Consider the following 57671-nt stretch of genomic DNA (forward strand, 5'->3'; position numbering starts at 1 on the left):
CCAAAGTGCCGCATAGGCTTCCAATGGATTCACGCGTAACATCAACAAAAAGACAGCGCCGACCAATAATGCCAGCAATGTGGCAAAGACCGGCAAAAGACCATCAATCAGTTGCGAAAACCAATCTCCTTGAAATATTTTCTTCATGAACGACCACAGCTACTTTCCACGTTCACCACGGATGTATGGATTGCCCAATGCGGCAGGTGCACCGAGTCGTTTACGGATGGCTTCGCGCGAACCGATCACCAACACAATGACCGTGAACGCATACGGAAGCATCTGCAAGAAGAAGCCAAGAGACGAATTGTAGTAAAACGGATTCTTAAAACCGAATAATACAAGCGGCCCCTGAATATCGAGGATAAGACGGCGAAGTGCGCCAAAGGCATAGGAACCGACCGCGGCACGGATTGGGTCCCATTGCGCGAAGATCACGAGGCCGACTGCGATCCAGCCCTGCCCACCTGTGGTCAATTCACTGAACCAACCGGGCGCAACCGCAAGACTGATAGTGGCGCCACCGAGCCCAGCCAACATACCACCGACGAACACATACGCATAACGTAGACGGAACACGTTGATACCGAGCGCATCCGCCGCAGAGGGATACTCACCCACCGCACGTAGATGAAGGCCCGGGCGCGTGCGGTTGATGTAATACCACGCCAACGGAACCATTAAGTACCCAATGTAAACCAACACACTTTGATTCGTGAAAAAGATGGGGCCGAGTATGGGGATCGCAGAAAGTAACGGGATTGAAAAATTGGGCATGAGTGAAACTGTACCTGCCTTGCTCAAGCCCTCGCCTAAAACCAGACTGATGCCTGTGCCCACAAAAGTGAGCGCCAACCCGCTGACAACCTGATCGGCTTGCAGGGTAATGGTAATGAAAGCGTGGATCTGACTGACGAGGCCAGCGGCCAGCATCGCCGCCAACACACCCAACCACGGATTACCCGTGGCAATGGTCACGCTAAAACCGGTCATGGCGCCAATGAGCATCATGCCTTCCACACCGAGGTTCAAAACACCCGAACGTTCTGCCAACACTTCGCCCAATGTGGCAAAGAGCAGAACTGTCCCGCTGGCAACACCAGCCTGAAGAATGATAATAGGATCCATATTATTCCTCCCCTCGTGTGATTCGCAGGCGATAACGCAAAAGGAAATCGCTCGCAATGAGACAGACAAGGATGATCCCCTGGATCATTTTTGGAATGCCCGAGGGTTGAATTTCACGCCCCGCCAGGATCAAAGCGCCGAACAGGATTGAAACGATAATGATCACCAGCGGATTTAATTTTGCCAGCCACGCAACGATGATCCCTGTAAAGCCATATCCTGCCGCAATGGGAGAAGTCTGCAAGCGACGCACCACACCCGCCACTTCGCTCATCCCACCGAGGCCCGCCAATGCACCAGAAAGCGCCATCACAAAGATCGTGTTCCGTATAATGTTTACACCTGCATACTTCGCGGCTTGCGGGTTATCACCGATCAAACGGATCTCATATCCCCAACGACTTCGAAATACGATGAACCACAAAATGATCGCCGCAACAATTCCAAATAACAGACCTGCATGAGTGGTGAGGCCTCGAAATGCAGGAATGGTCTTGGCATATTCTGAAAGTCTCGGAAGCGAAGCTCCCACCGGGAACTTCGGGCTCATCTGAAAACCACCTTCACTCCATACGCCGAAGATCCAAAAGTTCACCCACGATACAGCAATGTAATTCAACATCAGCGAACTGATGATCTCATTCACATTGAACTTTGCCTTGAGGTAGCCGGGGATAAATCCCCATGCCGCGCCCATACTCATACCCGCCAACGCCATCACAGGGATGAACAACCAGCGTGAAGCTTCAGCAGAGACCAAAGGCGCCAACACCACTGCACTCGCACCCCAGGCACCCATGATGAATTGTCCCTCGGCGCCGATGTTCCACAGTTTCATGCGGAACGCGATCGAACATGCCAATGCTGTCAGAATGATCGGTGTAGCCTTCACGATCGTATCCGATAAAACGCCAGCGTCGCCGAACGAAGCCTTGGCAATATACGCATACGAAACAAACGGATTTCCTCCCACAGCCGCAATGACCACCCCACCCAATGCCAACGCAACGACCATCGCACCCAACGTCACCAACAGTGAAAGTAGCGTGGAGGGTTCATCCAGCCTCGGCTCCAATTTGAGCCGCCAGGGAAAACGTTTCTTTATCAAAGTGGATTCAGCCATGCGACTAAACTCCCTCTTTATGGATTTGTTCCAACGGTGTACCGGTCATCATTTGACCAATCGCCTCGATCAGGCTTTGGTCTGGTTCAGCGGAATCGACCTTGACCTCACCCATGATCTTTCCTTCATAAACAATATAGATACGGTCACTCAAAGCCAGCAACTCTTCCAACTCTTCCGAAATAAGCAACACCCCGGCGCCCGCTTCGCGCTGTGTCAACAATAGGCGTTGGACACCTTCAATCGCGCCGACATCCAGCCCACGGGTAGGTTGAACCGCAACCATAAAGTTGGGATGTCCTGAAATTTCACGCGCAAGGATCACACGTTGTAAATTTCCGCCCGAAAGAAGTCGCACAGGTGTATTCACTGTGGGCACGATGATGTCATAAGCTTCTTTGAGTTCTTTCGCAAATTTCGTAGCCGCGCTCATATCCAACATGGAGCCTTTCGAGATCGGCGACTTGCGATAATTCTTCATGATGACGTTATCTGTTACGCTCAAGTTGGGCGAACTGCCAACATGCGTGCGGTCTTCAGGAACATAGGACATGCCGTTTTGAATGCCATACAACGTATCACGATTGCTGACCTTATTGCCATTCAATATCACATCGCCTTGCGTGCATTTACGCATTCCCGTGATAACCTGAGATAACTCGATCTGGCCATTCCCCGCTACACCGGCAATACCCACGATCTCCCCTTCACGGACATTGAGAGAAAGCCCACGCAAGGAGGGCAATCCCTTATCGTTCTCGGCAAATACATTCTGTACATCCAATATCACATTCCCCGGTTCTTTGGGCTTTTTATCTACGAACAGAACTACATCCCGCCCAACCATCATGCTCGCCAATTGCTGTTTCGTCACGCCCTTGGCAGGGATACCCGAAGCCGTCGCTACTCCGCGCCGCAATACGCTGACACGGTCAGCAATGGCTGTCACCTCTTGCAATTTATGACTGATAAAAATAACGGACTTGCCCTGCGCCGTCATCGCGCGTAATGTTTCAAATAATCCATCGATCTCTGTCGGCGCAAGAACGGCTGTCGGCTCATCCATGATCAACACATCAGCGCCGCGATACAACATCTTCAACAACTCCACGCGCTGTTGCTCACCCACAGACAGTTGCCAGATCTTCGCGCGCGGGTCAACTTTAAGTCCAAATTGATCGCCAAGGTCCGCGATCTTTTTATCGTACTCGTTCAAACGCATAAAGAAACGTGGTTCATCGAGACCAAGCAAAATATTCTCGGTCACCGTTTGGGAGGGGACAAGCATGAAATGTTGATGCACCATGCCAACCCCCGCATTAATGGCATCCCGTGGAGAGGAAAACTCCAACACCTTGCCTTTTACTTTGATAATACCTGAATCCTGCTTATATAAACCAGCCAGCACATTCATCAATGTGCTTTTGCCTGCGCCGTTCTCCCCCAACAAGGCATGGATCTCCCCGGCACGTAACTCAAAATCGACATGGTCATTGGCAAGCACGCCGGGAAAGCGTTTGACAATGCCTTTCATTTCCACGATCAAATTGGAGGGTGTTGATTCGGTCAAGGTATACCTCCTGCATTTTTCTACTCATCTACGCTAATCTTCGCCAATCTCCTCAGGTACTGTAGATGGGCAAAGATTAGCGGATAAGCATTTTCAATATTATACAAAAATGGGGCAGAACCTCACGGCCCTGCCCCATTCAACGAACTATCTTTTATTGTGGCAGTTCAGCAGTAATGCCTTCAGCCCACCACTTCATACAAACGGGAACCGAACACGGCAGACCGTATTCAGGGAATGTATCCAGGTCACCCTGTTGGAGGCTCTGGCCTTCTGGCAGAACCACATTGCCCTTGTTGTCATTGATCGGGCCGGTGAACACATCGAAGCGATCAAATTCACCAGCCTGCATCTTGGCAAGAATATCACGCACTTCTTGAACTACAGCGGGATCGAGATCAGCAACACCAGGTTGAAGTTCCTGTCCTTCCATGAAGCCGAACAAGCCAAGAGCGCCGGTATCGGCATCGAAATATTCCCAACCGGGCTTATAGGTGCCGTCTTTGGTAGCTTGCGCGACCTTGGCGTAAACAGGACCCCAAACCCAATACGGAGCGGTGAGACAGCGCTCGACCTTGCAAGAACCGTACCAGTCATAGGTCACGCCGTATTTGCCTTTTTCCTGAGCGACATCGGCAACAGCCGGGGTATCTGCACCAGTGAAGACGACATACGCACCAGCGTCAAACAATGAGGCGGCCGCTTCCTTTTCGATCACAGGATCGTGCCAGGTATTGATCCAGCGCACATCCATCGTACATTCGGGGCAGGTCTTCTTCATACCCAAAGCAATGGCGTTACCAAGACGAATTTCTTCCGGGATCGGGAAGGTGGCCATATAACCAAGCTTGGTCTGACCATCGGCCTTGGCGCGTGCACCAGCCAACATACCGGCCAGGTACTTCATATCTTCCATCGCGCCCATCAAGTTACCAAAGTTGGTCTCGTTGGATTTGATACCGGTGAGGTGAATGAACATCGTATCCGGGAATTCACCAGCAACAACTTCCATCGGGTCCATATAACCGAACGATGTGCCAAGGATCAAGTCAAATCCCTTGCGGGCCAATGAGCGGAATACCTGCTCTGAGTCCGCACCTTCGGGCACGAGTTCAATATAGGCCACATGGGTATCGGGCACATTCTTCTCAACATACAGCAAGCCTTCATAGTGGGCCTGTGACCAACCGCCATCATCATGGGGTCCGATCAAAACCATCGCAACATTGAACTTGCCTTCTTCAATGTCAGGGATCTGCAATCCGGCGGCCGGAGCTTCAGTAGCGGCGGGGGCTTCGGTAGCGGCAGCGGGCGCTTCCGTGGCAGGAGCTTCGGTAACAGCGGGGGCTTCAGTAGCAGCGGCCGGTGCTTCCGTGGCGGGAGCTCCACAAGCTGAAAGAACCATCGAAAGGACCATCAGCAAGGTAAAAACAGACAAAAGTGACTTACGCATTTCTTCTCCTCATTTGATTAGTAGGTATATATGGTGATTTTCTTGAACAATATAGGCAGGTGTTTTTTCTAAACAGAAGCCTCCTTTCAACTTCAGTTATATTTCTGCTATACGAAGAAACAACAAACTGACACAAAATATACGCGTTCGTATTTTAAAGACAAATTTACCATACATACAAGTACCCATATGCATGATTTACCGATTACATATGAACATGCTTTGTGCCTGCGACAAAGCATCGGCTCTTCCTGGACCTTCGGCTGTCTCTGCTTCGATACGTTTCCAAAGCTGACAAAGAAGTGGCCCCACATACTCCTTCGAAACTTTATATGACACTTTCGACAATTGAATGGCTTGATCCCAATCGCCGGTATGAGCATACCCTTCGATGAAAACGAATCGTTCCACAGGGTTGTTCGGGAAGTCATCCAGCTTGAAGGCTTGGTCACCAAGTTTTGCTACTTCATCCCAGTGATCAAATTGACGGGCGAGGTCTGCCTTTTCAAAGTAATAACACCAACCGTGCTCTGGCTCGGGCCCATAGATGGCAGGCATGACAGCCTGTTGCTCTGCGATGATCCTGTCCGTGTTGGATAAGGCTGAGGCTTCACGCATCAGGCTTTCATCCAGAATGAAGCGGTTCTTTGAGTCCAGATCAGGTTCAAGAAGGCGCAGGCAGGAGGGAGGGTCATAATAAAACGCGAGGGCGTCCGATGTATTCCCCTTAAAAGTGCCTGCAAGAAAGTCATAAGAAATAGGGATGTTCTTTTCCAGGGCAGACAGCGAGTTTCCGAGGCGGTTGGTCGGGTAGGCGATAAAATAATCCATGTCGCTGGTTGGGCTGGTCTTGTAGATCCAGTTGAGTGGCGCACTGATCGAGTTATCAGCGCTGAATAACAGCTCTTCATTCATAAGTAACAGTGTATCGGGCTTAAGACCCGGCGCACGCCACGAGAGTTGCCAGAATAAATTCTTTTGGTTCTGCCAATCACGCAAATACTCCACCGACCACAAAAATTGACGGCCCACTGAAAGCGCGACAAACAAAATGACAACAGGATATTTGATGCGGACAGGAAGAAGTTCGAGCAACCCGAGCAGGAGGAAACATGCGCCAAACATGAACGATAACAGCGCACGGTTTGCGGGGAAGCCAAGGGTCACCGGTAAATTCGTCGCCCAGTAGGGAACGCCACCAAGCAACAAGAGGAATAGGCCCAAACCAAGCAACCACCATGGGTCGCTTTTGGTATTTATTCTTTTTTCATCATCTGCACGATTCATAATAAAGAGGAACACGCCGACAACCAGTACGACCACGACATATAAGACGGTCGTGCGTAATCCATTGACAACAGTGTTCGGGAATTGAAAGACCTGTATCCAGGCACCAACTGCGGCAACCCACAAGCTGGAGAAAACATGGCTCAAAAGCTGGGTAAAGGTTTCAATAGGCGCGCGGACAAGTTCTTCCGTAAGGCTGTACCCAAAGCCCGGATGACTGTACACCAGAGAGCGATACAACACGGCAAAAGCAATTGAGCCGATATAGGGGAGCCATATTTTGAATGTCTTGATATAGCGTTCGCGGTTTGTCATCGGTTCTTCGCGCAGGGACATGAAGATAATGACCGGGCGCAGGAACTCGAGCAGGAAAAAGTATTCGAACATGACAAGGTGCAAAGCCGAAAAAATCATCGCAGGGATGGTCTTGCCACGAAGCATCAGGTGCCATGAGATCAACAGGAAAAATAGAACGATAAAGAAGTGCGAATACACATAACTCACCCACTGCTGGTTGAAGCCGGGGTAGACCAGAACCAACAACGCCATAAAGAAAGCAATATCTTTACGGCGTGGGAACAACCGCACCAACACCAGCCAGAAGGCATACACACCTGCCCAGCGCCAAACCATGGCAAATACCTGCCAGTAGGCAGGTTGATTCGGAAGGAGAAAACCACTCAACTGATACAGCAAGGCCCACACAGGGCGCGAATCGGAAAAATATTTTGTGGTGGCTTCCATGCCCAACTGGTAACGAATCCATGAGATGGGCTGGTCGTCCCAATAGAAGCCTAAGCGCCAGAAAGATAGTCCGTAGGCGAGGATGGTTACGATGAATAATGCAAGAGGAATTGTGAAGGGTTGTGATGAGAGGGTGTTGAATTTCTTGAGTATGTTCTTCATAAGTGGGTATATCTTATCCCGAAATCCCGGATTTGTTCATATCGTCGTCCTTTCGAGTTGGGCGGTCGGACCAGTAGAAGATCCCGCCAACAAGGCTACCAGCCAGGTTCAAAGTGAAGACAGTCAACGAGAACGCAACCGCATCCGCGGAACTGATACCCCATGTCGATGCGAAGATCACAAATATGCTTTCACGGATACCGATGCCATTGAATGACAACGGCAACAGGATCGCCAGATACAGTAACGGCACGAAAAGGAGCAGGTCGGTTAACTTGACCGGCAATTGTATGGACGCGGCCACAAGCCGAAAAATGAGGATGTCCGCGAGTTGTATGATGAACGACAAAAGAAATACGCCTGCCAGCATACCGGGGTGATTGACCTTGAAGCGGAAACTATGTACCCAATCTTTCAAACGCAGTCTTTCGGCGAAGCGAAAATGCCCCACCAAGTTCTCAGCCCACTTGCCAAATGCGGGCAAAGTTGAAACAGCCATGACGCCGATCAATGCAAAGAACACGCCCCCAAGCAATAACCAGAACAACCAGTCTGAGGCCAAGTCAAAGCGGATCGAAAGCACGATCAGGCCCAACGTTACGAGTGAAGCGTAGCCCAATATACGTTCATAAAAAATAGTTGCAGCGACTGCTTCCACTTTACCGGTATCGCGTCTGCCGGAGTAAAGTCGAAACGCATCTCCACCCAAACTACCGGGCAGGAAGTTGTTGAAGAACAGGCCGGTCATAATACTGCGGAAGAGAACCATGAACCGTTGCTCAACATCCCATACCCGTAACAGATATTGCCAGCGCACAACCTGTAAGCTGACAGAGAAAAAGTAAAGCAGGAAGATCCCCAACAAATAGATCGGCTCAATGCGACTGAAAGCGTTCGCGATCTCTTTAAACGCTGATAGTTTTATCAGATATATCAAAAGCAACCCGCTGACCACAACGCGCAAGGCGAGCGATACAGCAGGTTTTCTAATAAAGTTCCAAACACGGGACAAGAACGAGGCGTTATCCATGAACGATCACGAAGCCGGTTTCAAACGAAAGATAAAGCCATCTTCCGTTTCCGTTTCAAGATGAAAACGGGGATGGTTTGCAAAGGCCATATTCCCTTGTGGGAACAGATGCGCCACTACGACCTCGCGCGGAGAGCTTTGAATGGACTGTAAAATATTCTCAATGACCTTTTCAATGAGCGCTTCATCAAAGGGATTGGAGAAGAACAACAGATTGGCTTCGGCAGGGATCTGGTATTCGGCGGCATCCATGTGAATGACCGTGAATTCCGTTTTGCTTTTTGAGCGTTGCTTGAACGATGCGACGTTGCGTTTGCAGACCTCGACCAGTTCCGCCGAAAATTCAACGCCGATGATCTTCGGGATTCCCCGTTCCGCCGCCAGGAACATCAATTTGCCTTTGCCGCTCCCAAAATCGATCATGCAAGTGTTGGATACATCGACCTTTATCTTTGAAAAGGTTCTATTGAAGCGATAGGCATTTGTGCCTTCATAATAACGGCCATGTGCCTTGTTCGGAGAATCGATCTCCAATTCGTCAAGCATCTTGGTGTTGATAGTCTCTATTTTGTATCTGTAATCAAAGAACAGGTCTGAGAAAATAAGCTGAAGGGTTTCGATCAAACCATACTTTGCGATGTTCCGAAACACGATCTGTACATTTCTGAAGTTCAACAATTTGACTAATAAAGCCATGACAAGCTTCCTTTTTCCGGGGAGTCCCTACAAAACAAATCGAATAAGCGGTGAGATAAAAGTGCTGGTTATACCGGCAGGCAAGTGGGAAATGACAGTCTTTGTCCATGAGAAGCGGTCAAAGGCGCGGACGACCGGTTTGGCGAGTTGACCGGGAACAAAGTAGCGATACGTATCACTCGGCTCCATGCCCCAACCTTGCTTGAACAACTGCAAACTTTCATGCTCTCTGGGCGCTTCTCCGTGATTGAACCACTGATACCCCTGCGCAACTCCATCCTGTATGATCTGCCATATCAAAAAGTGCATGGGCGAATAGGTAGTGCTTAGATCCAAGGCAGACCAACCGCAATAGATCTCACCATATTTCCAGAAGGTAAAGATACCGCCAATATAGTTGCCGTTATGACGGGCCATATAGATCCGAACGGTTTCGTCAGGGTAGTACACGTAAATCTTACGGAAGAGCTTCTCGACGTGCGGGATAAATCCGTGCTTGCGCGCATAGAGGCTTGAGTAAAACCTGTAGAAGTCTTTCACCAGACTGCCATCAGAACTTACGACGATCTCCATACCATCATGTGCGCTTGGGTCATTGAGGATACGTCTAAAGTTACGACGGAAGTTCTTGAACAATTGCTCCTTTGTGTTGTTCAAGGGAAGGCGGAAGGTGAAATCGAGTTGTTCCAAATACGGCAGGCGTTTATCTTCAGGCAGGGAGACGGGCGAGATGATCTCGGCATATTGCACAGTGGCCGCCTTGGCGATCAGAGCATCCAAAATCGCGTCCAGTACTTGTTGCGAATCATATAGGGGGCCAAAATAAGTGGGGAACAGACTGGTCAGATAATGCGCGCCGCCCAAAAGAGGTTTACATAAAAATAGCGGACACACGCCCACCACGTTGCCATTTTCCAAAGCGACCAAATGTTGAATGGAAGCGCCATAGGTATCCCGCAAGGTCATTGCCCACTCAAGGTCGTGACCAAAACGCGCGCCGGGTTTCCCGGTTACATAGGCGGAATACTTTTCGTACAGACCTTCATGAATAGTGACTACATCGATCATGAACTTATGATACTCTCAATCGTTGATTTGATATATATTGCCCTGGATCGTTATACGATCCCACGGATCAGCGCAGGGCCCAACGCACGCACAAGGAACGAAGGAAGGAACTTCCACAAGCGGATGGCAAACTGGAACTCCGCACTTTTCTGGTTCAACTCCGGGATCTGCCCCCCTTTCGGCATGTAATACCAATACGCGAGAGGCACCTTGTCCGGCTTCCATTTCATCTTATACACTTCGTTACCAGAGCCATTCAAACTGCGGCCCATGTCACATACTTGTATCCCCTTTTTGCAATATCGTTCCAGCAGAGACCAATACAAAAATTCACCCGCATAGCTGGTGCGAAAATCGCGCAGAATGTTGGCATGCAGGTTCGATGCCACTCCCCTATCATAGATGACCACAGCCGCACCAACCAACACTCCCTTTTCATCGCGGACAATTGCAAACTCCAATTGATCGCCAAGTTTCTCTGCCATCCTTCGCAAGTAAGCTTTTGAATGGTATGGCGAGCCAAGTTCGTGCATACTCTGGGACATCACTTTATAGGTGTCGTCCAAAAGATCAAGCTGGCCAAATTGGATTTGAAAACCCTTGGTCAATGCCTGTTTCATTTTCCATCGATCTTTAGAAACAAACCGTTTCCAAAGATCCTCTGGGTTGCTCGGCAGGTTGATCAAATAGGTAGAGTAGATGGGATGCTGAAGCCAGGGAGCAGGCGCTTCTTCGTCACTTTGAAAACGAAGCACGCAATACTCAACACCCAGTTCATCCGACAATTTGCGCGCTTCATTCATCAAGGCATCGCGTGCTTCAATAGAAGTATATGCAAAGCCGCCATAGCTACCGAACGGCGAAGTGGAAAGATACTTTCCCAAAATGGGATGGCGAACATGCGTCAACACCAATAACCCTTGAACATTGTCACCCTGCACTGCTTCAAAACGATGGATGGAATACCCATACGTTTCTTCAACAAGATCAGACCATGCATCGAGCGCAGTAAATGTGGCGGATGATGCCAACGCTTCGCTCCAAGCTGAGGTCTGCATCCGCTCCAATGTGCGGACTCGCACCTCAGGCATTGGACACGCCTCGCGAGGATAAGGTCTCATCGAGATACGTTCCCAGCGGAGAGACAGGGAAGTTTCGCAGGATGGTTTTGAGGAACCCAGACTTGTTGCGGAGAAAAGGCAAAAGTTGTGGATGCAGGATCAGGTCCCGTGTGATGCGGGCGGAGGCAGGAATACTCGCCAATTCGTAGGGATGCAAAAAGAGCGAGGGACTCAGTCCATGTTTCAAATCCCGCTCGATGAGTTTGAGAACTTGCTTCTCCATCAATCCGATACTGAAACTCGATCCGTATGGGAATTCACCACTGAACAGCAATTTGAATTTGAAATCACGCGGCGCAGTGTAATCCTCGTTCTTGCCAAACAAACGCACAGTGCTGACGGGGATCTCCCAAACATTCGCCTTTTGTAAGAAGACACCCGCAGGTGCATAAATGGAACTGCTGTATACAAAACCATTTTCAGCAAGCATGGGGTAAGCCGCTTCGCTAATGCCGATCATGGGAGCACGATAGCCGCGCACATTATATTGTTTACGCCACGCAGAGGAGGCTTTCACATCCTGCACGAGTTCATCCATATTCTTGAGCGAACGATGGACATGGCAATGCAAACCAAGTTCATGCCCGGCAGAGACGATCCTTTGCGGTACTTCGGGATACCACTCTCCCACCTCCCCTACAAGATAGATACTGGCCTTTGCATCTCCCAATTGTTCAAGAATGGGATTCAATGCATGCAATGTAAAGCCATCGTCGAGGTTGCGGCGTTGGGTCGGGTCAGTGATGCTATCGTAACGGCGGAAAAGGGCGAACCAGGGTTCGTAATCTATGCTGAGAAGCACACGGGGTGTGGTTGACATCGGGCGCAATTATAAACGCGGATTGGTAAACGGACTTTATCACGGACTCATGGACAAAATAAAAATTGGGTGATTCCCCATTCAGGAAACCACCCAACGATCAAACTACTCAACGCTTTGTTCGACTACTTCACGATCCACGTACCGGTTTCGCCTTTAAGTGCGCGGCCGATATTTTCAGGATTGGTAATGAGCGCCTGTTTGCCACCATTCTCCAGATACCAGATAATGGCTTGGATCTTGGGTGCCATCGAACCTTTAGCAAAATGTGTGCCTTCGGCAAGATATGCTTTGGCTTCAGCGAGTGTGATCTTATCGAGCCACTTTTCATCAGGCTTGCCAAAGTTGAGCGCGACCTTTTCCACAGCGGTCGAGATGACAAACAACTCGGCTTTTATTTTTTGCGCGAGCAGGCTTGAGGCATAGTCCTTATCAATGACTGCCGCAACACCCTTATAGTTACCGTCACCAGGGTCAATGACAGGAATACCGCCACCGCCCACCGTGATGGTGATGATGCCACGCTCGAGCAATGTTTCGACAGTTTCCAACTCAACGATCTCACCGGGCAACGGCGACGGGACGACTCTTCTCCACCCGCGGCCTGCATCCTCGACAACTGACCATCCCTGCTCCTCCTGACGGCGTTTGGCCTCGTCTGCATCCATAAAACTGCCAATGGGCTTGGACGGTTTTTGGAAAGCAGGGTCCTTCTGATCCACCAGTACCTGAGTGATGACAGTCACTACTTTTTTCTTGATGCCGCGCTGATACAGTTCGTTCTGTAGGTTTTGCTGTAAAGCGTACCCAATGGCACCCTGACTATCCGCGCCACAAACATCGAGCGGGATCTCGTGCATCCCTTCCGCTTTTGCGGCGATCTCGGAACGTCTCAGAATAAACCCAACCTGCGGACCGTTCCCATGGCCGATCGCCACATCCCAGCCTTGTTCGATCATGTCGGCAATGTGATATGTGCTCTCTTTAGCGGCCAGATATTGATCTTCGACGGTCTTATGTTTCTCGTCCTTGATCAGTGAGTTGCCGCCAATGGCGATTACTGCAAGCTTATTAGTCATCTCGTCTCCTAGTTTACTAGTCTCCTAGACTACTGGCCTTCTAGCCCACCAATCTCCTCGTTATGACCAGAAGACTAGTGGACCAGCCAACTAACGGGCTAACTCATCGTCAACGCCATCACAGCTTTCTGCGCGTGGAGGCGGTTCTCGGCTTCATCGAACACAACGGATTGCGGGCCGTCCAATACCTTGCTGGTCACTTCGACATCACGGTCAGCAGGGAGGGGATGCATGTAAATGGCGCCTTCTTTGGCAACCTTGAGTTTCGTATCGTCCATGATCCAGTTCTTGTACATATCCTGAAGTTTCTTGCCTTCGGCCTTATCGGTCGTTGTCAACAACGGACCCCAGGACTTGGCATAGATCACGTCGGCATCTTTGCAGGCTTCGGTCATGCCGTCTTTGCTATCGATGATCTCAAAGTTCGTGCCTGCGATCTTGGCCTGTTCCTTTGCCTGTTCAACGATATCGGGCATCAATGGGAATTCGGGCGGGTAGGCAAGAGTCACATCCATGCCAAAGCGAGGCATTTGAAGAATGAGTGATTGCGGAACAGAGATCGGTTTGAGATAGGAAGCGGCATACGCCCACGAGACAACGATCTTCTTCTTGCGGAGGTCTTTACCCTTCTTCTCCATGATGGTCATCAAATCTGCGAGGCACTGGAAAGGATGATAGATATCACATTGCATGTTCAAGACCGGCGCGCGGCTGGATCTGGCGACATCGTTCAGATATTTGTTGCCGTCGCCATAGTCACAGTGACGGATGGCGATGCCATCAAAATAGCGGCCATAGATCTCGCCGATCTCAATCGGCGTGTCACCGTGTGAGATCTGAGTGGTATCGCTATCAATAAATGCGCCATGACCACCGAGTTGGGCCATGCCTGCTTCGAACGATCCGCGTGTGCGGGTGGAGGAGAAGAAGAACAACATCGCCAGCACCTTATCACGCAGGTACGGATGCGGTTCACCGAGGGCGCGCTTGCGCTTCAAATCCCAGGCTACCTCCAGAACAGTTTCGACTTCCTCTTTGGTGAAATCCAGGTCACCAATAAAGTCACGTCCACGAAAATTTGTTTGCATAAGTTTAGTCTCCTAGTCTTCTTGTTATTTAGTCTTCTAGTCACCCAGAGAGCGACTAGTCTGATTTTCTCAGGTAGGTCATCATCCCATTAATAAGGGGCTTCACCTCTGTCGCAAGTTCATAAGCCTTTAGACGTTCTTCTTCCGTTATATAGTCAACATCCAAAGCCAGGTAAAGTTGTGACTGCACTTCTCCTGCAGAGCGATGGGCTATTTTCAAGAACCGAACAAATTCGGGGTCAGAGCCTGATTCAAAGCCTTCAGCGATATTATGCATTACAGAACTTGCCACACGTTGAATTTGGTCTCGTAAACCAAAGTCTCGAGAGAATTTATCTCGACGGGTTAACTCATATACATAACCTGCTAATTCTCTTGCCTTTTGCCATGACGTTAACTCTTCAAAGTTCTTAATGGTCGCCATATGACTTCGATCATCTTGCACTGCTTCGTCCAACAAGTAGACTAGCCGACTAGTGGACAAGCAGACAAGACGACTACATAGACAACCTCAATATCTCTCCATCCACAAACTTGCCATCTTCCCAAAACAGACGGATGCCTTCGCAAGGTTCGAGGTGTGAGCCCCATGACATATGGTCGGCTTTTGGTAAACAGGCCACTGCACCCAACTCTGCTACACCGCCATGATTGATCACCAACGCAGCGCGACCATCGGCAAGGTAGTTGGCGAGTTTGGTATAGATCGCAACCAATTGATTCGCGTAATGTGCGGCGGCTCCGTTCTTACTCACAGCTTCTGCATATCCTGCAAACGATAAAGGCCACGGCGCTTCATATTCCACAGCATTACCGTAGGAACTCATCAATTCATTTTGTTCGCTCACAGCAAAGCCCATCGCAATGGCGGTTTCGAAGGCACGCGGTAACGTGGATGTGATCACGCGGTCGAATGGGCCAAGGTTCTCCCCCACCAAACGCGCAAGGGTCACACCTGATTGATTCAGATGCTCACCAGGTTTAGAACGGATGGAATGGCGGCGGATCTCGATGGTTTTCATGTTTTGTTTATGTAGGGGCGGGGTCTCCCCGCCCAATCTCGTGTTGGAAGGTTACAAGGGCGAAATGACCTCGCCCCTACGCTATCAACGACGGCAAGATCGCGTAGAACTCTGTCGCTTTCACCATATCTTCGAGCGAAACCGAATCGTTCACGGTGTGCGCGGTCTCTTCATCGCCGGGGCCAAAGCCGATAGAAGGAATGCCTGCTTTGCCCGCCCAGTAAATACCGTTCGTGGAGAAGTTCCACTTGCCGCTGGGGGCGGAGGGCAAACCAATTTGTTCACGAGCCAACTGTCCCGCACGGACGAGAGCGTGATCTTCATCCAATGCCCAAGCAGGGAAATATTTATCAACGGGGAAAACAAATCCTGTATAGGACGGTTCGTCGTAAAAGAGTTCTTCGAGTTTGACGCTGTCTTTGTACTCTGTGGGAATCAACGCTTCGACCTGCGCTCGAACCTGTTCCTTCGTTTCACCAAAGGTCATTCTGCGATCAATGAAGATGACCGCTTCATCGGGCACGGCGTTGATGGACGGGGTCTTGACGTGCATATCGCTGACCGTGATCTTGCCATGACCGAGGAACGGATGGTCGCCGAGTTGTGGTTCGAGATCGCGGATGCCCGCAATGACGGGAAGCAGTTTGTAGATGGCGTTATCACCGAGGTGATTCGACGCGGCATGCGCAGACTTACCCTTCGAGGTGATCTTCATCTCAAGGCGGCCTTTGTGACCACGATACGTGAGCATCTTGGTGGGTTCACCGATGACGACGAAATCAGGCTTGATGCCGGGGTCTACTTCGACGAAGGTGTTGGGAGCGATGCCATCACACCATTCTTCCATGTTGCCAAAGTAGTAGGCCGTCCAGCCATCGAGCAGACCGAGGTCACGCGCCATGGCGAGGCCGTAGATCATGCCGGGCGTGGAGCCTTTTTCATCACAGGCGCCGCGCGCATAGAGAACGCCGTCTTCGATCTTGCCTTTGAACGGATCCCAACCCCATGAGGCGGGGTCACCCACACCGACGGTGTCAATGTGTGAATCGTAGACGATGGTACGTGGACCATTGCCGATACGACCAACCGTGTTACCCATCTTGTCAAAGCGGACTTCGTCGAAGCCGAGCTTTTTCATCTCAGCCTGAATGCGCTCCCCAACGGGGCCGATCTTTGAATCCATACTGGGGATCTCGCAGATCTCGAGCATGAATTGAATGATCTCTTCACGTGAAGCATTTACTCGTTTTTGTATTTCAGTTAGTTTGTTTGTCATAATGACTCCTTGAAGTTACCACTGAGTTCACTGAGCGTTTTGAGTTTTCTTCTTAGCTACAGGGAACACTGAGTTTTAGAAAATGAAAATTTTATTGAACCACGAAGACACGGAAACACTGAGAAAACTATTTAGAATCTCCGTGACTCTGTGGCTCCGTGGTTAGCAAGGCTGAGGCTTTCAATGGTCATTTATTCCTCATGCCATAAATCGAACATACCTAAAGCAATCACCACAGCCGTCACTCAACCAAAACTCAAACTCTCTGTGGCAAATACCTATGGCAAAAAAGCTAATTCCCGATCTTCCTCACTACATGGAAGTTGAAGTAGCCGGGGATGAAGTAGCTGAAGGTGTAATCCACTACAGCGCCGCCCTGGGCATAGATCTGGGAGGAGAATTGAAGCAAGACATCGCCGCGTTGGATCTCGAGGGCTTTGGCAACTTCGGCTGTGGCGTTGGTTGCGCTGATGGCGGCCCGGGAGGAGACCAACTTATCGCCGCGAGCCAGCATAAAGTCGAGGACAGAGCCGGTGAACGATGCAGGCATATCGCCAGTCTTGAGCACGTCATATGGAAGCACATCCACAAGATATGCGACCGGGCGTCCTTCGGCACTGATGACACGTTGCACACGAGTGAGGCGCGTATTCACACGAACATTGAGATGCTTGGCGCTATCTTCATCTGCTTCCACTTGCTCGATCTGGAGGCCGCCGATCGAGATTTCCAAGTTCATGCGGTGCGCCATGGTGTCGAGGCTTTCCAACACTTCGAGCCCGGCATCAATGACAGGGACCTTCCCCACCACGTATGTGCCTGAGCCCTGACGGCGGCGGATGAGACCTTGCGTTTCAAAGGTACGCATGGCCTCGCGCAACGTGGCACGGGAAACGCCCATCTTCTTTGCCAGTTCAGGCTCCGATGTAAGACGTTCACCCGCAGGGGTCTTTGCGATCAATTCAGCCAGGTCGGCTTGCAAACGTTGAAAAGGGAAATTGGCCATTCGTCCTCCAGAAAAAATATTTGAAATGCTAACCGTGATATCTGCCATCGATCAGTGGAATTTCTGAGATGGGCTTCAAGGTCACATTTTCGTTTGAGACAAAATCAAGAACTACTTGAAAGTTTTGATCCGGTGCATGGACCGAGTCAATGAACAATGCCGTGTCAGGTTCCCAAGTGCGGAAGCGTTCACGTTGATGTTGAATGCGCTCCCAATTGGCCACATGCCGGTCGTTCGTTTGATGGAAGCGGGTCGTGACTCGTTCCTGCCACACCGCTTCATCAGACACATATACATAGATCGGCAAGAACTGCGCTTGATATTTGCGAGCCAGTTCCTGTGCGTGATGGCGGTCTGTGTTCATAAAAACCGACTCGGCGATGACACTGAGGCCCAATTTGAGTTGGGCCTCGATCAGGTCGAGCAGAATGGATACTTTCGCGTCCCAGAACGGGATGCCTGCGTTCTCCGGCACTTCGCCGATGACATCGTCAATGCACAAGAGCGGAAAACGCAGTGTACGTGCAAGGCGTTCGGCCAACGTGGACTTGCCCGTGCCGGGCAAACCCGAGAAAATGATCAACTTGCTTTGCATTGCGATCCGTCAAGCCGATGCTACATAGTACAGCAACAGAACCCCCAAGAAAAATGGGACGGCCAGCAACCACGAGATCATTTCACGCCCACGATACATGGCGAACCCAGAGGCAAAGGGAAACAGCGGCAGTAAAAAGACAGGCGAACGCACGATCGGGAATCCGCTTAACAGCCACGAAAAAGGGAGCGACAGCACGGCCGCCGTAACCAGCAAACGATAATCACGCCTAAACAGGCCAACACCCGCCAGGATCACCGTGACAAGGATGATGGGCCAACCGAGAAAGATCGAGAAAAGAAGCTCAAGCATTTCAGCAGGTTATTTGTTTTTCTTCGAGGGATACATGACCGCATCGATAAAGCGCAGAATATCGGCGCCGGTGTTATTGAAGCAATGGGTCTCATTCGGTTGGATATAGATCACCGAACCTTCACGGATCGGGTGGGAGCCTTCCTCTGTCACCACCTCGCCGCGGCCGACCAATACGAAGATCTCGTGTTCTGATTCGTGATGATGCATGGGTGTGGATTTCAAGGGGGCCAACTCCAACAAGCGCATGGAGAAGTTCACAGCCCCCTGTGACGCAGTGATCGCCCAACGAGCGGTCAGGCCTTCCACGCCAGTTTGTTCCACGGTCAGTTCACGATAGTTTTTGATGTACATCAGGTATTCTTTCCTTTCAAGTGGTAAATAAGTGTATTCCGCGCTGAGCGGAGCGTCCTTCGACTTCGGGTTTCGCATCAACCGCTCAACCCTCCGCTCAGGACGGAAATCCTATTGAAAAAGAGCGAAGTCGAAGCGTGAATAATCCATTTCAGACTTCATGCAGATAACAGCCTCTTCGCGGCTTGATTATGTTTCTCGATCAGTTTTCTTTCATCGACTGTGACAGCGCGTCCTTCTTTAACGATGAATTTGCCTCCCACAACCGTATAATCCACGCGGACGCTTTGTCCGAACACGATGGCAGAGACGGGGTCATGCATGCCGCTAAATTCGATGCGGTTTAAGTTCACGGCAAAGAAGTCGGCGCATTTGCCGGGTTCGAGCGAGCCGATGTCGTTACGTCCAAGCACCGCCGCCCCACCGCGTGTGCCGAGGTGGAGAGCTTCACGTGCCGTCATTAACTTTCTATTGGGGTCGTTGGATAATGAGTAACCGGTCATCCCCTCTTTCACACGCGAGACCAACATCGCGTTGCGGACTTCGGCCAGGAGGTGCGAACCATCGTTGGAGGCGGAGCCATCCACGCCGAGGCCAACGTTGACGCCTGCCTTGCGATATTCTTTGATCGGAGCAATGCCAGAGGCCAACCGCATATTCGAGGTGGGACAATGCGCCACGCCGCAGTTATGTTTGGCGAAGACTTTGATCTCTTCGTCGTTGACCCAGACCGCGTGCGCGAACCAGACATCGTCGCCGATCCAATCCACTTCTTGCATGTACCCAACGGGACGGTGTCCGAATTTCTGTAAGCAGAATTGTTCTTCGTCTTCGGTCTCAGCGAGGTGTGTGTGGAGATGCACGCCGTATTCGCGCGCGAGCTTGGCAGATTGCTTCATCAAATCGGAGGTGACGCTGAACGGTGAGCACGGCGCAAGGACGATCTGCACCATGGAACCGAGTTTGGCATCGTGATATTGTTCGATGAGACGTTGTGAGTCTTTGAGGATGTTCTCTTCGGTATCCACCACGCTATCGGGCGGGAGTCCGCCTTGCGATTCGCCGAGGGACATGGAGCCGCGCGAGGCATGCAGGCGTAAACCGATTTCGTTGGCCGCAGCAATCTCATCGTCCAGTTTGGAACCGTTCGGAAAGAGGTAGAGATGGTCTGATGCGGTGGTACAACCCGAAAGGGCGAGTTCGGTCAATGCGGTGGAAGTCGAAATAAAAATATCTTCGGGGGTGAGGCGTGCCCAGATCGGGTAGAGGGTCTTGAGCCAGTTGAAGAGATTGGCATCTTGCGCGGCAGGGACGGCACGCGTGAGGGTCTGGTAGAAGTGATGATGGGTGTTGACGAGGCCCGGCACGACGACGTGACCGGTGAGGTCGAGCACTTCATCGGCGGTATCGGGGAGTTTGGAGGTGGGCCCGACCTTTTCGATGATGCCGCGCCGAATAAAAAGACCACCATCCGATAGCTCGGTTTGGTGGTCGTCCATGGTAATGAGGTGGGCGTGCTTTACGAGGAGAGTGGTCATGTGGCCTTCTTGTCGCTTGTCTTCTAGCCGCTTCATTTCAACAAGACGACTAGACCAAATTTGTCTGACAACTCTAGTGTAGCAAAAAAGGAGGAGGATGTCAACGATGATCCGCATCGATAATTCAAGGCGGTGATCATGGATTAGGTAACAGGTTTACAAGATATGAACTCTACTTATCAAGGTTATAATTTTCACATTATTCAAAATTCAATGGAACCACTGGAAACCTATCACCGATGAACACCAAAGAACTCGAAGCCTATCTCTGGGGAGCCGCCAATATCCTGCGCGGACTAATTGACGCGGCCGATTTCAAGCAATATATCTTCCCTTTGTTATTTTTCAAACGTATTAGCGATTTGTGGGATGAAGAATATCAACAAGCAATGAAGGAAAGCGACGGAGACTTGACCTATGCTGAATTTCAAGAAAACCATCGTTTTCAAATTCCAAAAGGCTGTCATTGGGAAGATGTAAGAAAGAAAACCACTAATGTAGGTGCGGCATTGCAAAAAGCATTGCGGGGAATTGAAAAAGCCAACTTTGAAATGCTTCATGATGTCTTTGGCGATGCGCAATGGACGAACAAACGCCGCATGAGCGATGAGAAAATGCTGGACTTGATCGAGCATTTTTCAAAATATAAATTGGCCATTGCCGAAGTTCCACATGATGTGATGGGCGAAGGTTACGAATATCTGATCAAGAAGTTTGCCGATGACAGCGGACATACTGCCGCTGAGTTTTATACCAATCGCACTGTTGTAAAATTGATGACACAAATTACAGATCCTCAGCCTGGCGAGAGTATATATGACCCGACATGCGGGAGCGGTGGTATCTTGCTTGGAAGCGCTTTGCATGTCAAAGAAAAAGGCAAGGAATATCGCACACTCAAACTGTACGGGCAAGAATTGAATCTTATTACCTCAGCGATTGCCCGTATCAATATGTTCATGCATAATGTAGACGAATTCTTGATTGTACAAGGCGATACACTGGATAATCCGCAAATCCTTGAAAATGACGAACTAAAAAAGTTTGATGTAGTTATGGCAAACCCGCCATACAGCGTCAAACGTTGGAATCAAACTAAATGGAAAAATGACCCTTTTGGCAGAAATATTTGGGGTACACCGCCGCAAGGAACTGCGGACTACGCTTTTCAGCAACATATTATGACCAGCTTGAATCCTAAAGCAGGCAGAAGTGTAGTGTTGTGGCCTCATGGTGTGTTGTTCCGCGATGCCGAAAGCGACATTCGCAAGAAGATGATTGAAGGCGATTATGTGGATGCTGTAATTGGCTTGGGAGCAAATTTATTTTACAACAGCAGTATGGAAAGTTGCTTACTCGTCTGCCGCATGAAAAAGCCAAAAGAACGTAAAGGAAAGATTATTTTCATTAATGCAGTAAATGAATTGCATTTAGAAAGAAGTAGTGCATGGCTAGGAAAAGACCACATCAAGAAAATAGCCAATGCCTATCATTCATTCAAAGATATAGACGGCTTCGCAAAGGTTGTAACCAATTCACAGACTCTCGAAAAAAATGGAAACCTGAGTATTCCGCTATATGTAAAAATTGCAAACGAATCTCAACAAGAATCCATGAAGGATACATTGATGGAAATTAAGCAAACACAGGAAGCAATTAACGCTTCAATGGAAAATCTGTTTAAACAACTTGAAAATTTAGGGATTGAGAAATGATAACAGCATCAAGACAAGCGGACATTTTCGCTAAAAAGACTTCTTGGGAAACAATGAAGTTAAGCGACTTGTGTTTGATTGACCCTTCAAGAAAAGAATTAAATGGAATTGATATAAACTTAGATGTATCTTTCGGAATGATGGCTGACCTAGGCGAGCATGTCAGAGAGTTCACACCGAAGGAAACTAAAAAAATTAGTGAGGTTACAAAAGGCGGTTATAGTTACTTCAAAAATGAAGATGTCCTACTTGCCAAAATGACGCCATGCTTTGAAAACGGCAAGAGTGGTATCGCATTGAATTTAGAAAACGGAATCGGTTTTGGCTCAACTGAATTTTATGTATTGAGAAGCAACGGAAAGATATTACCTGATTTAATTTACCATGTCATTTCAAGCGATAAGTTTTTGAATGATGGTCAATACAGTTTAGTTGGAACAACTGGTAGAAGAAGATTGTTAAAGCAGTTCGTAGAATCTTACGAAATTCCCGTCCCACCTCCCGACGAACAGGCACGTCTTGTGGGATTCTTTCAAAGTGTCGAGCAAAGCATCATTCAGGTTGAAGCACAAGAAATAAATCTAAGATCACTGCAAAAGACATTGAGCAATGGTTTAGTAAGCGACCCGCCTATATTTGGCAATTTGCTCTCAAAGAAAGTTTGCAAACCGTTTTTATTTAGTGATGTTGTTGAATGCGTTGAAGAACATGATAGAACTCCATTAGAAAACGGCTTGACCCGTTTTATCGGGTTAGAAAATATCGAGCCAGAGAATTTTTCTTTACAGGGATTTGGCAACATCGAAAATGGCACAACTTTTACAAAGCGATTCGCTAAAGGCGATGTACTTTTTGGCAAACGCCGAGCCTATCTAAAGAAAGTTGCCATTACCGATTTTGATGGTGTCTGTTCAAGTGATATTTTGGTATTCAGAGCAATAAAAGAAAAAATCCTAACCGAACTTTTACCTTTTTATGTTTCATCGGATTCCTTTATGAAACATGCTGTCACTACTTCCGCAGGGTCACTTTCACCAAGAACAAAATGGAGAGATTTAGCAGGTTTTCAACTCTCTATTCCTGATATTAAGACACAGGAAAAGATGGTTGATGTGTTCAATCAGTTAAGCCAGTCGCTTCAATTACTTGGCAAGCAAAAAGAAATCTTGAAGAAGTTAAAGCAAAAACTTCTAAATGAGATTTTAGGTTAAACCCAAGAGAGGGCCGCCATGACGTTCAACGAATTAAACAGCGTCGAGTATTTCATCATTCACAATCTAACGGGCGTGAACTTGAACAACGCACACGGCGGCATGGTTAAGGAAGAATCCATTGGATACGGTGATGTAAAGTGGAAATATGTTCAAAGCGAACTTCTCCAACGTGAAATCACAGATGTATTCGTTGAAAAAGAATTGATAAACGCTCTATGCAGAATCAATCCTGAAATTGCGGCACAGCCTGAATTTGCTGATGAAGTCATCCGCAAGCTTAGGGCAATTCTGCTTTCAGTAGGGAATGTGGGTTTGGTACGCGCTAACGAAGAATTTTCAAAATGGCTCAGGGGTGAAGTTAATTTACCGTTTGGAAAAAATGAACAGCATGTTCCGGTTCGATTGATTGATTTTGAAAACATTCACAACAATTCTTTCATTCTCACCAATCAATTCAAAATTCATGCAAGAGAAACAAAAATCCCCGATATTGTCATGCTGGTTAATGGGATTCCTTTGGTTGTGGGCGAAGCCAAAACACCTGTCCGCCCTGCTGTCAGTTGGTTGGACGGCGCACACGATATAAATGTTGTGTATGAAAATGCCGTTCCGCAGTTATTCGTTCCCAATGTCTTTTCGTTTTCTACCGAAGGCAAGGAAGTTTTCATAGGCGGCGTGAGAACGCCTTTAGAATTCTGGTCGCCTTGGCGAATCGAAGAAGAACGAGATGAAATCACCCATTTTGCGGGCTTGCAGGATGTTGCCAAGCAATTAACGCATTTACTCAAACCGTCCACATTGCTGGACATTCTGCAACACTTTACCATTTATGCTACCGACAACAAGAAAAAGAAAATCAAAGTGGTTTGCCGTTATCAGCAATACGAAGGCGCAAACATGCTTGTCCAACGTGTGCTGGATGGTGAAATCAAAAAAGGATTAATCTGGCATTTTCAAGGGTCAGGTAAATCCCTGCTCATGTTGTTTGCCGCTCAAAAACTCCGCAAGGTGGAAGAACTTGGCAACCCCACCGTTTTGATCGTGGTGGATAGAATTGATTTGGATACTCAAATCACCGCTACGTTTAATTCCGCCGATGTGCCAAACATGGTCACAACGGACAACATCAAAGAATTGCATGATTTACTGGAACGCGACAGCCGAAAAATCATTATCACGATGATACACAAATTCAAAGAAGCGTATCCCGAAATGAACAAGCGCGATAACATCATCGTGATGGTGGATGAAGCGCACCGAACCCAAGAAGGCGATTTGGGGCGAAAGATGAGAGCCGCTTTACCCAATGCCTTTTTATTTGGTCTCACAGGCACGCCAATCAACAAGGCTGACAAAAATACCTTTTGGGCTTTTGGCGCACAGGAAGATTCCAACGGCTACATGAGTCGCTATACGTTTCAAGAAAGTATCCGCGATAACGCTACTCTGCCCCTGCACTTTGAGCCGCGCTTGCCAAACTATCATGTTGATAAAGAAAGTTTGGATATTGCCTTCAAAGAAATGGCAAACGAACTTAACGAAGAAGATAGGGACAAGTTAAGCAAAAAAGCGGCAAGCATGGCGGTTTTTCTAAAATCGCCAGAACGTGTCAAGCAAATTGTTCAGGATATTGTTGAACACTTCAACAAACATGTTCAACCCGAAGGTTTCAAGGCAATGATCGTTACACCTGATCGCCTTGCTTGTGTTCAATACAAAGAAGAACTGGATAAATTCCTGCCTTTTGCAGCCAGCAAGGTGGTTATCAGCACTTCTGCAAACGATGAACTAGAGTTCAAACAAAAGTGGGGTATGGATAAAGACCAGCAAGAAAAAGTTGTTGAAGAATTCAACGATGCCGACTCTCCCTTGAAGTTCCTTGTTGTAACTGCCAAATTGCTTACTGGTTTTGATGCGCCAATTCTTCAAACAATGTATTTGGATAAATCGCTCAAAGACCATACGCTGCTACAAGCCATTTGCAGAACCAACCGATTATTTCCCAACAAAACCTTTGGGCGCATTGTAGATTACTTCGGCGTATTCGATGACACAGCTCAGGCTTTGGCATTTGATGAAGAAACTGTAAAGCTGGTTATTACCAATCTGAAAGAACTAAAAGACAAGTTGCCGCAAGTCTTGGCAGATTGTTTGGCTCATTTTGCTGGCATTGATAGAACCATTGAAGGCTTTGAAGGTCTGCAAGCCGCGCAAGAATGTATCAAGACCGATGAAAAACGGGATGCCTTCGCCAAAGATTTCAATTCTCTATCCAAACTTTGGGAAGCCCTCTCGCCTGACGAAATCTTGAATAAATATCAGAAAGAATATAAATGGCTTTCGCAGGTCTATCTTTCCGTAAAACCAACTTCTGACGATAACGGCAGATTACTATGGCACGCTTTAGGGGCACAAACTACAAAGTTGATTCACGAACACATCCATGTAGATGGAATCAGTCACGAAATGGAAGAAATGATTTTGGATGCCAAAGTGATTGACGAACTGATGAACAACAAAGACCCCAGAGAAGCACAGCGGGTAATGAAGATTCTAATCAGCCGCTTGATGCGGCATGGGAACGATCCGATTTTTATTGCTTTGAGTCAACGCCTTGAAGCCTTGCGCGCCAAAGCTGAACAAGGTCTTATCAATAGTATTGAATTTATCAAGCAATTATGTGAAATTGCTCGTGATACAGTTCAAGCTGAAAAACAAACTGATACTGTTGATGAACGCAAAACCGCCAAAGCGGCCCTTACTGAATTATTCCTTGAAATGAAAACCGACCAAACACCTGCAGTTGTGGAGAGAATTGTTAACGACATTGACAGTATCGTAAAGTACGTCCGATATGATGGCTGGCAAAACACAACAACAGGTGAAAAATTAGTAATGAAAGAACTAAGAAAGATATTGTGGGTGAAATATCCAATCAAAGATGAAGATTTGTTTAATAGGGCTTACGCTTACATTCGAGAATACTACTAGAAGCTGCAAGGGGAGACGGGAGAGAGGTTTTGTTCGAACACACCCCCTCCGCCTTCGGCACCTCCCCCAAATCCGACAATGTGAATTTTGAATCCGCAAACAGACTTTTTCTTGTCGTATTTGGGGGTACCTAAAGGTATGCTTCGCGAAGGCTGGGAGGGGGTGTGAGTTTCCAAGTCAATGTTTTGTTTCAGAAGGCATTCGCTTTTCCCCTTGATGGGACATAGGAGAGGGGGTAAGATTTTGACCTCACCCCTAACCCATCTACCCTAGTAGGTACACGCCCTGAAGGAGAGGGGAATCTATCCAAACAATTTTACAGAAACAACTCAAGACAACGGAGGATATTCATGAAAGACGGAACCTGTCCAAAATGCGGCTCGACAGAAATCATGACAAATTTACCTGTTCCTGACAACAGAAGTCCTCTCATTGGTAGGGCCCCAATCCGAGTACTCGTAGAAGAGCCAAGGCCTGCTATAGCAGATCCCTTCTGGATGAGTGATGGAGCCTCAGGTCAATTACAGGCGTATGTATGCAGTCAGTGTGGGTATACAGAGTTCTACACAGACAACTTTGAGAACATGTATAAAAAATATAAACAGTTTGGGTTGGATCAATAGCTTGGTCGTAGTTGATTTCCCTTTGCAGGAATCAACCATCCGCATTCGGGCACATATCAAAAAGAAGAGGACAGTTTGTCATCTTCTTTTTGATTGAGCAACTATGGAACAGTCGCTTATTTCAAATCCTCGATGGGAACGATCAGAGGTTCGGTATCGGGGCCGTTGGAACAATAACAAGTCTGCACAGGGTCACCAGCGGGAGGCGATATGCTGGTGTAATATCCCCTGCTCTGACAATATTCGCCGCACAACCTGGAGTTTTTATCCTCATTCACAAAATCCATGCCCCACTTACAAGAGAACACAAACAAGATCAGTGTGATCCCCAACAACACAAGGGGCAACCAATTATTTAACTCTGGCATTTGTTCAAATTGCCTACCGACCAAATACCCAATGAAGGTCAATATAAACCACGTCACTATAAAGATCATGACGAGGATGAGCAAAAAATCCATCTCAGAAAACGATTGTGAACTCCAAAAGAGTTCATAAAGGTTAAGGAAAACATTATAAAGTTCAAGAGAAACTGGCAGGGAAATCAAAAAAGCGGAAAAAGCGAACAGCAGTGTATATACGTATCTTTTTCTCATAGTAACCCTCCGAAAATTTATTTGCGGTAGAGTGCAATTCCATTTAGCACTTTCCGATGATGCGTACACGGATCGTGAATGTATTGTACGCTTTACTTTATGGAATGATCAGCGCAACTTTATTTTTGGTCAGGAAGCGTTCTTCAAAAGCCTTGGCCGATAGTGGCGCTGAATAGAGAAACCCCTGCCCCAGGTTACATCCCATTTCGGTCAACTCCATGGCTTGTTCTTGTGTTTCAATCCCTTCCCCAACAACTTTCAAACCGAACGCTTTTCCCAGATCAATCATATTGCGAACGATCGCTTTGTCCCTTTCATCGCTCACAATCCCCTGCACAAAGGATCGGTCGATCTTCAATATGTCCACGGGGAATCTTTTTAAATAATTCAAGCTGGCATACCCAACACCAAAGTCATCGAGCGCCATGCGCACGCCGATATCTCTTAAAGCAGTCAAGCGGGACATTGTCGTTTCTGAATCTTGGATCAGACTGCTCTCCGTAATTTCAAGGACCAGCGACGAGGGAGCGATCTGGCTGTAACTTATGGCATCTTGCACATCTTTCACCAATTCACTGGAGTGAAGCTGGCGTGCTGAAAGATTTACGCTCAACGAGAAGGATGATAAGTAACCATACTTTTGATTCCAGGAATGAATTTGAAGGCTGGCTTCCCGTAGAAGCCACTTCCCGATATCAATAATCAGCCCCGTTTCTTCTGCCAAGGGGATGATGTCGGTGGGAAGGATGAGTCCACGGCTGGGATGATTCCAGCGAAGAAGCGCTTCTATTTCAACGATCTGATATCCAGAAAGGGAAAAGATCGGCTGATAATAAACCTGGAGTTCATTATGTTGCAGTGCAAAGCGAAGCTCCGATTCAAGCTCGAGGCGCGCAATCGCCCGGTCGTTCATGTTGGCATCATAAATGGCGTAACACCCCTTCCCCTTTCCCTTTGCTTCATACATGGCCAGGTCCGCTTTGCGTAATAGATCTTCGGGGTCATTCTCACCGGGGAAGCTGATGGCGATCCCTATACTGCAATTTAAATACAATTCCCTGCTCTCGATCAAAATCGGTGCTCGGAAGACATTCAAAATACGGCGTGCGATCAACGTAATTTGATCCAGAGATCTTAAGTTCTCGATCAAAATGGTAAATTCGTCTCCCCCCAATCGGGCCGCCAGATCCTCCGTTCGCAGACAAGTCAATATTCGGCCAGCGACGCTTTTAAGGACGCTATCTCCGATCTCATGTCCCAGGCTGTCATTCACGATCTTAAAGTTATCCAGATCCAAAAATATCAAAGCGACAGTATCAAGGCTATCCTCTGAGTAGGCAAGGACGTTTTGCAATTTTTTGATAAAGAATGTTCGATTGGCTAACCCGGTCAACGTGTCTTGAAACGCCAGGTTCTCCAACGTCTTCTCTACTTGCTGGCGTTTTTTCAATTCCTGGCGGGCTTCTTGATAGAGTCGTGCATTCTCCAAAGCCGCAGAAATTTGACCCGCATACAGCTTGGCTATTTTTAAAGCATCAGGTCCAAATAGGATCGTTGAAAAACGTACGGCAAAAAGTAATCCCTTTAGCTGACCACTAATAAAAATCGGTGTTGCAACCAATGTTTTTATATTCTTATTCCCATCAGGGATCATCTGAGGTGGAATATAGAGAGGTTCATGATCCACAAAGTATTGGCCTTGTAAATAATGCCCGGCGAGTTCTTTCCAGACCGAGTGCTTTAAAGAATCGACCCCATCGCGATCCACGACAAAGTCATCTTTATCCACATCCAACACTGCCAATACGCTGGCATCGGCTCCTATAATTGGATGAAAGCTTTGAACCGCGTCAACACAAATGGCAAGCTGGTCCAGGTGATGGCTGATCTTTCGGCTGATCTGTTCAATTTGCTCAATTTGAATGCTACGTTGTGCCTGCTCGATCACCAGACCAATACGATACGACATGGTCGTCAGAAGCTCAACATCATTTTTGTCAAACGGATGGGAACGGCAACGCGCTAAAAACAATACCCCGCGCACAGTATTACTGCCTGCGATGGGAATACAGACAGCCGTCTCAATATCCAACTCATGAAGATGGGATTCGATCTTAGGGTCGGTTTTCGCCAAGGGGAGCAAGATCGGTCTTCCCGTCTCCATGGTTGTGATCACATAACCATCTTTTTCTTCCGAGAACCGATAATGAAGCATATCTTCTGGGATCCCCAGCGTTGCCAGCGGGGAAAAAGATCCGCTTCCCACTGGATCGAGAATGACAACAATATCGGCTACAAACAATTCCGAGAGCGTTTCCAATAAACGATCAAGTAAGCTCTGTATGGGGGCAGGCTCACTCAAAATAGTAAGCAAGCGAGTAAGACGCGTGGTGTTAAAAACAGCTACCTGCGCGGCCTGAATAGCAGTATCTCGTTCAGCACGGATAGACTCCATGGTCTCTCGGTACGTCACCGTCTTCTGTTCCCCAGCCAGGGATCGTGCTGATGAGTTCATTTTTTTGTTTATCATGAATCATCTATAGTGCTATCACAGTTAACGTCGCGTTATGGGTGGATAACACACCTGCCGTCCGGGCAAATTCCCCACAACAGTAAACGCCAAATATTGGGACGTCTCCTGCCGCGAGCTGTAATCGTTGTGCTTCTTCAGATTTGCGACCCCGAAATACCATTGCACGAGCCGCACAGCTAAATGCCAACAATACCCCTGGTTCTTCAATCGTTTTCAGGGAAGCGTCAACCACATCTTCCACAACATCCAAAAGCGTGCTTGCATCACCAGACATGACTTGAATAGCGCTTCCCACTGGAGGGACACATCCCTGAATATTTAACACACCCTGATCGTTCTTTGAGCGAGCCACACGGATCACAGAAGTGGAATCCGATTGAAGCAACCCAAATGGATGAAAGATCGAGACATCCCAGAACTCTTCTTGCGTCAGCTCGCCGGGCTGTAATCCAAGCTGATCTTCGTACACCTGGCTGGCCGGGCGCCCAGAAATTTCAATGATCTGCGTACCTTGTGCGCGAGTGACCAACAATGGAATCCCCATGGGTTTCCATCCATGGCGGGTGACAACCTGTAATGGATGATCAGAGGCGATCCAAAGGGCTATCGCGCCTCTCTCCAAAACTTGGTCGTTATGGAAGACGCATGGTCGAATAAATTTTTGGTCATCACCGGCCGCTCCACCCACAATCGCCACCTTCGGGCCTGTGATGCGATACACCCCACGCATCAATTCTTGAAGATCACCAAGCATCGAATCGGCAAATAACAATACTGCGGCATAAGGACTCGCTCCCGCCATTTCTTTTGCTTTGCGTGTCACAATTTGCCCAGCTTGGTTAAGATCATCCTTGATATCGCTCAATGTCCCGACGCCAAAGCGATACTCTCCAGCCGTTAATGCCAACACACCAACCCCTGCCCCAATATCCAGATGTGTGCCTTGAATAATTTCGCCTGAACTGGTTGACCCAATTAAGAGTGCATCTCCCGTAATGGTTCTAATCGTAGAGAGTAAGACAGGCAGATCATAGTTTGGGGTTGTAAAAACAAGTACCAATGCTAGTGCCTCCCCATTTAATGCGCTCACCGCTGTAGTAGCGGCCTCTCTTGCCGCGGTGGATGTGTCACGAGCGGTACTATAGCCTGTCCCGGCCTTGATTTTCATATTCCTCCTGAGAGTCAATTCTGCTGAAGATAAGAGTCTAAAGTTAAAAAGTGAATCGTTTTCATTGCAGTTCGATCAACACTCACTCATAACTATTTAATAAAAGTATACCAAAAGTTAACATAGCAACCGTTCTGAGCGAGAATTTTAGCGACGCTTGTAATGAGATTGATAGCCCGTTTACGCAGATACCGCCTAAAAAAAAAATAGACAAGTTCTATCTGAATCGGTTGACAGTGACCTTGTGGTCGAAATATCGCGAACGAGGGATTAAATTGCCCATCGCCTCACCCCTTCTCTCAATAGGGCTTATCCACATATGGGGATACCGCCAAAGCAGGCACATCGAACGCACACTATAGGCAGAATATAGGCACCCCCAACCCCAAAAAACACTATCCATAAAAACACCCCCACATATGGATGTCAGCTTTCTCGGTTCTTCGCCAGCGGTTTGAATATCCGCATGAATTACAATACCCCTCATAGACAACCCAAATCAAAGCAGGAGAAAACTTTATGGTCACAGATGCAGAAATCGGTGCGTTGCGGATGCGTGTTTTAGAGTTGGAAGGTCAGGTCGCATTTTTATATCAACACCTCGGCGTTACCTACATTCCCAAGCCAGGTCCCGAAGCAGACCCACGAGTGATCGAACAGATCAAAAAGGGCAACCTGATCGAGGCCATCAAGATCTATCGCGAGCTGAGCGGTTCGAGCCTTGCAGAAGCCAAGTCCGCTGTGGAGAAGGTCAAAGCCCAATTGGGGATGTAGGCTCCCGTTCAATACTCATCCGTCTGTGGGCAAAAACTGTGCTACACTGAATAGGCAATACATAACAGGATCCCTGTCGCACCCCTTGGCCGCTGACCCTTTTATAGGGTCGGCGGTCATTTTTATTCCGGCACAGCCGGGCACGTGCCCCTTTGGGCAGAAAGAAGCAATACAATGGATGTAAGAATTTACGTAGGCAACCTGAACAAGTCCACCACACAGGATGAGATCAACACCCTCTTCGCCACCGCTGGAACCGTCTCTTCAGTAGAAGTCGCCATGGATAAGGGCACCGGCAAGTCGAAGGGCTTCGCCTTCGTGTCCATGTCCTCACAGGCAGAAGCCGATAAGGCCATCGGCATGTTCAATGACTATGCACTGGCCGAGAGCAAGCTCAAGGTCAACGTAGCCAAGCCGCGCGCCCTTTAATACCTGACGCATCACTGTACCCTTGTTCCACTAGGGATAAGGGTACAGTTTTAACTATCGCGATCCATTCATCATCGGGGGGAAACACAGGTCCATCGGCAACCTTCGCACGAACCAACGGCAGTAAAGGAAAACAACATGAACTCACAAGAGATCGTTCAAACCCTTATGGATGCGATCCAGAAGGGTGACTTCGATAAAGCCAAGACCCTGCTCTCGGATGACTTCCAATTCAGGGGGCTGGTCCGCAGGCCGATCAGCGGCAGGACGTGGTTGAAACTGGGCGCAAGTCTACGCATGGCATTCGCTGGTCTCAATTACCATTTCAAAGTAGAGAACTCCAAAGGCAACACCGTCAACACCACATCACAGATGAGCGGTAACAACCGTGGCGCTTTTGATCTCACAGGTTTGCACATGGGCGTGGTCTCTGCTACACACAGAGATTTCTCCACCGCCATTGAGAAGATCACAGTGACAGTCAGGGATGAGAAGGTCTTATCCTGGGTTGTCGAACCAACCGAGGGCGCAGGTTTGATGGCGATCCTCAAACAGCTTGATGTCAAATTGCCAGCCATGTAGCGGGTTGTAAATCCACTTCACAGCCATCCACATTCTAAAAAACAAAAAGCCGCAAATAATTTGCGGCTCATTTTCTTGGTGCAAAGAACACTAACTATGCTTTTGATTTATTGACAATGTTCCTGCTCTTTTCAAGCAGGGAGGTTACTTCCTGAACGGCTTCTGCGAGCGTCACCCCTTCCACCATGGCCCATTCTTCACACAACACATTCTGAGTCTGGCGATAGAAACCCGCGATCGTTCCGTATAACGATTTGTGTTCGCCATACGCATACAAGTCTCGGACAACCTCACATTGAGCGCGGATCGTCCCTTCTTTGAGACGTTCTGCAAGCTCCGATTGACGTGAGCGCGAATCTTCGGTCAAAGGCGAGGGACGCGCCACCAGAACCTGGCGACAACGCGCGATCTCCTTTCGGTCCGCAAGCTTACGCAGACCAAACGCAGGCGGATCAAGCGGTACCCATAGAGTACTCCCGCCCGGGATGGAGATCTCGTAGTACTGGCGCTTCGCTCCAGACCCGAATTCACGGTCCTCCAATTTGACAACTTTCCCCACTCCATGTTGTGGATGGACGACCTGGTCACCGATCTTGAACATCATCAATTGAGTATTAACGTCGGTCTCTTCCACCGCCGCCGCGCTGTTGCGGGCGTGGACCATTACGGTTCGGGCGGAAACCACCGCCACCACCACGTTCCTCACGCGGACGGGCGACGTTCACGGTCAACTGGCGCTCGGCCAAGGAGTAACCATTGAACATCGAAATCGCCTTTTGCGCTTCGGCCTGTGAGCTCATTTCCACAAAGGCAAAACCCTTCGAACGATTTGTCCCCGGTTCCTTGATCAAGGCAACCGAAACCACTCCGCCAGCTTGCATAAAAAGTTCACGCAAGTTATCTTCTGTGGTTGTGTAGGCCAAATTCCCAACGTACAACTTTGCTTCCATATTTACTCCTTTATGGATGGTACTTAAGAAAAAAAGCCGCCAACTCCTACTAGGAGTTTGACGGCGACATAAGCACGCTAGACCTTCTATAAGATAGAAGTGATTATATCACAGCGTGTAGTCCTCTTATCGGCGGCTTTAAAATCATGGTACACTGATGAAACAGTTTTAAATTAATAACTGGATTTGTGTGGTCCTCCAGCCGCCAACCCTGTTATGGGCTGGCGGTTCTACTTTTAATCAGCAATACCTTTTGTATCCCAATGAAAGCACAGGAAAATTGATCCAGATCATCTCGAACTCCCAGATCTACCAACCCATCAAACGAGTCTTTGATTACATCAGCGCGCCAGAGAACGATTTCCAATGGCAATATGGGACGCTGGCTTCCACCCGCATTGAAGGGAGCAATCCAGGGCTGGGAGCCTGCTTCCAAAGCACAGGTCATTTCATGGGGCATCGCATCCAAAGCACCTTCGAAGTAACCGAATTCGAACCAAACCAGAAGTATGGCTTCAAGTCACTTTCGGGGCCGTTGCAATCCTACACGTCCTATGTGTTCGAGATCGCCAAAGGCTACACACAGATCAAACTCTCCATGCAAGCGAACGTGATCAACTCCATGGATTTCAACGAGGGCATCCTTGAAAAGAAGATGAAGAAACAATTGAAGGAAAACCTCGCCATGCTCAAAGAAATTCTGGAAGCTGGTTCATAACTTACTTACCTTGACATTCCTACATGCCATTGGTAAACTCCAAACGAAATTCATTCTAAAGAAAGGAGACGCGCGTTTTATGTTCAAATCAGCATCGGTCATTGTTTGCGATATCCCTCTGGGCGCGTCTCTGCACAGCAGTTAAGCCAGTCACTTTGATTCGACTTTAATGCCACGGCGCGCCCAGCCCGTGGCGTTTTTATTTAATTGATAACAGCCGCGTCTATCACCTGCACATGCACTAGGTGCAAGTGTCGCTTACATGTTCACTGCGAAGACGTCTGTTCACACCAGCCACGGAAATATTTCTGTGGCTGTTTTTATTTTACAAAAGAAAGGAACAAATTTTATGTTAGCACAAGTAGCACAAGTCATTTACCTGAATGGAACCATCCCTGCCCGCGCAAGTTTCAATGGGCGTTTATCGAACAAACATTTATATACAACAATTACAGGAAACCCTGACAATGAATACAAACGACCAGGACGACAAGGGTGTCGTCTTTCGAAAAACACTCGGACGGTACACCGTCCATACAGAAGAGCGAGAACTCGATTGCGGCGTCTCGTCCCTCCTCCATAAACAACTCATCTACTCCACCGCCGACCCTACATCCATGCGGCGTACAGTGCAAGCCGTACGTGAACTGGACCACGTAGACCCCATCGCAATCGGTGACCGAGTCCGCTATGTGGATGCAGGACAAGGCCGCGGCATGATTACCGAGGTCCTGCCTCGCCTCTCAAAGCTTTCACGCCCCGCCGCCGTTACCGGTCAACGCATCTTCGAGCAAGTCATCGTCTCGAACGCAGACCTAGTCATCCCCGTGTTCGCCGCGACCAATCCCCCACCCAAGTGGGGTCTGCTCGACCGCTACCTCGTCACTGCTGAAGCGGCTGAGTTGCCAGTGCTGATCGTCATCACAAAGATGGATCTAGCCAACGGGAATAACAAACTCGATACAGAACTCGAAACCTATCGGCGCATCGGGTATCCTATCCGCGCGGTCAGCTCGGTCACTGGCGAGGGCATCGAAGAACTCAAAGAGACCTTGCAAGGCAAAATGTCTGTGCTGATCGGCAAGTCGGGTGTGGGTAAAACTTCTCTGCTGAATGCCATCCAACCGGGGCTGGGGTTGCGAGTAAAAGCAGTCAGCAACGGCGAGCTCGGCAAAGGACGCCACACCACAACGCACCTTGAAATGTTCAAATTGGATACCGGCGGAACCATCGTGGATACACCCGGGATGCGCGAATTCGGCTTATGGAATATCTCCCCCGATGAACTCGCCTATCTCTTCCCAGAAATGGCGGAACACGTTGGCCGATGTAAATTCGGCTTGAGTTGTCATCACGATAACGAACCCGGTTGCGCCATCCGTAAAGCCGTGATGGATGGCATGGTCAGCCCGCATCGCTACAAGAGTTATATGAACCTGCGGAGCGAGCTATGAACTACCATGCTTCCTCCTTTGGCGATTTTCGATGTGGACACTGCGGTCAGTACGTCACAACCGCACACGTCCTCTCAGGCGTCAATAACCGCAATCACTGTCCCTACTGCTTGTGGTCACGTCATCTCGATCTATATTCGGCGGGCGATAGACTGTCCGCGTGTAAAGGGCAGATGAAGCCCATCGGGTTGACCATGAAGAAGAGCAGGAACAAGTACCAGATTAAGTCCCGAGGCGAGCTGATGTTGATCCACGAATGTGTGGAATGCGGAGATTTATCCATCAATCGCATCGCGGCAGACGACGATCCTGATTCCGTTATGGAGGCCTTTCTCTCCTCTCAGAGCTTGAGTTTTCAAACCAACGCACGATGTGAGGTACAGGGAATCGTACTATTGAACGAAACTGCGGTTGTTCAGGCACAATTATTCGGTGAAGTTGTCCCTGCATAAGTGTAAATTTTAACGAGGCCTGCACAGGGGGCAGGCCTCGCACCGGGTGATACAATCACGGCATAGGAAAGGAGGACCTGTGGCGAAAATCTTATACATCGAAGACATACAGGACAACATCACATACGTTGAAAAGGTTGTCAAATCGCGTGGGCATGAGTTCTTCTCCGCGCAAAATGCTGAAACAGGGTTGGAGCTGGCACTTCAATCCAAACCAGATGTGATCCTGCTTGATCTGGGTTTGCCTGATGCAGATGGCCAGACGTTATCGGTCTGGTTGAAAGGCGACCCAGCACTCAGCAAGATTCCCATCATCGTTCTCACCGCCTGGCCCGAAGAAGTAGTGCGTCAGACAGTCAACGCCTACGGGCTGAACGGATATCTATGCAAACCATTTACATTGACTGCGCTCGTAACAATGATCGATTCCGTTTTGAACCCTAAATAAACATGACAGTTGAAATCATACCGGCTGACCGGTTCACCATTCAAGAATTGACAGACCTCTATAATAAAACAAGGGTGGACTACGTAGTGCCCATGCCTATGAATGCGGACAGGTTGGCTGAGTATGTACATGATTTCGATGTGGACTTGCATCACTCGTGTGTGGCGCGTGATTCCGAAGGTGAAGTGCTTGGCCTGAGTATGTTGGGGTTTCGACATGGGATCGCCTGGATCACACGTTTGGGCGTTCTGCCATCTACAAGGCGAACAGGCGCCGGGTCTGCATTAATGGACAGTATGCTGGAAAATGCAGGGAAGCTTGGCGCAACCGAGACACATCTCGAAGTGATCAAAAACAATGAGCCTGCCTATAAACTATTTCTGAAAAAGGGGTTTATTGAAACAGGGACTTATCTTGTCATGCGTCATGCGCCACGCCCTAGAGAAAATTCACTCAGAGGTGCTCTCACTTGGTTGACATATAACGAAGCCTTGGAAAAACTGGCTCAATATCCCAGGCACATCACGTGGATCAACGCCTTGGAATCCATGAGGAACTCACCCAATACAGAAGGGTTACATATCACATTACCGAACGGCAGTTCAGGTTGGCTTGTGTATCGCAATACAAAATTTACATTGAGGTCAACGCTCAGCCATTTGATCCTGCACACGGAACAAGGCGACCCGTTCGAGGTTGGCATGCAACTTCTGTGGCATCTCCATACGAAGTATTCCCATCATGATACCTATGCAGAAAATATTCACGAGGAAGACCCACACCTCTCTGCTCTGCAATTCCTCGGATATTTCACGAACTTCTCCCGAATAGAAATGCGCCGCCCGTCTACATAGCGAATTAAGTTCTATAATTGTTGAGAAATCACCATGAGAGGGCCCCATGAACGATATTCCTTCATCCAATCCATTTTTTCGCATTGATCTGTTAACCGGTTGTTACAACCTTGTCAGTTTTTCGAAAGCACTGGATGACAATTTCTATAACACAATGCTTGAGCCGGTCTCTCTTATTGCAGTGGATATGTATCAATTGAAGGGCATCAATCGGGATAAGGGCTTTGACCATGGAGATAGTCTTCTGCGCTGGATGGGGATCGCCATCAAAGACGAGACTCTATCCACCGTGTACCGCATTTCAGGTGACAACTTTGTAGCTGTTCTGATCGGGGGAAAACATAAAAAGCATGAGGCCACAGCCAAAAAACTATTCGATCGCTTAAACAGCGAAGCAAAACAATTAGAACTGGACCCGCCTGTTGCACGTATGGCGGTCATCCAATTCCCTGATATGGCTCCACTCAACCCGGCGGTTGTGTGGAGAAACCTGAACGAAAAGCTCGAATTGACAAAGGCTGAGAATCCATTCGAGGTCTTTCAGGCCAATACTTCTGAAGAAGACCAAGCCACACTTCACGCCATCGAACTTATGGCCAAACGGATCGAAACACTGGGCGGCACGCTCCAATACACCTTCAAGATCGCCTACACCGACCCGGTGAGCAACGCACCTAACATGCTTGCCATTCAACGCAGGCTCGAGCTTTCGCTGAGTGAAGTAATTCTGGAACAAGCGCAACTCAGTCTCTGCCTGATCGATGGGGATAGTCTCAAAAAATATAACAGTAAGGGATATCAAGCCGGGGATGATGTGATCCGCAAGATCACACAAACATTGGCAACCGCCCTGCGCCCCACAGATTTTCTCGGTCGCTGGCGCATGGGAGATGAATTCATTGTGATCCTCCCAGCCACTACAGTGGATCAGGCCGCTGTTGTGGCCGAAAGACTGCGCGAATCGGTGGAGACCGCATCACAGGCTTGGTTATTTCCCACTTCGATCTCGATCGGCGTTTCGTATTATCCAAAGCATGGATACACCGCGAATCAACTCATTGAGGCGGCAGAAGAAGCTTTGCTCATTGCAAAAGGGACTGGCAAGAACAAGGTGGTTGTCGCCACCTGATCAGTACGACAGATTTTTACAGTATATGATAGTGCCTGTGTAGACTCTGAGAGTCGCAATTGGATACTCTGATGAAAACCCAATTGGAGGCATTCTCATGAAGACCATTTCCATCTTTCTTTCGTTCATCAATGCATTACTGGCGGGTTTGCTGATCACCTTCAGCCTCTCAACAAATGAGTTCTTTCATATCGAAGTTTGGTGGTCACTCATCAAAATGGCCGCATTTCTATTGGTCATTATTCTGGGTGTGATCACATGGATCGCAAGTATGAACAGTTCCAATATCGCCACCCTATTCCTTGGCAGTATCTTGGTCATTGTGATCGGTGCTGTCATGATCGCATGGACATTCCACATTGCCATTGTCAACGGTGACATGGAATATCATATGGCCGTGTATGGAGCGAGTCTGATGGTGCAGGGCATGGCATCCCTGCTTGGGTTTGGGGAAGATGCCAGAAAAATGGCTGTATCGTAGATTTAAAAATCCCCGCGTTGAAGCGGGGATTTATTTTCTGAACCGTAAAGTTATTTTCTAGCGCATATTGTCGCGAAAGCTCAAGAGCATGATATAGGCTCGCAAAGGATTATCACGGTAAATCTTGGCTGTAAACTCATCCTGTAAAAACTGACTGTAGCCAGGTTCATTTTTGACAGCTGGATTATCCAAATTCTGAAATGCCATTTCCCACGAAGGGAACTGGCGAACCTGGATCTGTTCTTTTGAAATGATCATGACATCCTTATGACGAGGATCCTTTTTGATCTTTTCAAAAACAGCAGTGACCGCATCATCAGGGCCTTCCAGAACCTGCATAAAATTGCCACCTTTATATAGCAACATTCCAGAAATATTCCCTGACTCATTATTTTCGCGGCTGACCTTGAGGATATCCAGCAGTTCATTATCCTTCATTATCTTAACCGATGTACTGACGTAGATAAGAGAGAGCATATTTTTCTCCTTTTAACAATTATAGCTTTATTTAAAACACATCCAACCGGTCTTACGATTCTGATATGTACACGTCCATTCAATATTTGACTTGACAAGCAGGGCCGGGAACGTACAATAACGCACATTATGAAAATAATATTCATGCAACATTGCTTGTGTCCATGGCGGGGTTCGTAACCATCACCTGGACTTCCTTGGCAAATAAGCAGTCAACGAGTAAGGATGGTGGAACGACCCCGCGCAAAGATCATGCGCAGGATGTTTCGCTGTCCTTTTATTTTGTCCGTTGACTGCTTTTGATTTTTAATGGCAAAAGTATTGTGTAAGATAATGAATTAACATAACAACTTTAATATGAAAGAGGAAAAATAATATGTCATACGTACACCCCGAATACCTTGTAGATACCGAATGGGTCGCTTCACATGTCGAAGATCCAAACGTCCGCATTATAGAATCAGACGAAGACCCGTTGCTTTATGCCATCGGCCATATCCCCGGCGCCGTGCAAGTGGACTGGTTCAGCACGTTACAACATCCGCTGCGCCGCGATTTTCTGACGAAGGAACAATTTGAGAAGGTCGCTTCAGAGATCGGCATTACCAATGACACCACCGTCGTTTTCTACGGCGACAAGTCCAATTGGTTCGCATGCTATGCGCTGTGGCTCTTCCAATATTATGGGCATAATAACGTCAAGATCATGAACGGTGGACGACTCAAATGGGAAAAAGAGAGCCGTCCTCTCGTGAAGGAAGTTCCCTCGTACAAGAAAACAGCTTACAGCGCGAAAGAAGCGGATAAGTCCATCCGCGCCTTCCGCGATCAAGTGCTCCAGCAAAGCAACGCAAAGAAACCGTTGGTGGATGTCCGCTCACCGAAAGAGTATAGCGGCGAACTTTTGCACATGCCCAACTATCCACAAGAAGGCGCAACACGCGGCGGGCATATCCCCGGCGCGGTCAGCATCCCGTGGGCTACAGCGGTCAACGAAGCGGACAGCACGTTCAAATCTGCGGACGAATTGCGCGCGATCTATGAAGGCAAAGGGATCAAGTCCGATGGAGAGGTCATTGCTTACTGCCGCATCGGTGAACGTTCCTCGCTGACTTGGTTCGTATTGAAATACCTGCTCGGTTATCCCAACGTCAAGAACTATGATGGTTCATGGACCGAATGGGGCAACCTCGTGGATGCACCAATAGAAAAATAATTTTTGTAGGGACGACCAGCTGGTCGTCCCTACATGAGGCATCATGTCCCTTCCCAAAAAACTTCAAGAGATCGTAGATGACTTCGCCAGCATGTCACGTGAGGAAAAGTTGGAAACGTTGATCGCGTATGCTGAGTCATTTCCTCCACTGCCTGAACGATTCAAAGACCAACGCGACAACATGGAAGCCGTGCCCGAATGTATGACACCCGTCTTTCTTATCAGCGAACAAGAACCGAACGGCGGCATTATCTTTTATGCCGATATTCCTCCGCAATCCCCTACCGTACGTGGTCTCGCATCCATATTGCTTAACGGTCTCAATGGCTGCACGATGGAAGAGATCATCAGCGTTCCCGCAGATTTTTATCTGCCGATGAATCTTGCCGAGGCAGTTTCAGGTCAACGCCTGAATGGGTTCATGGGTGTTCTTGCACACATGAAACACATCGCTATTACTTCTATTAAAACAAGATAAGTTCTTTAAAATTACCTCTTGCAAAAATTCGGACATCATGTAAAATATAGAAAGTTCTCCCCGACCTGCCCCCCTCAGGCCGGGGAGAACTACTTAAAAGACAATTCACGGGGGATTGGGTACAATCAGGACATGAAACATAAACTCCTTCTTTTCATCACAACATTGATACTCGCCACACTCGCATGCAGTGCGGGACAAACACCCGCATCATCTCCGACAGAGGAGCCTGCTTCAACATCAACAAGCATCTCCTCCACTGAGATCTTTACACCAGTCCCTGCACCTACAGAGACTCTCACACCAACAAACACTCCAATAGAAACGTTTACTCCCGCTCCTACTGAAACGCCAACACAAACTCCCCTCCCCGTAGTAGAAGTTTTGAAAGCACAAGTAAACGCGGATAAACTCAGTTGCCGTTACGGCCCCGGCGCAGAATATCTTTACCTGTTTGCTTTCAATGGGACTGCAAACATCAAACTTGTTGGGCGTACCGACGCGAACAATTGGGTCTGGGTGGAAAATAAAGGAAAAAATAACACTAATAACAATTGCTGGGTGAACGCCAAGTTCCTAGAAATTCAAGGCGACCCCAAAAGCCTGCCCATTGTGTACCCCGGTTTGAAATTGCCCGTGTCTCCTTATTATCCCGGTCCATCATGGGCAAAGGCAACACGTGAAGGCAACACCGTTGAGATCACGTGGGAGCACATCCCGATCAGCCCCGGTAAATTTGCGGACGAACGTATGCAACAATACATTATCGAGGTCTGGCGTTGTGAAGCCGGGCAGATCATTTTCGAAACGCTTGGCACAAACTTCCCCGTTATCAAAGTGGAGAATGATGAGGCCGGATGTAGCACTCCATCCCATGGGTTGGTCTATCTCCAGGAAAAGCACGGATACGGTGGACCTGTTGAAGTCCCCTGGCCACCTCACGAATAATTCGATTTTCACATTCCAATACAAAAGAAAACATAATGACTACAACACAGACAAAAGCATCGACACTTCCCTATATCGCCACAGCGGCATATTATTTATCCTTCATCATTTTAGGTCTCACCACTGCAGTTAGCGGACCCAGCCTCCCTACACTGGCGGAGCACACATCCAGTGGATTGGATCGTATCAGTCTGATCTTCATATTCAGTTCGCTGGGTTATATCGTTGGTTCCTATCTTGGCGGGCTTGCTTATGATCGCATCCCCGGTCACAAGCTCATGGTTATGACCTTGCTCATCATGGCGATTGCCTCGGCATTGATCCCAATCTCGCGTTCGCTGACAATCCTTCTATCCGCTATGTTCCTCAGTGGCATTGCATCGGGCGCTCTTGACGTGGGATGTAATGCATTGATCATGTGGACCCATCGCGAGAAGGCAGGTCCGTTCTTGAATGGTTTGCACTTCTTCTTTGGTATCGGTTCGCTTATCGCACCGTTCTTACTTGGACAGATCCTTCCCAAAACAGGCGACATCCTTTGGGTATATTGGTCCTTCTCCATTGTGTGCATCCCAATAGCCATCTGGCTATGGTTCTTACCCAATCCGCCGAAGCAGGAACATTCAGAAGAACATAGCTCTGCCCCGTTTCCTCTTGTGCCGGTCTTATTAGTTGTAGTCTTGTTCTTATTCTACGTGGGTCTCGAACTCGGTTTTGGGAATTGGATCTACACCTACACAGTGACTCTCAACCTTGGCACGATCACATCTGCCGCCAACTTGAACGGTTTCTTTTGGGGCTCATTTACCCTTGGTCGTTTACTTGGTATTTGGGTCTCAACCCGTCTTCGCTCACGAACAATTCTTTTCGTGGATATCTTCGGTTGCGCCATCAGCATCGTCATCATCATGCTTTGGAAAGAGTCCAGTGTTGCACTATGGATTGGCACGATCGGGCTCGGACTTTCCATGGCATCCATCTTCCCAACATTTATTATGCTCGCCGGTGAACGGATGCAACTCACTGGAGCGATCACAGGCTGGTTCCTTGTCGGCTCTGGGGCAGGAGGCATGCTTCTACCTTGGTTACTTGGACAGATATTCGCCCGCACAGGCCCCCAAGCAATGACAACCGTATTGCTCGTTACACTTATAAGCTTGTTTTTGGTCCTTCTTGTGTTTATCAATATAAAAGCGCCACCATTACCCAAACCTGCTCCAAGCACAGATTAACCGTCAAATTTTCAAAATCCCGCCCCAAAGCGGGATTTTTTATTGAAATTCTTGAAGACGATATTAAAATTATAAAAGTTACTATTGACAATCACAATAATTAGTTGTAATATATCAAAAATAATCAATTCGAAATGAAATATTATTCTAGAAAACCTGCAATTTCTTGAAGGTTGCCTTAAAAAGGAGTTTATTATGTCTCAATTTGCTGTAGAAGCTCACCAACTCATTAAGAAGTTCCCCGCCCGCCCAGGAACCGGGGATAAGCCCATCGAAGGCGAATCAGCTCAAAGTCCCAAAAAGAGGCGAGGGCTGTTTGCGAAGAAAGAGCCTAAAGCGATGTTCACCGCCGTGGACGGAGTCGATATCCAAATCGAACGTGGCGAGATATTCGGCTTGCTTGGCCCGAACGGTGCAGGCAAGTCCACCACGATCCGCATGTTGTGCACGTTGCTTGAGCCCACGAGCGGCACGGCGCATGTGAACGGTTACGATATTGTGAAACAAGCCAACGATGTGCGACGCAGTCTCGGCACGGTGCTGGCTGGTGAGCGCAGTATTTATTGGAAGCTGACAGGGCGTGAGAACCTTGAATATTTTGCGGCGCTGTACCACATCCCCACTGCGATTGCGAAGAGGCGCGTGGAAGAGTTGATCGAGCGCATGGAACTCAAGGATCGCGCCAACGAACTCGTTGAAAAATATTCGACAGGGATGCGGCAACGTGTGGCGATCGCGAAGGCTTTGCTTGCCCGCCCGCCCATTCTTCTTTTGGATGAACCCACGCTCGGACTCGACCCGCAAGCTGCTCGCAATTTAAGGGAGTTGATCGCACAACTGAAGCAGGAAGGCCACACCATCCTACTGACGACTCACTACATGGAAGAAGCTGACTTACTCTCTGACCGAATCGGCATTATTGATACAGGCAAGATCATCGCGCTCGATACACCCGAAGGACTCAAGAAACGCATCAACCAGAAAGAGATTGTCCGCCTTGAGGTAACTGGCTGGCAGGAATATATCGGCGACAAACTGCGTGCATTATCAGAAGTGGAAAATCTTGTAGCAATGAGACAAGGCGAAGCCGATTTGTGGGAAGTGAACATGCAGGCAACGAATAGCCGAATGTTATTACCCAAACTTGTTGAGAGCATCAGCCAAAACGGAACAAGGCTCGTCAACATGAATATCGTCAAGCCATCGCTTGAGGATGTGTTCATCCATTTGACGGGCAAGGCGTTGAGGGATTAGGAGTTGAAAATGGAAACAACGATCACTCCCCGCTCGCTTGGGCAACCAGGCTTTTTATCAGATGTGCGTGCGTTCATGGCCGTCCTTCGCCGTGAATGGACGATCTTCACACGCTACCCGAGTTGGATCATCGCTTTGTTCATCTGGCCGTTGATCTTCCCAATGTTGTACATCCTTACGGCACGTGCATTGGCCGGTCCCGATGGCAGCGGACTTGCAGTGTTCATGGAAACAACAGGCGCAACCGATTACATCGGGTACATCATCGTCGGCACAACCGTTTGGATGTGGCAAAACATCGTGCTTTGGGATGTGGGCTTTGCACTTCGCAACGAACAAATGCGAGGCACTCTTGAATCCAACTGGCTCTCCCCCACTTGGAGATTCTCTTATCTGCTTGGGCACACGGGTCCACAAATCGTTTCGATGGTGATGTTCATTGCCATCACTGCCATTGAATTTGGATTTATCTTCGGCGTCCGCTTGAACGGCAGTGTGTGGATGTTTGCACTGATGATGCTGGCAGCAATCCCAGCCATATACGGGTTGGGATTTGCATTTGCAAGTCTGGTCATCACGGTCAAAGAAGCCAATGCTTTCGTCTTCCTAATCCGCGGACTAATCATGATCTTCTGCGGCATCACCTTCCCTGTTGCCATCTTGCCCGAATGGATGCAAACCTTTGCAAAATGGCTACCACAAACCTATCTCATCCATGGGATGCGCGCCGCTGCATTCTCAAATGCAGGGATAACCGAATTGATGCCAGACTTGATTCCCCTGCTTGGATTTGGCACCTTCTGGCTTCTCGCTGGTTATTTTGCCTTCATCTGGATGGAACGCCGTGCCCGTCAAACAGGCGCCATCGGACAGTATTAAAGGTGCAATCATGGAAATAACAACTCTCTCACAACCCAATGTCAAAACCCAACTTCGAGCCTTGTTTGTCATCGCCCGCAAGGATTGGAAGGTGTTCTGGCGTTACCCGTTGAATGCAGTATCACAAATCTTTCAACCCATCATCTGGATCACGCCTACCTACTTCATGGGCAAAGCCTTCAGCACAAATGGACAAGCTACTGGCTTCGCGGCCTACAGTGGAAGCGGCGATTACATGTCCTATATTTTGATCGGGACAGTGTTAACCAACTTCATCATGACCGTGTTCTGGGGCATGGGACTCGCCCTCAAAGAAGACATGGACGCAGGTGTGCTCGAATCCAACTGGCTGACTCCTGTTTCACGTTTGCTTATTCTGGTTGGCCGAACGCTGACAAGTTTGTTCACCACCACGATCACTTCCATTGCAATGCTTGCTGTCGGCGCCTTGTTGTTTGGCTTCCATCCAACCGGAAATACGATCGCGGCCATTCTGACAGCCATTCCCATGTTGCTTGGACTGTATGGGTTTGGTTTTGCCTTCGCTGGCATTGTCCTATTGATGCGGGATGCGAACACATTGATCGATGTGGGCAGTTTTCTCATTCAAGGATTCTCAGGGACGAGCTTCCCAGTGAAGTCTCTGCCCTACTGGTTGATCCCTGTTTCGCTCATGCTCCCGTTGACGTATGGTCTCGATGCTGTGCGCGGATTTCTACTCAAGACCAATACCCTCCTCCCCATCAATGTAGAGATCATCATCCTTGTCGTTTTCATGTTCGTGATGCTATGGGGTGGCGCGCAGATCTTTTACAGGGTCGAACGGCGAGTCAGGACTTTAGGAACGCTGGGCCAGCACTAAGGTCCAGAAAGATGCGGATGTTCATCCTCCTTTGAAAAATAGAACGCGTGTGCTAAAATAGATATTCCCACACGAAAGGATCCGAATGTTTACTCGTTTCAACAAAATTTATCATGAGTTTCCGCGTCTGTTCTGGACCGTTGTTGGCATTCGCTTTGTAGATGGCATTGGAGGCACATTACTCTTTCCGTTCTTCGCGCTGTACATTACGCAAAAATTTAACGTAGGCATGACGCAGGCCGGTATCTTGCTTGGCATGTTCTCGCTCTTTGGCTTGATCGGGAGCATGGCAGGAGGTGCGCTGACCGACAAGTTCGGGCGAAAGCAGTTGATCTTGTTTGGTCTGGTGTTCAGCGCAATCAGCACATTGACGTTCGGCTTCGTCGAACATATCAGTGTGATGTACCCATTGGCTATTTTGGTGGGTACGCTCTCCAGTATTGCACAACCTGCCCATGAGGCAATGATCGCAGATATTCTGCCTGAAAACAAAAGGCAGGAAGGCTTTGGTATTTTGCGTGTGGTCGGCAATCTTTCATGGATCATTGGTCCAACCATCGGCGGCTTTGTAGCGAACATCAATTTCTTTTATTTGTTTGTCATCGATTCGATCATTAGCTGCCTTATCGCCATTGCTGTATATCGCACGATCCCCGAGACCAAACCTCAACCGCATGCCCACGAGCAGGGCGAGTCGCTCCTGCAAACAGTGATCGGGTATCGCTACCCATTGCGTGACACAGCTTTTACAGCGTTCATCATTGCAAACATTCTCATGTTGATCGTATACCAACAAATGTATGGCACGCTTTCTGTCTATCTGCGCGACTATCACGGTATCAATCCACAAGGATATGGCTTTCTAATGACAACCAGCGCCATTACCGTTGTGCTCTTCCAATTCTGGGTCTCACGGATGATCAAACAGCGCCCACCGTTCTTAATGATGGCTTTCGGTACCGTCTTCTACGTGATTGGGTTTGCTCTTTTTGGCATATTTGCAACATACACCCTTTTTATGCTCAACATCATTATCATCACCATCGGTGAGATGATCGTTGTCCCCACAAGTCAATCACTGGTTGCCAATTTTGCACCCGCCGACATGAGAGGACGCTACATGGCAATCGCAGGTCTTTCCTGGGCGATCCCTCAGACTATCGGGCCCGGTGCGGCAGGTTATATACTGGATAATTACCCCCCCAACACGCTCTGGTTCCTTGGTGCCATCTTGTGTGGCGTATCCGTCATCGCCTACTACGCCCTTCACCTTCGACTCGGCACAAGAGCCCAATTTGCTCCAACGCCAGAAGAAGGACAACCACTCCCAGTCGCTTCTGATTAACAAAAAAGTGGATGCGTTTCGGCGCATCCACTTTTTATTTGACTAAAACCCGCTTCGGACTTAACTGAAGCCTGCTTCCGTCCGAACAGCTGATCTCCCCTCTGCGATCTTAGTGATGATGTCCATCCCCTGCATGGACATGTCCATGATCCAGTTCTTCATCGGTCGGTTCGCGCAACGCAACAACCTTTACGCTGAAGTGCAACTCATCCCCCGCCAGCGGATGATTGAAATTCAAGCGGACAGTTTCACCTTCGACAGATTCGATGCGCGCATAACGTGCCTGACCCGAATCATCGCGGACTGTCAACTCCAAGCCTTCTTCCACGGGCATATCACTGGGGAATTGACCGCTGGGCACGTCTAAAAATGCTTCATCATCATATTCCCCATATCCATCGGCAGGAGCAACAACCACATCCTTGCTATCGCCAATTTTCATACCGAGCATTTCGCTTTCCAAACCAGGGATGATATTTCCATGCCCTGTAAGAAACTCCAATGGATCCTGTCCTTCAGACGAATCGATCACTTCGCCGTCAACTTTCAACGTGTATTCCATCGAAACTACCACGCCATTTTCTACTGTATCTTTACTCATTATTTATCCTTTCATGAATTAATGCGCCCATTGTATCAGCGAGATGGAAATACGTACACAAGTAAACATGGGGGATGCACTTTTATTGACACAAAACAAAACAGGAGTAAAATCCATCCAATTTAACTGGCCCCAAAACAATTTAAACAACAGACCCTGTGCTCAAAGCGTTGATTATATAGATCAACGCTTTTCTAAAATCACTTAGAGGAGAGGTGTTATGAATAAAGCAATCAGGTATCTTGTTTCTGCCATTGCAATTGCGACCCTGTTATTGGGTTCATTGGCGATGGCCCCCGCAGCGAAGGCCCAACCTGCGCCACTTCGTATGCAAAGCGGAACTTTTATCCCCGTCCAGAACAACTTACTCGCAGCAAATGGAGGAAGGTACTTCATCATCCAATTTGCTGGCCCGGTGGAACAGGAATGGAAGGATTCTGTCACCGCACAAGGCGTTGAATTGTTGGACTACGTCCCCGATTTTGCGTTCAAAGCGCGTATGAACCTTGCTACAGCGAAGAATGTAGCGAAGCAGTCCTTTGTCAGCGCGGTAGTACCTTTCGAAGGCCGCTTCAAACTCAAACGGGGTTTGATGCGTGATGGCGAAATGCGTGTGTATGCAGTGCGTCTAGAACGTGGATCCGATTTTGCTGGCGGGCATAACCTCCTTGCCAGAACCGGCGCGCAAGTCTTGGGTGTCAACGGGGATACGGTCTTCATCCTAGCCAATAGCGCCCTGATAGATGCGATTGCAAATGTGGACGATGTAGCATCCATCAGCAATTTTTACTTGAACCAAACTTTTAGCACGTCAAGCAAACCAGGCACCAATGATACCAGCCGCGATATTATCGGCGCGACTATTGCAAACACACGCGGTTATGATGGCTCCACACAGACCGTGGCCGTTGCTGATACCGGTATCGGTGGCGGGACTGTTAGCACTGTACATCGCGATATCCCATCCAGTCGTGTGACTGCGGTCTATAACTGGCCCGGCGCGGCTGGCAGTTGTTTCAAAACTGTCGTGAACGATGGCGCGATCGATGTAGATTCCGGTCATGGTACACACACCAGCGGATCCGTATTGAGCGGTGGTGAGCCAAGCGGACTGGGCCGCGGCACTGCCCCATCCGCTCATCTGATCTTCCAAGCAACAGAGAATTACGCAACGATCACTAATCTCTGCAAAACATTATACGGTTATACAGACGGCTACTATCTTCTCGGCCTACCCACCGATCTGAAGACACTCTATCAACAAGCCTATAACGCTGGTGCGCGCATTCACTCCAACTCATGGGGTGCGGCTCTGGCTGGCGATTACAACACCGATGGCGTCAACACCGATTCCTTCGTTTGGACAAATCGTGATATGGTCATCACGTTCTCCGCTGGTAATGAAGGCATCGACGCCAACAGTGACGGCGTGATCGATAACGACTCGATCGGTTCCCCCGGTACATCCAAGAATGTGATCACCGTGGGTGCTTCTGAAAACCAACGCACAGATAATTATCCTTGCGACACATCGTTGGCCTACACCACCTGCGCTTCACAAAGTGGAGCCAATGTCATTGCCACATATGGCACATCCTGGCCCAGCGATTACCCTGCCAACCCCATCTTTAGCGACCCCGGCGCGGGCAACTCCAATCAAATGGCAGCTTTCTCAAGCCGTGGTCCCACAGATGATGGACGTATCAAGCCCGATGTTGTAGCGCCCGGCACGTGGATCCTTTCCACATATTCTGATCTCTACCAACAAGGCTATGATGCTTCTGCGAATCCACAGAATGGCGCCTATCAATATGATGGTTGGGGCTTCCCTTACAACTCATATTACAAATATATGGGCGGCACGTCCATGTCCAATCCGCTTACGGCAGGTGGTGCGGCAGTTATCAAAGATTACTACAGCAAGGCATACAGCTTCAATGCCACAGCCGCGCTTGTAAAAGCCACGCTCATCAACTCCGCCGTGGATATTCTCGATGAGAACAATGATGGCGTCAACGACAACGACTTCCCCATTCCGAATAACCACGAAGGTTGGGGACGCATCAACCTCGATGCTGCCACTGATGGCACGATCCAGTTCGTGGATGAAGGCACAGGTCTCGCCACAAATGGAACCCAAACCTTCACAGTAACATCCACCGGCGGGCCACTCAAAGTGACCGTCGTCTGGAGCGATTACCCATCCACCGATACTGCGACTGTGAACCTTGTCAACGATCTTGATCTCACCGTCGCTGGCCCAAGTGGTACATTCCTTGGCAACGTTTTCTCTGGCGGCTGGAGCACAACTGGCGGCTCAGCAGATCGCCGCAACAACGTTGAGAATGTCTACGTTCAAAGTCCAGCAGCTGGCACATACACCATTACCGTCAAAGGTTTCAACGTACCAAATGGTCCGCAAAAATTTGCATTGACCGTAGATGGTGGCACATTCGGCACTGACCCCACACCGACGCCAACCAACACAACTATCCCACCCACGCCGACGAACACAGGCGTTCCGCCCACAGCGACCAATACCGGCATTCCACCCACGCCAACCAACACGCCCGCACCATCCACTAACACAGGCTTCCTCACAGCCTCAGCGAATACTGCAATCACAACCAGCGCAGGCGACAACAACGGCTATCAAACCAATCCAACTAATGCCTATGCCAACGATAGCGTCTTCGCAGTGGATACCAACAGCGGCAACGGCACCAGCACATCCTGCACCAGCACAGCTAAAGATCGCCACAACTTCTATAACTACGGTGTCAGCCTGCCCGGCACCGCCGTGGTACAAGGCATCACTGTTCGGCTGGATGCACGTGTAGATGCAACGAATGGCTCACCCAAGATCTGTGTACAACTTTCATGGGATGGCGGCACAACCTGGACTACAGCCAAGAACACTACTACGTTAACCACCAGTGAGGCAACTTATACACTCGGTAGCTCAAGCGACACATGGGGACGTACCTGGACGGCAAGCAACCTCAGCAATACCAACTTCCGAGTTCGTGTGATCGATGTTGCCAGCAACACCTCGCGCGATTTCTCTCTTGACTATGTTTCAGTCAATGTAACATACCTACCATAATCAAGTAACACCTATAGTTTCAAAAAAGATGGACGCGTGAATAACGTGTCCATCTTTTTTATTTGATTGACGTCCGCTTCTTTCTTAACTGCAATCTGCTTCTGCTCGAGAAATATTTTCGAACACTGCTATATTTTCCTCCCATTACTCACTGACCATTTTTTCATTGTACATTCATCCTTTATCCTTCCACCTTCATCCCTTACAATAAGCCCATGCATTATGACCTCTGTCTCCCCTGGTACTGGGAATATGATATTGACTTTGTCCGCTTCGTTGAACAGGCTTGTAACGAACAAGGACTCACCCTCTGGCAGGTCACACCTGATAATTTGCTTGAATCCATCACGGCATTGTATAAGGGCGAAAAATCATTCAACACGCTCCTCGACCGTTCTCAAGGCGACGATAGCTTCCTCCCCATCAATAACTGGGCAAAAGAATACAATAAAAGGCGCATCAACCCTCCTGAGCTTTCCAAATGGTCAGAAGATAAAGCCACGATGCACCTTGAATTGATGAACGCAGGCATTCATACACCTTATACGATTTTGCTTGCCCCTTTCATTGAACAACCTGCCATCCCATTATTGGACTTGGCTCCACTTGGACACCAATTCGTCATCAAGCCATCCAATCAAGGCGGCGGCTATGGCGTGATCCTTGGCGCATCCTCCCTCGACCAGGTCTTACGTGCCCGCATGGAATTTCCGCAGGAAAAATATCTACTTCAAGCTAATATCACCCCTCGCACCATTCAAGGACGCCCCGCCTGGTTCCGTGTGTTCTACTCGGTCGGCAAAGTCTATCCCTGTTGGTGGAATCCGCTGACACATGTATTTGCCACAGTGACACAATCTGAAGAAAATAAATATGACCTTGCGCCTCTACACGATATCACCAGACGCATCGCATCTCTCTGCCGTTTAGACTGGTTCACCACCGAAATAGCTTTGACTCACGAAGAGTTCATCGTCGTGGACTACGTCAACGACCAAATCGATACCCGCATCCAATCCAAAGCCGTAGATGGTGTACCTGATGATGTAATGAGAAATGTTGCAACTCAATTGGTGATGCTGGCAAAGCAAAACCACTAAGAAAAACGCCAAAGGCGTGAAGCGATTCTATTTTTCTAATTCCAATAATGAATCCAAACAATAATCGTTACATCCCTTCGGGATTGATAATAACTACTTATAGTAAGGAGTCACCATGAAAAAGCCTCGTGCCCGCGATCTCGGCATTCCCTTTGAAGGTGAGACAGGCAAATACAACGCCATCACAGACGTGGATGGTATCACCGTCGGCTACGCCACAATCATCGAAGGTGACTCTGCGCGAACAGGAGTGACCATCATCCACCCACGAGGCAAAGACAATCATGATCCTGTGTTCGCAGGTTGGTTCCCCTTCAACGGTAATGGCGAAATGACAGGCTCTGCATGGGTCGAAGAGGGTGGCTTCCTTGAAGGTCCGATCGGGATCACAAACACACATTCGGTTGGTGTGGTGCGTGATACGATCATCCAATGGCAGGCGGAAAATGATAAGCTGTTCCAAAAATGGTCCCTTCCGCTTGTGACGGAAACTGCCGATGGCTGGCTCAATGACATGAATGCTTTCTTCGTCAAACCTGAACATGTAAGAGAAGCTTTAGAGAACGCTGAATCAGGCTCGATCCAAGAAGGAAGCGTGGGCGGAGGGACGGGCATGTTATGTTACGAGTTCAAAGGCGGCAGTGGCACATCATCCAGAAAATTATCTGAAAAACTCGGCGGCTGGACAGTGGGTGCATTCGCACAAACCAACTTCGGGCGAAGATATCAACTCACAGTGGCAGGCGTTCCTGTGGGACAACACTTGAAAGATGATGCAATTTGGACGAACGGCGAAAATCCATTCAAGCAGGATGATGGCTCGTTGATCGTTGTCATCGCCACGGACGCGCCGCTTCTCCCCCATCAACTCAAGCGATTGGCAAAACGTGCATCGCTCGGCATGGCACGGACGGGTTCGCTCGGCGGCAATGGCTCAGGCGACATTTTTCTTGCGTTCTCAACAGCCAACCCCAATGTTGCAAACGGCGATGAGAAGGGATTGGCTCCGCTTCAATCATTGAGCAACAATTTTATTGATCCACTCTTGATCGCATCAGCTTATGCAACCGAGGAAGCAATCGTCAACTCGATGATCGCCGCAGATGATATGGTGGGACATAACGGTGTCAGCATCAAGGCGTTGCCGCATGATACGTTGATGGATGTTATGAAGAAGTACAACAGGATGGGATAAAACGTACTTCGACAAAATGTGCTTGTAATTTGAATCTAAATTAACAATCCCCTTGACAAAAAGTGTCACAACAGATATATTCCTATGTAGATATATGTCTAAAGGAGTACAGATGCCACTTACCCATGCCATTCTTGGTTTTCTCGATTACATGCCCATGTCGGGCTATGACTTGAAAAAGACCTTCGATCAATCCATTTCCCATTTCTGGTCGGCAACGCAAAGCCATATCTACAAAGCTTTGGAAAACATGGAAAAAGACGGGTTGGTGACATCAAAAGTCATTCAACAGGAAGGAAAGCCTAATCGAAAGCAGTATCAAACTACGGATGCTGGAAGAGCCGAATTACATCGCTGGATATCCACTCCCCTGCCTGTCGAAAGTCCCCGTACGGCGTGGCTCATACAAGTCTTCTTCGCACACAATGCCACCAATGAGGAAATCGCCACTCTGTTTGAAAAGCGGATCGAGGAACTGAACGGATATGTATCGCGGTGTCAGTTCGCTCAAACGAACATTGACGAAAGCTACAAGCGGGTCGGTATAAAACGATTGCGTGACCTCTGGCAATTGACTTTGGATTATGGCATGAGCTATTACGAAAACGAGATCGCCTGGTTGGAAAAAACTTTGCCACAAGTCCGCAAACTGCCCGCCATGGAAATGCCAAAGAAACGCTCATGACCAATTACAACTCTTATTCTTACATTCCGTAGATACACATAGTTTAATTCAAGGAGCTTTTATGTCTAATATTCTCGAAGTAAAAGATCTCGTCAAAAAATATGACGACTTCACCGCTGTCAAAGGAATAACCTTTGACATCAAAGAAGGTGAGATCTTCAGCCTGCTCGGACCCAACGGTGCGGGCAAGACCACAACCATCTCGATGCTCTCGACCTTATACTCACCCACTTCAGGTGACGCCACCATCGGCGGGCATTCCGTGAGCAAAGACCCAATGGCAGTCCGGCAGGTCATCGGCGTGGTACCGCAAGACTTGGCATTGTATGAAGACCTCACTGCAAAAGAGAACCTTATCTTCTGGGGGCAGATGTATGGTCTCAGTGGCAAAGCACTCAACAGCCGAGTGGATGAAGTGTTAGAGCAGATCGGTTTGGTGGATAAAGCTAAGAACCGGGTCAAAACTTATTCAGGCGGCATGAAGCGTCGTGTCAACATCGGCGTGGGACTGCTCCACAAGCCACGTCTGCTTTTCATGGATGAGCCCACCGTCGGCATCGATCCGCAATCACGCCGTGCGATCCTCGATACGGTCAAAGATCTCAACAAGCAAGGCATGACCGTTCTGTACACAACGCATTACATGGAAGAAGCCGCCGAACTCTCGAACCGTGTCGGCATCATTGACCATGGTGAACTCATTGCGCTCGGCACGCAGGATGAACTCACCAAACAGGTTGGGCAAACCGACACGCTCATTTTGCACATCAGCGAAAACGAAGATGCAGATGCGCTCGCCAATTCACTCAAAGATATGCCTGATGTTCTCGAAGCCACCACCACCGATCATGAGGTATCCATCATCACACCATCGGCAGAAAATATTCTCGCATCGGTTGTGAGCAAAGCCAACGAGCGTGGCATCAAGATCCGTTCCATTGATATTCAAGAGCCAAATCTCGAAGCGGTGTTCTTGCATCTTACGGGCCGCGCCTTACGTGATTGATTTCCTTATTTACGTGTTTCCTTGTGTACTTGTATACAGGTAGACACGTAAACAGGTACACACAGAGACTCACATGATAAAACTCCTCCTTATCGGCATCAAAGACCTCAAGCTCATGTTCCGTGATCGAGCGGCGCTTGTCTTCATGCTCCTTGCGCCCTTCCTGCTCACCATCGGCATGGGATTTGTCACGGGTCGTTTTAGCGGCGGCTCCAGCGGGCTTTCTGATATTCCCGTCGTCATCGTCAATTTGGATAAACAGGATTTGGGCAACGCTCTCGAAGATCTGTTCAATTCAGCAGACCTGGCGGATATGATGGAGCCACTCGATTCACACAACGTGGACCCCGAAGCTGCTCGCCATCTAATTGATAATGACAAAGCCTCAGCCGCCATCATCATCCCAGAAGGCTTCACCGAAAGCATCATCCCCGCTGACGGAGCCATGCTCGACCCGAACTATGTTCAGCCCGAACCTGTAAAGATCGAAGTGTATGCAAACCCATCCAGCCCAACCAGCGCAGGCGTCGTCAAAGCCATCGTGGACGAATTCATCTCCCGTGTGGAAGAGGGACGCACCAGCGGTATGACATCCATTGTCGGGTTGATGACCAGTGGCTTGGTCAACCCACAAGATATGGCAAGTGAAGCAAAGGCATCATTTCAAAATGTGGACCAAGTCGAATCAACAGCACTTAAACTCAAGACCAACCAAGAAGGCGCTGATGCCGTTGACTTTGACATGCTTTCTTATTTTGCGCCTGGCATGGCATTGATGTTCCTCATGTATACCGTCTCCTATGGCGGGCGATCCATTCTCGCTGAACGTGCCCAAGGGACACTCCCTCGCTTGATGATCTCACCTACACAAACGTTCCAAGTATTAGGCGGCAAGGTGCTTGGTATCTTTTTCATGGGCGTTGCGCAAGTTGGAATTTTGATACTCGCATCCACCATTTTCTTCCAAGTGAAATGGGGTGATGCGTTGGGTGTCACAGTCTTAATTCTTGCAGCAGTCTTTGGCGCTTCGGGCTGGGGCATGTTGATCACATCATTGGCACGCACACCTGCGCAAGTGGGAAGCACGGGTTCAGCCATCATGCTCATCTTCGGCATCATGGGCGGCAGTTTTATCAATCTTGAGAGCTTTCCTCCGTTCATGCAAACCATTAGCAAAATCACACCCAACGCCTGGGGCTTGGACGGTTTCACCACCCTCGCACTCGGCGGCACATTGAAAAATCTAGCCGAGCCGATCACTGCCCTGCTCGTTATGGGTGCTGTATTGTTTGCGATTGCGGTTGTGATTTTCAATCGGAATGGATTGGTGCAGAAATGAAAAAAATATTCGCCATCGCGTGGAAAGACGCCATCATCCGATTTGCAAGTAAATCGGAGTTGATCTTCTTTATTATCCTGCCTGTTGTCTTCACCTTCCTATTGGCAGGTGGGACTCCCTCAGGCGATGATGACAACCGCATCCGTTTACTGGTTGTGGATGAAGCACAAACGCCGATCTCGCAACAGATCCTTGCCGAACTCGAAAACTCGACGGCTGTCCGCTCGGAGGTTGCCTCTCGTGATGAAGCACAGAAGCAATTCGACGATCGGCGTGCTTCGGCTGTGTTCATCATTCCAACAGGGATCGATATTGCGTCCCTGCAAAATGCTTCTGCAGAAGTGGAATTACTGCAACAGCCTAAT

The 57671-nt window shown here is 48.7% G+C and carries 56 protein-coding genes (2 of these 56 cut by a window edge); 28 read left to right on the forward strand and 28 right to left on the reverse strand.

Features of this window, described 5'->3' with window-relative positions:
* From IPP66_01195 to IPP66_01295, 21 genes are all read right to left on the reverse strand, one after another.
* On the reverse strand, nt 1-147 hold the beginning of the coding sequence (locus IPP66_01195; protein MBK9923882.1) for an ABC transporter permease. Its footprint begins 1005 nt before the window's first position; the window shows 147 of its 1152 coding nt (coding positions 1-147); the start codon lies at nt 145-147; the stop codon falls past the left edge of the window.
* Between the two features lie 12 nt (nt 148-159).
* Nucleotides 160-1128 carry an ABC transporter permease gene (locus IPP66_01200; GenBank protein ID MBK9923883.1) on the reverse strand — a complete coding sequence of 323 codons (969 nt, stop codon included), beginning with the start codon at nt 1126-1128 and terminating at the stop codon, nt 160-162.
* A gap of 1 nt (nt 1129) precedes the next feature.
* The gene (locus tag IPP66_01205; protein ID MBK9923884.1) at nt 1130-2251 is read right to left on the reverse strand and encodes an ABC transporter permease; all 1122 of its coding nucleotides are present in this window, start codon (nt 2249-2251) and stop codon (nt 1130-1132) included.
* 4 nt (nt 2252-2255) lie between these two features.
* Nucleotides 2256-3785: an ABC transporter ATP-binding protein gene (locus tag IPP66_01210; GenBank protein MBK9923885.1), complete on the reverse strand. Its 1530-nt coding sequence runs from the start codon at nt 3783-3785 to the stop codon at nt 2256-2258.
* A gap of 190 nt (nt 3786-3975) precedes the next feature.
* Nucleotides 3976-5226: a BMP family ABC transporter substrate-binding protein gene (locus IPP66_01215; protein MBK9923886.1), complete on the reverse strand. Its 1251-nt coding sequence runs from the start codon at nt 5224-5226 to the stop codon at nt 3976-3978.
* 246 nt (nt 5227-5472) lie between these two features.
* A complete protein-coding gene (locus IPP66_01220) occupies nt 5473-7467 on the reverse strand; it encodes a hypothetical protein (GenBank protein ID MBK9923887.1) in 1995 nt (664 codons plus the stop codon).
* A gap of 13 nt (nt 7468-7480) precedes the next feature.
* Complete coding sequence (locus IPP66_01225) at nt 7481-8497, reverse strand: flippase-like domain-containing protein (protein MBK9923888.1); 1017 nt, start codon at nt 8495-8497, stop codon at nt 7481-7483.
* Nucleotides 8498-8503: 6 nt separating this feature from the next.
* A complete protein-coding gene (locus tag IPP66_01230; protein ID MBK9923889.1) occupies nt 8504-9193 on the reverse strand; it encodes a class I SAM-dependent methyltransferase in 690 nt (229 codons plus the stop codon).
* A 27-nt stretch (nt 9194-9220) separates the two neighbouring features.
* Entirely contained in the window at nt 9221-10261 is a 1041-nt protein-coding gene (locus IPP66_01235; GenBank protein ID MBK9923890.1) for a GNAT family N-acetyltransferase, read from the reverse strand.
* Nucleotides 10262-10311: 50 nt separating this feature from the next.
* Nucleotides 10312-11352, reverse strand: a complete 1041-nt coding sequence (locus tag IPP66_01240) for a GNAT family N-acetyltransferase (protein MBK9923891.1) — start codon at nt 11350-11352, stop codon at nt 10312-10314.
* A complete protein-coding gene (locus IPP66_01245) occupies nt 11345-12202 on the reverse strand; it encodes a polysaccharide deacetylase family protein (protein MBK9923892.1) in 858 nt (285 codons plus the stop codon). Before IPP66_01245 ends, IPP66_01240 begins: the two co-directional genes overlap by 8 nt.
* A gap of 125 nt (nt 12203-12327) precedes the next feature.
* A complete protein-coding gene (arcC, locus tag IPP66_01250) occupies nt 12328-13281 on the reverse strand; it encodes a carbamate kinase (protein ID MBK9923893.1) in 954 nt (317 codons plus the stop codon).
* Nucleotides 13282-13379: 98 nt separating this feature from the next.
* Complete coding sequence (locus IPP66_01255; GenBank protein ID MBK9923894.1) at nt 13380-14369, reverse strand: ornithine carbamoyltransferase; 990 nt, start codon at nt 14367-14369, stop codon at nt 13380-13382.
* Nucleotides 14370-14424: 55 nt separating this feature from the next.
* Nucleotides 14425-14793 carry a four helix bundle protein gene (locus tag IPP66_01260; protein MBK9923895.1) on the reverse strand — a complete coding sequence of 123 codons (369 nt, stop codon included), beginning with the start codon at nt 14791-14793 and terminating at the stop codon, nt 14425-14427.
* 73 nt (nt 14794-14866) lie between these two features.
* Nucleotides 14867-15391, reverse strand: coding sequence for a phosphoglycerate mutase family protein (locus tag IPP66_01265; protein ID MBK9923896.1), 525 nt, complete (start codon nt 15389-15391; stop codon nt 14867-14869).
* 76 nt (nt 15392-15467) lie between these two features.
* A complete protein-coding gene (locus IPP66_01270) occupies nt 15468-16667 on the reverse strand; it encodes a YgeY family selenium metabolism-linked hydrolase (GenBank protein ID MBK9923897.1) in 1200 nt (399 codons plus the stop codon).
* A gap of 292 nt (nt 16668-16959) precedes the next feature.
* Nucleotides 16960-17673: a GntR family transcriptional regulator gene (locus tag IPP66_01275; protein ID MBK9923898.1), complete on the reverse strand. Its 714-nt coding sequence runs from the start codon at nt 17671-17673 to the stop codon at nt 16960-16962.
* Between the two features lie 28 nt (nt 17674-17701).
* Nucleotides 17702-18268 carry an ATP-binding protein gene (locus IPP66_01280; protein MBK9923899.1) on the reverse strand — a complete coding sequence of 189 codons (567 nt, stop codon included), beginning with the start codon at nt 18266-18268 and terminating at the stop codon, nt 17702-17704.
* Nucleotides 18269-18277: 9 nt separating this feature from the next.
* The gene (locus tag IPP66_01285) at nt 18278-18580 is read right to left on the reverse strand and encodes a hypothetical protein (GenBank protein ID MBK9923900.1); all 303 of its coding nucleotides are present in this window, start codon (nt 18578-18580) and stop codon (nt 18278-18280) included.
* A 9-nt stretch (nt 18581-18589) separates the two neighbouring features.
* A complete protein-coding gene (locus tag IPP66_01290; protein ID MBK9923901.1) occupies nt 18590-19012 on the reverse strand; it encodes a cupin domain-containing protein in 423 nt (140 codons plus the stop codon).
* Between the two features lie 80 nt (nt 19013-19092).
* Nucleotides 19093-20472, reverse strand: a complete 1380-nt coding sequence (locus IPP66_01295; protein MBK9923902.1) for an 8-oxoguanine deaminase — start codon at nt 20470-20472, stop codon at nt 19093-19095.
* 239 nt (nt 20473-20711) lie between these two features.
* Between IPP66_01295 and IPP66_01300 the strand changes: the two genes are divergently transcribed.
* The 3 genes from IPP66_01300 to IPP66_01310 are packed head-to-tail and all read left to right on the forward strand — an operon-like array spanning nt 20712 to nt 26392.
* Nucleotides 20712-22187, forward strand: coding sequence for an SAM-dependent DNA methyltransferase (locus IPP66_01300; protein MBK9923903.1), 1476 nt, complete (start codon nt 20712-20714; stop codon nt 22185-22187).
* Nucleotides 22184-23398 (forward strand): restriction endonuclease subunit S, encoded by a 1215-nt coding sequence (locus IPP66_01305; protein MBK9923904.1) that lies wholly within the window; start codon nt 22184-22186, stop codon nt 23396-23398. Before IPP66_01300 ends, IPP66_01305 begins: the two co-directional genes overlap by 4 nt.
* Before the next feature lie 18 nt (nt 23399-23416).
* Complete coding sequence (locus IPP66_01310) at nt 23417-26392, forward strand: HsdR family type I site-specific deoxyribonuclease (protein ID MBK9923905.1); 2976 nt, start codon at nt 23417-23419, stop codon at nt 26390-26392.
* A 739-nt stretch (nt 26393-27131) separates the two neighbouring features.
* Here the strand turns inward: IPP66_01310 and IPP66_01315 are convergent.
* The 3 genes from IPP66_01315 to IPP66_01325 form a co-directional block, all read right to left on the reverse strand.
* On the reverse strand, nt 27132-27611 hold the full coding sequence (locus IPP66_01315) for a hypothetical protein (GenBank protein MBK9923906.1): 480 nt from the start codon (nt 27609-27611) through the stop codon (nt 27132-27134).
* A gap of 97 nt (nt 27612-27708) precedes the next feature.
* Nucleotides 27709-30126 carry an EAL domain-containing protein gene (locus IPP66_01320; protein MBK9923907.1) on the reverse strand — a complete coding sequence of 806 codons (2418 nt, stop codon included), beginning with the start codon at nt 30124-30126 and terminating at the stop codon, nt 27709-27711.
* Nucleotides 30127-30148: 22 nt separating this feature from the next.
* Nucleotides 30149-31312 (reverse strand): FIST C-terminal domain-containing protein, encoded by a 1164-nt coding sequence (locus IPP66_01325; GenBank protein MBK9923908.1) that lies wholly within the window; start codon nt 31310-31312, stop codon nt 30149-30151.
* Between the two features lie 519 nt (nt 31313-31831).
* Here IPP66_01325 and IPP66_01330 point away from each other — a divergent pair.
* From IPP66_01330 to IPP66_01340, 3 genes are all read left to right on the forward strand, one after another.
* Complete coding sequence (locus tag IPP66_01330) at nt 31832-32086, forward strand: hypothetical protein (protein ID MBK9923909.1); 255 nt, start codon at nt 31832-31834, stop codon at nt 32084-32086.
* Nucleotides 32087-32260: 174 nt separating this feature from the next.
* Nucleotides 32261-32515, forward strand: coding sequence for an RNA-binding protein (locus IPP66_01335; GenBank protein MBK9923910.1), 255 nt, complete (start codon nt 32261-32263; stop codon nt 32513-32515).
* 138 nt (nt 32516-32653) lie between these two features.
* Nucleotides 32654-33097 (forward strand): hypothetical protein, encoded by a 444-nt coding sequence (locus IPP66_01340; protein MBK9923911.1) that lies wholly within the window; start codon nt 32654-32656, stop codon nt 33095-33097.
* Nucleotides 33098-33191: 94 nt separating this feature from the next.
* On the opposite strand, the gene IPP66_01345 is transcribed toward IPP66_01340, so the two are convergent.
* Nucleotides 33192-33761, reverse strand: a complete 570-nt coding sequence (locus tag IPP66_01345; protein ID MBK9923912.1) for a hypothetical protein — start codon at nt 33759-33761, stop codon at nt 33192-33194.
* Nucleotides 33712-34047: an RNA-binding protein gene (locus IPP66_01350; GenBank protein ID MBK9923913.1), complete on the reverse strand. Its 336-nt coding sequence runs from the start codon at nt 34045-34047 to the stop codon at nt 33712-33714. Before IPP66_01350 ends, IPP66_01345 begins: the two co-directional genes overlap by 50 nt.
* 190 nt (nt 34048-34237) lie before the next feature.
* Between IPP66_01350 and IPP66_01355 the strand changes: the two genes are divergently transcribed.
* The 7 genes from IPP66_01355 to IPP66_01385 all read left to right on the forward strand — a co-directional run bounded on the left by IPP66_01355 (nt 34238) and on the right by IPP66_01385 (nt 39583).
* Nucleotides 34238-34765, forward strand: a complete 528-nt coding sequence (locus IPP66_01355; GenBank protein MBK9923914.1) for an SRPBCC family protein — start codon at nt 34238-34240, stop codon at nt 34763-34765.
* A gap of 467 nt (nt 34766-35232) precedes the next feature.
* On the forward strand, nt 35233-36219 hold the full coding sequence (rsgA, locus tag IPP66_01360) for a ribosome small subunit-dependent GTPase A (GenBank protein ID MBK9923915.1): 987 nt from the start codon (nt 35233-35235) through the stop codon (nt 36217-36219).
* Nucleotides 36216-36671 carry an RNHCP domain-containing protein gene (locus IPP66_01365; protein MBK9923916.1) on the forward strand — a complete coding sequence of 152 codons (456 nt, stop codon included), beginning with the start codon at nt 36216-36218 and terminating at the stop codon, nt 36669-36671. Before rsgA ends, IPP66_01365 begins: the two co-directional genes overlap by 4 nt.
* A gap of 79 nt (nt 36672-36750) precedes the next feature.
* Nucleotides 36751-37119, forward strand: a complete 369-nt coding sequence (locus tag IPP66_01370) for a response regulator (protein MBK9923917.1) — start codon at nt 36751-36753, stop codon at nt 37117-37119.
* Nucleotides 37120-37121: 2 nt separating this feature from the next.
* Nucleotides 37122-37973, forward strand: coding sequence for a GNAT family N-acetyltransferase (locus IPP66_01375; protein MBK9923918.1), 852 nt, complete (start codon nt 37122-37124; stop codon nt 37971-37973).
* 46 nt (nt 37974-38019) lie between these two features.
* Nucleotides 38020-39102, forward strand: coding sequence for a diguanylate cyclase (locus tag IPP66_01380; protein ID MBK9923919.1), 1083 nt, complete (start codon nt 38020-38022; stop codon nt 39100-39102).
* 97 nt (nt 39103-39199) lie between these two features.
* Nucleotides 39200-39583, forward strand: coding sequence for a hypothetical protein (locus IPP66_01385; GenBank protein MBK9923920.1), 384 nt, complete (start codon nt 39200-39202; stop codon nt 39581-39583).
* Between the two features lie 57 nt (nt 39584-39640).
* On the opposite strand, the gene IPP66_01390 is transcribed toward IPP66_01385, so the two are convergent.
* Complete coding sequence (locus IPP66_01390; protein MBK9923921.1) at nt 39641-40060, reverse strand: BLUF domain-containing protein; 420 nt, start codon at nt 40058-40060, stop codon at nt 39641-39643.
* Nucleotides 40061-40436: 376 nt separating this feature from the next.
* Here IPP66_01390 and IPP66_01395 point away from each other — a divergent pair, with 376 nt between their 5' ends.
* The 8 genes from IPP66_01395 to IPP66_01430 all read left to right on the forward strand — a co-directional run bounded on the left by IPP66_01395 (nt 40437) and on the right by IPP66_01430 (nt 48274).
* Nucleotides 40437-41276, forward strand: a complete 840-nt coding sequence (locus IPP66_01395) for a sulfurtransferase (protein ID MBK9923922.1) — start codon at nt 40437-40439, stop codon at nt 41274-41276.
* A 43-nt stretch (nt 41277-41319) separates the two neighbouring features.
* Nucleotides 41320-41754, forward strand: a complete 435-nt coding sequence (locus IPP66_01400; GenBank protein ID MBK9923923.1) for a SufE family protein — start codon at nt 41320-41322, stop codon at nt 41752-41754.
* A 132-nt stretch (nt 41755-41886) separates the two neighbouring features.
* On the forward strand, nt 41887-42702 hold the full coding sequence (locus IPP66_01405) for a hypothetical protein (protein ID MBK9923924.1): 816 nt from the start codon (nt 41887-41889) through the stop codon (nt 42700-42702).
* Between the two features lie 35 nt (nt 42703-42737).
* Nucleotides 42738-43934, forward strand: a complete 1197-nt coding sequence (locus tag IPP66_01410; protein MBK9923925.1) for an MFS transporter — start codon at nt 42738-42740, stop codon at nt 43932-43934.
* A 195-nt stretch (nt 43935-44129) separates the two neighbouring features.
* The gene (locus IPP66_01415; protein MBK9923926.1) at nt 44130-45188 is read left to right on the forward strand and encodes an ATP-binding cassette domain-containing protein; all 1059 of its coding nucleotides are present in this window, start codon (nt 44130-44132) and stop codon (nt 45186-45188) included.
* Nucleotides 45189-45197: 9 nt separating this feature from the next.
* On the forward strand, nt 45198-46067 hold the full coding sequence (locus IPP66_01420) for an ABC transporter permease (GenBank protein MBK9923927.1): 870 nt from the start codon (nt 45198-45200) through the stop codon (nt 46065-46067).
* Nucleotides 46068-46077: 10 nt separating this feature from the next.
* On the forward strand, nt 46078-46929 hold the full coding sequence (locus tag IPP66_01425; protein ID MBK9923928.1) for an ABC transporter permease: 852 nt from the start codon (nt 46078-46080) through the stop codon (nt 46927-46929).
* Nucleotides 46930-47014: 85 nt separating this feature from the next.
* A complete protein-coding gene (locus tag IPP66_01430) occupies nt 47015-48274 on the forward strand; it encodes an MFS transporter (GenBank protein MBK9923929.1) in 1260 nt (419 codons plus the stop codon).
* 109 nt (nt 48275-48383) lie between these two features.
* On the opposite strand, the gene IPP66_01435 is transcribed toward IPP66_01430, so the two are convergent.
* Nucleotides 48384-48875, reverse strand: a complete 492-nt coding sequence (locus tag IPP66_01435) for a peptidylprolyl isomerase (GenBank protein ID MBK9923930.1) — start codon at nt 48873-48875, stop codon at nt 48384-48386.
* Between the two features lie 220 nt (nt 48876-49095).
* Here IPP66_01435 and IPP66_01440 point away from each other — a divergent pair, with 220 nt between their 5' ends.
* The 7 genes from IPP66_01440 to IPP66_01470 all read left to right on the forward strand — a co-directional run.
* On the forward strand, nt 49096-51981 hold the full coding sequence (locus IPP66_01440) for a S8 family serine peptidase (protein ID MBK9923931.1): 2886 nt from the start codon (nt 49096-49098) through the stop codon (nt 51979-51981).
* Nucleotides 51982-52196: 215 nt separating this feature from the next.
* Nucleotides 52197-53081 carry a hypothetical protein gene (locus IPP66_01445; protein ID MBK9923932.1) on the forward strand — a complete coding sequence of 295 codons (885 nt, stop codon included), beginning with the start codon at nt 52197-52199 and terminating at the stop codon, nt 53079-53081.
* Between the two features lie 115 nt (nt 53082-53196).
* A complete protein-coding gene (locus IPP66_01450) occupies nt 53197-54276 on the forward strand; it encodes a P1 family peptidase (GenBank protein ID MBK9923933.1) in 1080 nt (359 codons plus the stop codon).
* A gap of 112 nt (nt 54277-54388) precedes the next feature.
* Nucleotides 54389-54961 carry a PadR family transcriptional regulator gene (locus tag IPP66_01455; GenBank protein ID MBK9923934.1) on the forward strand — a complete coding sequence of 191 codons (573 nt, stop codon included), beginning with the start codon at nt 54389-54391 and terminating at the stop codon, nt 54959-54961.
* Between the two features lie 70 nt (nt 54962-55031).
* Nucleotides 55032-55967, forward strand: coding sequence for an ATP-binding cassette domain-containing protein (locus IPP66_01460; protein MBK9923935.1), 936 nt, complete (start codon nt 55032-55034; stop codon nt 55965-55967).
* A gap of 73 nt (nt 55968-56040) precedes the next feature.
* The gene (locus tag IPP66_01465) at nt 56041-57306 is read left to right on the forward strand and encodes an ABC transporter permease (GenBank protein MBK9923936.1); all 1266 of its coding nucleotides are present in this window, start codon (nt 56041-56043) and stop codon (nt 57304-57306) included.
* Nucleotides 57303-57671: the beginning of an ABC transporter permease gene (locus IPP66_01470; protein ID MBK9923937.1), read on the forward strand. Its footprint extends 828 nt past the window's final position; only the first 369 of its 1197 coding nucleotides appear in the window; it begins with the start codon at nt 57303-57305; the stop codon falls past the right edge of the window. Before IPP66_01465 ends, IPP66_01470 begins: the two co-directional genes overlap by 4 nt.

Source organism: Candidatus Defluviilinea proxima (genome assembly GCA_016721115.1).
Lineage (GTDB): Bacteria > Chloroflexota > Anaerolineae > Anaerolineales > Villigracilaceae > Defluviilinea > Defluviilinea proxima.

Coding starts and splice junctions, on each gene's coding strand:
- IPP66_01305 (MBK9923904.1), top strand. CDS start 22,184: ATGATAACAGCATCAAGACAAGCGGACATTTTCGCTAAAAAGACTTCT.
- IPP66_01345 (MBK9923912.1), bottom strand. CDS start 33,761: ATGGTCCACGCCCGCAACAGCGCGGCGGCGGTGGAAGAGACCGACGTT.
- IPP66_01395 (MBK9923922.1), top strand. CDS start 40,437: ATGTCATACGTACACCCCGAATACCTTGTAGATACCGAATGGGTCGCT.
- IPP66_01415 (MBK9923926.1), top strand. CDS start 44,130: ATGTCTCAATTTGCTGTAGAAGCTCACCAACTCATTAAGAAGTTCCCC.
- IPP66_01405 (MBK9923924.1), top strand. CDS start 41,887: ATGAAACATAAACTCCTTCTTTTCATCACAACATTGATACTCGCCACA.
- arcC (MBK9923893.1), bottom strand. CDS start 13,281: ATGACTAATAAGCTTGCAGTAATCGCCATTGGCGGCAACTCACTGATC.
- IPP66_01310 (MBK9923905.1), top strand. CDS start 23,417: ATGACGTTCAACGAATTAAACAGCGTCGAGTATTTCATCATTCACAAT.
- IPP66_01280 (MBK9923899.1), bottom strand. CDS start 18,268: ATGCAAAGCAAGTTGATCATTTTCTCGGGTTTGCCCGGCACGGGCAAG.
- IPP66_01430 (MBK9923929.1), top strand. CDS start 47,015: ATGTTTACTCGTTTCAACAAAATTTATCATGAGTTTCCGCGTCTGTTC.
- IPP66_01275 (MBK9923898.1), bottom strand. CDS start 17,673: ATGGCCAATTTCCCTTTTCAACGTTTGCAAGCCGACCTGGCTGAATTG.
- IPP66_01380 (MBK9923919.1), top strand. CDS start 38,020: ATGAACGATATTCCTTCATCCAATCCATTTTTTCGCATTGATCTGTTA.
- IPP66_01465 (MBK9923936.1), top strand. CDS start 56,041: ATGATAAAACTCCTCCTTATCGGCATCAAAGACCTCAAGCTCATGTTC.
- IPP66_01270 (MBK9923897.1), bottom strand. CDS start 16,667: ATGACAAACAAACTAACTGAAATACAAAAACGAGTAAATGCTTCACGT.
- IPP66_01315 (MBK9923906.1), bottom strand. CDS start 27,611: ATGAGAAAAAGATACGTATATACACTGCTGTTCGCTTTTTCCGCTTTT.
- IPP66_01265 (MBK9923896.1), bottom strand. CDS start 15,391: ATGAAAACCATCGAGATCCGCCGCCATTCCATCCGTTCTAAACCTGGT.
- IPP66_01330 (MBK9923909.1), top strand. CDS start 31,832: ATGGTCACAGATGCAGAAATCGGTGCGTTGCGGATGCGTGTTTTAGAG.
- IPP66_01450 (MBK9923933.1), top strand. CDS start 53,197: ATGAAAAAGCCTCGTGCCCGCGATCTCGGCATTCCCTTTGAAGGTGAG.
- IPP66_01340 (MBK9923911.1), top strand. CDS start 32,654: ATGAACTCACAAGAGATCGTTCAAACCCTTATGGATGCGATCCAGAAG.
- IPP66_01455 (MBK9923934.1), top strand. CDS start 54,389: ATGCCACTTACCCATGCCATTCTTGGTTTTCTCGATTACATGCCCATG.
- IPP66_01200 (MBK9923883.1), bottom strand. CDS start 1,128: ATGGATCCTATTATCATTCTTCAGGCTGGTGTTGCCAGCGGGACAGTT.
- IPP66_01425 (MBK9923928.1), top strand. CDS start 46,078: ATGGAAATAACAACTCTCTCACAACCCAATGTCAAAACCCAACTTCGA.
- IPP66_01365 (MBK9923916.1), top strand. CDS start 36,216: ATGAACTACCATGCTTCCTCCTTTGGCGATTTTCGATGTGGACACTGC.
- IPP66_01320 (MBK9923907.1), bottom strand. CDS start 30,126: ATGAACTCATCAGCACGATCCCTGGCTGGGGAACAGAAGACGGTGACG.
- IPP66_01235 (MBK9923890.1), bottom strand. CDS start 10,261: ATGATCGATGTAGTCACTATTCATGAAGGTCTGTACGAAAAGTATTCC.
- IPP66_01325 (MBK9923908.1), bottom strand. CDS start 31,312: ATGAAAATCAAGGCCGGGACAGGCTATAGTACCGCTCGTGACACATCC.
- IPP66_01290 (MBK9923901.1), bottom strand. CDS start 19,012: ATGCGAAACCCGAAGTCGAAGGACGCTCCGCTCAGCGCGGAATACACT.
- IPP66_01420 (MBK9923927.1), top strand. CDS start 45,198: ATGGAAACAACGATCACTCCCCGCTCGCTTGGGCAACCAGGCTTTTTA.
- IPP66_01285 (MBK9923900.1), bottom strand. CDS start 18,580: ATGCTTGAGCTTCTTTTCTCGATCTTTCTCGGTTGGCCCATCATCCTT.
- IPP66_01435 (MBK9923930.1), bottom strand. CDS start 48,875: ATGAGTAAAGATACAGTAGAAAATGGCGTGGTAGTTTCGATGGAATAC.
- IPP66_01230 (MBK9923889.1), bottom strand. CDS start 9,193: ATGGCTTTATTAGTCAAATTGTTGAACTTCAGAAATGTACAGATCGTG.
- IPP66_01445 (MBK9923932.1), top strand. CDS start 52,197: ATGCATTATGACCTCTGTCTCCCCTGGTACTGGGAATATGATATTGAC.
- IPP66_01220 (MBK9923887.1), bottom strand. CDS start 7,467: ATGAAGAACATACTCAAGAAATTCAACACCCTCTCATCACAACCCTTC.
- IPP66_01215 (MBK9923886.1), bottom strand. CDS start 5,226: ATGGTTCTTTCAGCTTGTGGAGCTCCCGCCACGGAAGCACCGGCCGCT.
- IPP66_01440 (MBK9923931.1), top strand. CDS start 49,096: ATGAATAAAGCAATCAGGTATCTTGTTTCTGCCATTGCAATTGCGACC.
- IPP66_01390 (MBK9923921.1), bottom strand. CDS start 40,060: ATGCTCTCTCTTATCTACGTCAGTACATCGGTTAAGATAATGAAGGAT.
- rsgA (MBK9923915.1), top strand. CDS start 35,233: ATGAATACAAACGACCAGGACGACAAGGGTGTCGTCTTTCGAAAAACA.
- IPP66_01375 (MBK9923918.1), top strand. CDS start 37,122: ATGACAGTTGAAATCATACCGGCTGACCGGTTCACCATTCAAGAATTG.
- IPP66_01205 (MBK9923884.1), bottom strand. CDS start 2,251: ATGGCTGAATCCACTTTGATAAAGAAACGTTTTCCCTGGCGGCTCAAA.
- IPP66_01295 (MBK9923902.1), bottom strand. CDS start 20,472: ATGACCACTCTCCTCGTAAAGCACGCCCACCTCATTACCATGGACGAC.
- IPP66_01410 (MBK9923925.1), top strand. CDS start 42,738: ATGACTACAACACAGACAAAAGCATCGACACTTCCCTATATCGCCACA.
- IPP66_01300 (MBK9923903.1), top strand. CDS start 20,712: ATGAACACCAAAGAACTCGAAGCCTATCTCTGGGGAGCCGCCAATATC.
- IPP66_01350 (MBK9923913.1), bottom strand. CDS start 34,047: ATGGAAGCAAAGTTGTACGTTGGGAATTTGGCCTACACAACCACAGAA.
- IPP66_01245 (MBK9923892.1), bottom strand. CDS start 12,202: ATGTCAACCACACCCCGTGTGCTTCTCAGCATAGATTACGAACCCTGG.
- IPP66_01210 (MBK9923885.1), bottom strand. CDS start 3,785: ATGAAAGGCATTGTCAAACGCTTTCCCGGCGTGCTTGCCAATGACCAT.
- IPP66_01240 (MBK9923891.1), bottom strand. CDS start 11,352: ATGCCTGAGGTGCGAGTCCGCACATTGGAGCGGATGCAGACCTCAGCT.
- IPP66_01385 (MBK9923920.1), top strand. CDS start 39,200: ATGAAGACCATTTCCATCTTTCTTTCGTTCATCAATGCATTACTGGCG.
- IPP66_01400 (MBK9923923.1), top strand. CDS start 41,320: ATGTCCCTTCCCAAAAAACTTCAAGAGATCGTAGATGACTTCGCCAGC.
- IPP66_01260 (MBK9923895.1), bottom strand. CDS start 14,793: ATGGCGACCATTAAGAACTTTGAAGAGTTAACGTCATGGCAAAAGGCA.
- IPP66_01255 (MBK9923894.1), bottom strand. CDS start 14,369: ATGCAAACAAATTTTCGTGGACGTGACTTTATTGGTGACCTGGATTTC.
- IPP66_01335 (MBK9923910.1), top strand. CDS start 32,261: ATGGATGTAAGAATTTACGTAGGCAACCTGAACAAGTCCACCACACAG.
- IPP66_01225 (MBK9923888.1), bottom strand. CDS start 8,497: ATGGATAACGCCTCGTTCTTGTCCCGTGTTTGGAACTTTATTAGAAAA.